Genomic DNA, 56993 nt, shown 5'->3' on the forward strand with positions numbered 1-56993 from the left:
GCTCAGGTCGAGTGGTGAACGCGCCGGGGGCCTGGCCGGCCCGGGTGGCGGCGTGGGCGCCGGTGCGGGCGCGGGCGGCGCCGCCCGGGGCGGGGCGGGTGGCCCTGGCGGCGTAGCGGGTGGTCTTGGCGGCCCGGTCGAGCTCGGGGGAGCCGGGCGGGTCGGAGCCGCGGGCGATCGTGGCGTGACCGGCGGTCGGGACGGTGCCGGGCCTCGCTGCGCCGGTCGGGAGGACGCCGCGGGCTGGCCACCCGCGGGCGGCGGTGACGCCGCCGAGCGGACCGCCCCCGCGACGGCGCGTGGCGGGTGCAGGTGGTCGGCGACCTTGCGGCGCGACCGAGTGGGTGACGTGCGGGTGAGGAAGCCGACGACGTCGGCCGGGCGGGCGGGCACCGGGTCGTGGCCGTTCCCGTCGGTGAACCCGGCGAGGCCCTGGGCGTAGCCCTGGCCGACGGCTCGGAACTTCCAGCCCCCCTGGTGGCGGTAGAGCTCGCCGAAGACGAGGGCGGTCTCCTGCCCGGTTTCGGCCCTGGCGTCGTAGCGGGCGAGCTCGACGCCGTCCGCGTCGTTGAGCACGCGGATGTACGCGCCGTGGACCGACCCGAAGGCCTGCGCCCGGCTGGCCGCGTCGACGATCGCCGCGCCGATCTGCAGCCGGCCGACCTCCGCCGGAACGGCGGCCAGGGTGACGATGAGCGTCTCGACGTCGGCGGTGCCGCCACGCGGCGCGGGCTGCGGGGTGGCTGGCCCCTCGGCCGGGTTCGGCACCTGGTGAGCGAGAAGCACCTCGGTGGACGTCGCGGGCTCGCCAGACCCGCCATGACCAACACTCACGATGCTCACGACGCCGTCCAGCTCGGGCGTGGCCCTGGAGCCAGGCGTGGCCCTGGAGCCAGCGGCACCGGCGGCGGGACCGGCAGCACCAGCCGACGGGACTTCCCAACCGAGCGCGACCCGGAGCCGGTCGATGCCAGGTGCCACGGCGGACAGCAGCACGTTGCCGCCCTTGGGCAGGGTGACGCTCATGCCAGGTCGAGGTCGGATCGGCGGAACTTGGTGTCCAGGAAGCGGGCCTGGATCGCGAGCTTCGCGGCGTCGCCGCTGTAGACGAGATCCTGCAGCTCGCTCACACCCTCGTCGAGCAGGACCAGCTGGCGGATCAGGTCGTCGGCCGGCGACGTACCGGTGACGCCGGGGCGTTCGGCGTACCGCGGCGGCAGCGCCAGGTAGTCCTCGAGCGCCTGCGGCAGGTACTCGGAGATGATCGCCCTGAGGCTCCGCCGTTCCTCGCCGTCCGGCGGCCGGACCCGCAGGTACTCCAGCAACGGCCGGAGGACGTCATCGAGGTCGCGCACGATCGGTACCGCTCCCGGTGGCAGCCGTCCGCCCTCCGCGTCCGCCCGCCCGACGACCGCGGCGAGCTCCCGCGAGAGCTGTCGCACCTGGCCGTCTGCCTCGTCCTCGTCCGGCCGCGGACCGTCCGCGCCAGCGGCACCGTCAGCACGCCGTCGGCGGAACAACGCCCCTCCCGTCCCTGCCATTCGCTACCACGCGACCACCACCCACTACCGCACTCTCGCTACCGCGGGACCATTCGCGGTAGCGGAACCACCCGCGACCGCGACCGCGGGCGACGGACGGCCCGCGCGGACCGGGTGCCGCCGCTGGCAGGTGTCCCCGGTGCGCACCTCGCGGCCCTCGGCCCGCACCTCGTGGCGCCGCCCGGCCAGGACCTGATCAGCGCTCGTTCGCGCGGGCCCGCTCCAGGTACGTCTTCGATCGTCCCACCTGGGTCTCCAGCGCCGCGACCGTCGTCGCCATGCTCTCGACCGCCTTCGAACGGTAGGAGTCGATCTCGTCCATCGTCGCGAAGATGTTGTCGAACGCTGTCTGCAGTGCCTCGACGCTGACCGTCGACGACGACGCCTGCGCCTGGATCTGTCCCGACTGCTGGCGCAGGAGCTCGCTGGTCTGCACGATCATGTTGTTCGTCGTCGCGTTCAGCGCGTTGATCTGGTCGAGCACCAGCTTCTGGTTCGCCAGCGCCTGCGCCACGACCACCGCGGTGCGCAGCGCGGCCACCGTGGTCGTCTGTGCCCGGTCGACGCCCTTGATGAGCTCGATGTTGTTCTTGCGGACCAGGTCGAGCGCCAGGTAGCCCTGGACGCTGACGGCGAGCTGGGTGAGCAGGTCCTGCTGGCGCTGGCGGATGGGGAACAGCGCGTCCGAGGTGAACGCGTCGGCGGCGGCGGGGTCGGTGTACCGCAGCTGCTCGACCTTGGCCGAGACCGCTCCGTCCAGCGCCTTCGCCAGGGTGGCGTACTCGGTGAGCTTGCCCATGGCCACCCACAGGTTGGCCTTCTCCTGCTCGATCGCGGCGTTGTCCTTGCGCAGCTCGTCCTGGCCGGAGCCCAGGGAGGTGATGATGGCGTCGAGCTGCTTCTGCGCCGACTGGTACCGCTGGAAGTAGCTGGCGATCTTGTTGCCGAACGGCACGACGCCGAGGATCTTGCGGGCGCCCTTCAGGTCGGCCCGGCCCGGGTCCAGCTCGGTCACGGTGCGGCGCAGCTCGACCAGCGTGCCGGCCACCCTCGTCTGGGCGTCGGCGACCGGGCCACCCCGGCCGCGGCTCGAACGCATCGCCGCCGCCGGGCGGTCCAGCATCCGGTTGGACACCCGGGCACTCGCGACGATCTCCCGCTCCCCCATGCGGGTGATGTCGTTGATCTTCTCCTGGAAGGCGGGGCTGCGCGGGTCCTGCGCGGCGAGGTCCTCGGCGAAGTCGGCGGCCCGCTGGCGCAGCTGGGCCCTGGTCGCCTCGTCGATCGGCACCATGCTGTCGACCTGGTCGTCCGGGACGATCGGGACGGCCGCCGGGGGCGAGAGCACGAGGGCGCCAGCCTCGGTGGGCTTCGTGGTCGCGACGGTGGGCGGCGCCAGGGGCGCGCCCAGGTTCAGCGAATCCGACATGTCGGTCCTCTCCGCACCGCAAACCCGCTCACCCAGCGTAGGCCGAGATCGGGGGTACCCAGCCTCTTCGAGGCTACGCCGACTTATTTAGCAGATCGGCCGCCGCGTGATGGTCGGCTGAGGGACAGTGCGGGCGGATCCACCGGCTCGCACCGGGCCTGGGCGGTCGCCTACGCGGTGTCGCCCAGGCCCGATGCGCGGCCGTCAGATCATGCCGTCAGGTCACGCCGTCACCTCGTGACCGGCCCGACGTAGAGCTGCTGCACCGACGGGTTGAGGCAGGCGTTGTCGGTCAGCTTCAGGAACCGGGCCGGGCCGCCGGTGGGCGGGAAGATCCTCAGGCCCGCAGCGGGCGTGTAGGTCTTCGCCGTGTCACAGCCAGCCGGAATTCCGGCGTGGACCTCGCGAACGACGAATGTCGCCTTGCCGCCAGGGGCGAGCGTCACCGCCTTGGCCCTGCCAGCCGTGCCCGCCGTCCGCGCTGCCGGGGCGCCGAGCTGCCGTCCGTGCGCGTTGACGAACGCCACGTACGGATAGCCCTTCACCACGCAGCTGTGCCGTCCGACGTTCGTGTAGGAGATCGTCAGATAGGTGCTGCCCGCGGCGCCCTCGCCCCCGACGATGGCCGGGCGCAGCTGGTACGACCAGCAGGACGCCACCATTTTCTGCGCCGGCGGTCCGGACTGCTGGGGCCCGGGCTGCTGGGGCCCCGGCTGCTGGGGCCCCGGCTGCTGGCCGGTCGCCCCATCCGCCGACGCGCCCACCGCCGTCGCACAGACGACGCTGGCCGAGACGGCCGCGGCAACAACGGCCCGACTGATCCTTCGCATGGCGATCCCCCTTCGCGGCGGCCGCGACGCCCGCAGGCGCGGCGACCCGGAGTTCACGTCCAGTCACATGGCTTCGTAGACCGAATCCGCCTGCGCCAGGGTTCTGCCCGCACGACCCCGAGCCTGAACACGGAGAGTGACCGCCAGGCGGCAAACGCCTCGCCAATCCCCCTCCGCCGGGTGAGTTCGGCGGCGGCGACCCACATTCCGCCGGCGGCCGTTCGCGCCGTCGGCACGCTGGTGGCGCCACGTCCGCGGGCCGTGGAATCGTGTCCCTACCCCGCCGGAACGGCACTCTTGGGGCGGTGGGGGAACTGGGGCCGGAGGTGACGGGTGAAGGTCGACGGCACGCTCGGGGCGTTGGAGGCGGCGGCCGGCCAGGCACGCGACGCCGAGGCGGCCGGCTACGACGGTGTCTGGACGGGAGAGGTCAGCCAGGACCCGTTCCTGCCGCTCGCGCTCGCGGCCCAGGCGACCAGCCGCGTCACGGTGGGCACGTCGATCGCCGTCGCGCTGTCCCGCTCCCCCATGTCACTCGCCTACACGGCGAACGACCTGCAGCGGTTCTCCGGCGGCCGGTTCTCGCTCGGTCTCGGCTCGCAGGTCAAGGCGCACATCACCCGCCGGTTCTCGATGCCGTGGGGCCGCCCCGCCGCCCAGATGCGGGAGTTCGTGCTGGCCATGCGGGCGGCCTGGTCGAGCTGGGCGGACGGCACGCCGCTCGCGTTCGAGGGTGAGTACTACGCGCACACGCTGATGCCGCCGGCGTTCGTGCCCGCGCCGCACCCGTTCGGGCCGCCCCGCGTCCTGCTCGCCGGCGTCGGCGACGTGATGACCCGGGTGGCCGGCGAGGTCGCCGACGGCTTCTTCTGCCACTGGTTCACGACCCCGCGCTGGATCCGGGAGCGCACGATCCCCGCGCTCACCGAGGGCCGCCGCCGCGCCGGCGCCACCCTTGCCGGCTTCGACATCGTGGTCGGCGGCTTCGTCGCGACCGGCACCGACGCGGAGATCGCCGCCGGCGTCGCCCGGATGCGCTCGCAGATAGCGTTCTACGGCTCGACCCCGGCGTACCGCGGCGTGCTCGAGCTGCACGGCTGGGGCGACCTCGGCGTCGAGCTGACGGCGCTGTCGAAGCAGAACCGCTGGGCCGAGATGGCCGCCCTCATCGACGACGACATGGTCGAGACGTTCGGCATCGTCGCCGCGCCCGCCGAGCTGCCCGGGCGGATCGCCGAACGGTTCGGCGGCCTCGCCACCCGGATCACCCTCAACCCGCCGGCTTCCTTCGCCCCGGAGCAGACCCGGGAGACCATCGCCGCCGTCCAGGCCCTGCCCGGGGTTCTCGCCGTGGCCGAGGCCGACCCGTCCGCTCTCGCGGCGGAGGCCGCCCGGGTGCCCTGACCGGCCGCCGCCGGGCCCGGGCGGGCGATCAGTCGGCCGGTGGCGGCTCGAGGCCGAGGGCGCGGGCGGCCTCGGCGAGCACGGCCTGCTCGACCGGGGGGAAGGCGCCGTCGATGCGGCCGATCACCTCGCCGAGCCGCAGCACCGCCGTGGCCTCGGCGAGACGTCCGCGGACCCTGGCGACGTCGGCGAGGATCGCCCGCCTGCCGGCGTCGGCGTCGGCCGTCAGCGCCGCCACGTGCGCGTCGAAGGCCTGCTCCAGCTCGCCGGCCGGAAAGTTCGCCATCACCGGGTCGGTCGCGAGGAAGGCGCGCAGGCCGTCGCGCTCGGCCGGGTCGATCCGGCCGTCGGCCGCCGCGACCAGCGCGCACATCGCCACCGCGGCGTCCCGGAACCGCCGGCCCCGCAGCTGGTCGCGGCGAGCGGCGAGCTGACCGCGCAGCGTGGCCACCGGCGGCTGGGTGCCGTACCAGACGGCGCGCGCCGCGCCCGGGGCGAGCGGCCGCCACACCGGGTGGCCGTCGGTGAGCCAGCGCCGCGCGGCCAGGGCCACCGGCAGCGGAGCGAGCCGGGTCACCACGAGGTCGTCGGTCCGCACGGCGCTGACCTCGCGCCCCCGCCACGCCGTGGGCACCGCCACGCCGCCCGGCCAGTCGGCCGCGAAGAGCAGGGTCAGGACATGCTCGGCTCCGGGGGTTCCGTGTGCCCAGGACTCGTCGGCCGGGTCCGCGTCGCTGGCGTCGCCCGCGTCGCCGGTGTGCTCGACGGCGCCGACGAACCGCCAGCCCTGCGTCGAGGGGCCGGCGAGCTCGCCGAGGTGACGCGCGAGCGAGCGCTGGGCGCCCTCGGTGGGGTCCACCGGGCCGCCGGGCAGCGCGTGCCAGACCTGCCCCGGTTCCCGGGTCAGCAGCACTCGGCCGGCTGTCCGCGCGACCATCCGCGCGTCGAGCCGGATGGCGGGAGCCACGGCCATTCCAGGTCCCTTCGGTCGTGATGCGCCCGTCCCGACGAACGCCGGTCGTGGCGGGCGTGGGTCAGGCGGGCGCGGGTCAGGCGGTGGGCAGGGTCGACCGCCACAGCGGCCGGCGCCCCGCGACCCAGCGCTCGATCAGCTCCTTGAGCACGGCCGGCCGTAGCTCCAGGCCAGCCAGGTCCTCGACCGCGATGGAGGCCAGGTGCACGCCCGGGTCGTTGCTGATGATCTGGGCGGCCCACGGCAGCGGGGCCGCGAACACGACGATCAGCTCCTGGAGGACGGCGCCGTCCTCGGTGTGGGTCTGCTCGGTGCAGCCGACGAAGTCGAGTGCGCCGACCTCCAGGCCGGTCAGGCCGTCGGTCTCGCGGCGCAGCGCGTCCTCGACGGTCTCGCCGGGCCGTACCCGCCCACCGGGCAGGAAGTACCAGGTCTGCCCGCGGTGACTGGCCAGCAGGACCCGGTTCTCGTACAGGACGAGCAGCCGAGCGCCGATCTCGGACTGGGAGAGGGCCATCCACACTCCGTGACGGTGAGGGGGCGAGGACGAGGAGCGACGACGATGCGGCGGCCGCCGCGACGCTACAGCCACGCGACGCGGCGGCGGGAACGCAACGACACGAACGAGCAGTGCCACGAACGAGCGGTGAGGCGGCCATGCAGTGACGCGGGCAAGCCATCGATGCACCGTGCGTGCCCATGCTAGGCGTCGAAAGCTCCGCGGAGACCATTTTGTCACCCGCGGGCAAGGCCGGACACGCATCGGGGACGCGACGGGGCCGGGTTGCGGGCGACCAGCGGGCGGTGGGCGGCGGGGGCCGGAGCCGGCAGCAGGCCGCCCCGGTAGCAGGCCGCCCGCTGGCGGGCGGCGCCGTGGCACGAGGGCATCGCCCTTATCAGGCGGCGGCGACGGGGCGGTACTCGGGGCGCCACATTCGAGCCTCGACCTCGCGTCGCGGGTCGGTCAGGGTGGCGCGGGCCAGGCCCTCCGCGACGGCGCACTCGGCGACCGCGGCCGCCACGGTGGCCGACACCGCCCGCAGGTTCTCGACCGGGGGCAGCAACGACGCTCCGGGGGTGCGGGTGTCGACCAGGCCAGCGACGGCGTCGGCCGCGGCGGCGAGCATCCGGTCGCTGATCCGGGCCGCGCGGGCCACGATCGCGCCGAGGCCGAGGCCGGGGTAGAGGAGGGCGTTGTTGGCCTGGCCGATGTGGTGGGTCACGCCGTCGAGAACCACCGGTGCGACCGGGATTCCGGTGCACACCAGCGCCCGGCCCGCTGTCCACGACAGCAGCTGGTGTGGCATGGCCTCGATGCGCTCGGTCGGGTTCGACAGCGGGAAGATGATCGGGCGGTCGACGTGGCGGGCCATCGCCCGGACGATCTCCTCGGTGAAGGCGGCGCGCGCGGTCGAGGTGCCGATGAGAACCGTGGGCCGCACGCTGGCGACCGTCTCCCGCAGCCCGCGGACGCCGCCCTCGTCCCACCAGCCGTCGATCTCGGCGGTCGGGCGGGCGTAGGGCCTCTGGTAGTCGCGCAGGTCGGGCAGGTCGGCGGTGAGGAGCCCGGCCTTGTCGACGCACCAGATCCGCCGGGTGGCCGCGTCCTCGTCCAGTCCGTCGCGGACCATCGCGTCGCGTAGCTGGTCCGCGATCCCCACCCCGGCGGTGCCCGCGCCGAAGATGACGATCCGCTGGTCGCGCGGCCGGGTGCCGGCGACGCGCAGGGCGCCGCGGAGGGCGGCGAGCGTGATGGCGCCGGTGCCCTGCATGTCGTCGTTGAAGGTGCACACCCGGTCCTGGTATCTCCGCAGGATCCGCCTGCCGTTGCCCGGGCCGAAGTCCTCCCAGTGCAGCAGCGCGTTCGGGAACAGCTCGGTGGCCGCGGCGACGTAGGCGTCGATGAGCTCGTCGTAGCCGGGCCCGCGGACACGTGGGTGCCGGTTGCCGACGTAGGCCGGGTCGCCGCGCAGGGCGGAGTTGTCGGTGCCAACGTCGAGTCCGACCGGGACGACCCGTGCCGGGTCGATGCCGGCGGCCGCCGTGTAGACGGCGAGCTTGCCCGCCGCGATGTCGATCCCGCCGACGCCCCAGTCGCCGATCCCGAGGATCTCCTCGGCGTCGGAGGCGACGAGCAGGTCGACGTCGTCGGGCCCCAGACCGAGATCGGCCAGCGCCGCCCGGACCCGCCAGGGCTCGTTGACCGACAGGTAGATCCCGCGCGGACGCCGGTACTCGTGGCTGTACCGCCGGATCGCCTCTCCGATCGTCGGGTCGTAGACGATCGGCAGCAGTTCGGCGAGGTGGTCGCCGAGCAGCCGGTAGTAAAGCACCTCGTTGTTGTCCCGCAGCGCCGTCAGGAAGATGTTCTTGAGCAGGTCCGTCGGCTGTTCCCGGTACTGTCCGTAGACGCGGGCGACCTGTTCGTCCAGCGTCTGCACGGCCGGCGGCAGCAGGCCCTCCAGCCCGAGCGCGGCGCGTTCCTGTCGGGTGAAGGCCGTCCCCTTGTTCAGCAGCGGCGCGTCGAGCACCTCGGCCCCGCGGGCCGTCGTGCGCAGCGTGCCGCCCTCGGACCAGAATGTCCGCCGGGACACCGCCACCGCCATGAGACCACCCCCAGGTCCCGCCCCGCCCGCTGGTACTCCGACCTCGTACCGCGGCGTCGGTCGACTACACGCTGTTGCCTACCCCTGTTGACGCTGTTGCCTACCCTGTTGCCGGCCGGTGGAGCCGCTCCGGCGGCCAACCTCCGGATCTCTGCCGTGCTGACGGTCGGGACCGGGCCGGCGGTCTGGGCCGGGCCGGCGGTCTGGGCCGGGCCGGCGGTCTCGTCAGCGGGACGCGGTGATGTGGAGCTGCGGGGGTTCGCGGCCCGGGGTGGTGGCGACCTGGCCGGTGGAGGTGACGACGGTGACCGCGCCGTCGGCCGCGGCGACGGTCGGGGCCAGCTCACGGTCGACGAACTGCTCCTTGCCGGTGTCCGCCGGGGTCAGGTAAAGCGCGAGCGCCACCGTCCTGTTGCCTGGTTTGAGCTGCCGCGACGGGGCCCGGCGGGTGACCTTCGGGTCGCCGACGAGGCCGGTCTCCGGGGTCAGGCCGCGCAGCGTCGCGCCGTCGGCGTCCACGACCAGCCTCGCGGTGACCGGCCGGGAGGGGTCGATCGGGTAGGAGACGTCGCCGGCATTGGTGGTGAGAACGAGACGGGCCGCCTTGGCCGTTTCGTACGCCGGGTCGACGGTCACGTCCAGCGTGACGGTGTCGCCGGTGCGGGTGGCCAGGCTCTCCAGGCGGGTCCCGGACGGCGAGCCGGGTGTCCGGTTGTAGGCGGGCGGGATCCGCAGCAGGTAGGCGGGCCGGTCGGGGTCGCGGGCGAGGACCGCGAGGTCGGCCGCACCGCCGCGGGTGACCGCCCACAGCACCCGGCCGTCGAGCTCGGGCGGGTTCGCGGCGAGCGATGTCGGGTGCATCAGGTACAGCGGGTCGACCGAGAGGAACACCAGCGGGTCTCCGGGCAGCCCGTCGATCGCCGCGTCGAGGTCCCGGTCGTGGCGGGTGAGCGTCAGGTTTGCCGGGATCGCCGTCGCCAGCACGAGGCAGGTGAGCCCGGCGGCGACGGCCGCCGCGGCCTGGGCGAGCCGGGGCCGCCAGGCGGCCAGGTCCACCAGCCCACGGGCCCCCAGCTGGACGAGGACGGCCAGCACCGGAAGCATGTAGAACGGCCCGATGTAGCGGATACCGCCCCACAGGAAAGCCGCGTTCCACCCGCCCCAGAAGGCGACGTAGCCGGCGAGGAACACCAGCGCACCGGCGCCGAGCGCGAGCCCGGCGCCACCGACCCGGCGGCGCGCGACCGCGCCGATCGCGCAGGCGAGCAGGACGACCCCGCCGCACGCCCACCCACCCAGCAGGAACAGGTGGTCGCCGACCGAGGCGAGCCCGTCGAGGAAGCCGAAGTGGTGGGCCCGGTCCGTCGGGTAGAGCCGGCGGACCCCGAAGCCCATCTTGTCCTCGGACTCCAGGTAGCTGAACGGCAGCCGCAGCGCCGAGCCGGTCGCGGCCGCGTTGAACGCGAGCAGCAACGCGGCCGGCACCGCGAGGCCCGCGCAGACCCAGCCGACCAGCAAGGCACGCCGGCCACGCGCCGTCACCACCGCCCAGACGGCGACCGGCGCCAGCAGGGTCAGCGCGTCGAACGGCCGTACTGCCACCGCTGTACCGGCCGCCAGGCCGGCACCGGCCAACGCCCACCGACTCCGATCCCGCCAGCCGCCCCGACCGGCCGGGGCAGGCGGAGCGGGCGGGCCGGTCGAGTCGCGCGGCCCGCCGTCGGTGCTGGGTGTCGCCCTGACCGCGCGCAGGCCTCGCAACAGCCCGAGCACCGCCAGCTCCATCATCACCAGCACCGGCAGATAGGCCAGCAGCATGCCGTCGAGCAGCACCACCAGCGGGGACGCGGTGAACAGCGTCGCCGCCACCGCGGCGACCCGCCGGTCACCGAACAGCGCCAGCCCGAGGCGATAGGTGACGACGACGGCCGCGGCGGCGATGGCCGCGAGCCCGGCGCCGAAGCCGCCGGTGACGAGCAGACTCAACGCGAACAGCGCCGGCACGAACGGCGTGTACTTCAGCACGTAGTGCCCGTGGCTGGGCACCGCGAGCCAGGGCGCGTACGAGGCGGCCGGGTCGCCGGCGACCGGGAACAGCCGGCCGGCGGCCAGGGTCTGTGCCTGCAGCCGGTACAGCGCCTCGTCGTTGTTGATGGAGAGGTAGGGGAACAACAGGTACTTCACCAGCAGCGCGAGCACGGCCGCGACGAGCGCGAGCACCGCCACGTAGCGCCCCGCCGGGCTGACGGCCGCGAGGCGCCCGGCGACAGCGGCCAACGCGCGCCGATCAGGGCTGGCCGCGGTCCTCGCCGGGTTGGGTGGCGCCGACTCCCGGCCCTCGGGTGCCCGCTCGCGGCCCTCCGATGCCGGCGGCCTGTCCTCGGGCTCTGGCGAGAGACCACCGGACGCGGGGCGAGGGCCGCCGTGACCACCGTCGCCAGGCCCGGGCGGAGAGGTGGTCGTTCGAGGTGCCGCGGTCTGGCCGGGAACGGCGGCCGCGGCGCCTGGCCATTCCCGGTCGTCGCGCACGCTGGTCACCGGGGTGAGCGTATCCGTCGAGCGGGAACGCTCCGGATCGAGGTACGGCACGATTGGTCACCTCCAGTCTCAGCGCGTGTCGGCGGCGTCAGGCCAGTCGGGCCGGACTTCGTCAGGTACCTCACCGGAGAGTTCGTCAGGCTGCGCCGCGCCGGTGTAGGTGAAGGAATCGCCGCCCAGGTCGCTGTCTGCCCAGGGCACGGTCTCGTCGAGCGCCGGGCCCGGCCCGGCCTGTGCGTCGCCGTCGTACCCGCCGCCGGCTACCGGGCCGGTGTCGGCGGCGGTGTCGGGCGGCGCGTCGGACAGGCCGGCGGGGCGCTCGCCGGCACCGCCGCGGGCCGTGCGCATGACGCGGGCGGGACGCCAGGCCAGCTCGGGGCCCACGGCGTCCGCCTCGATCTCGTAGCGCCGGCGTCGCTCGCCCTGCGCGTTGTCGAACTCGCGAAGCCGGAGCCGCCCGATGAGCAGCGCGCGGTCGCCCTTGTTCAGCGTGGCGGCGACGTTCTCGGCCAGCCTGCGCCAGCAGGTGACCTCGATGAACAGCGGCGGCCCGTCGACCCAGCGGTTCTCCTTGCGGTCGTAGCGGCGCGCCGTCGAGACGATGCGGAAGGAGCAGAGATAGGTGCCGTTGGGGGTCACCTTCAGGTTGGGGTTCTCGATGACGTTGCCGACGAGGCTGATGGTGGCGTCGAGCATGTTGTGGCCTTCCGGGGCACGGGTCCGCTGGGCTGACGCGAGGTGGCTGAGGCGCGCTGGCGGAAATCGGGGGGCGGGCCGGCGGGTCGCCGGCGGCGCGATCAGGATCACCGACGACAGCCGAGGCGGGAAGCGAGCAGGCGCTGTCTGTGGACGAGGGCGCACTTGTCCACAGGCGGGCCACCGCTCGCGAACGATCTCGTGGACCTGGGAACACTGGCCCCTGGGACGCGGTTGCCAGCGACGGACGGTCGGGAACAAGGACCAGGAAGGCCACGGGCACAGGCCGGGGGCGAGTCGACCCGAGGTGACGGGTGGCACGCGCTGACCGGCGGACGCCGACGAGCCCGGCGGCGCTGACCGGCGGACGGCGGGGCAGTCAGCGACTGTCCCGCGTGCTCCTGTCCCGCGCCGCCAGCGCCGGCGCCGGGCCCCGCGATTTCCCAGGGTCGCCGACCCGATGGCTGGCCGGGCCCACAGGGCGAGCGGGGCGCGGGCCGTGACGCACGGACCTACAGGAACGACGAGGAGACGAACATGCCGAGTGCGACGGACACGTCACAGCCGACGGCCAGCGCCAGCGGGACCTTCACGATCGGCGGTGACCTGCCGGTGCGCCGGCTCGGCTACGGCGCCATGCAGATCACCGGACCCGGGGTATGGGGTCCGCCGGCTGACCCGGAGGGCGCCGTCCGGGTGCTGCGACGCGCCGTCGAGCTGGGTGTGAACTTCATCGACACCGCGGACTCGTACGGGCCCTATGTCAGCGAGGAGCTGATCGCCGAGGCCCTCCACCCGTACCCGGACGACCTGGTGATCGCCACCAAGGCCGGCTTCGTCAGGACGGGGCCGTCCGTGTGGGTCCCGGTCGGCCACCCGGCGTACCTCCGCCAGGAGGTGGAGATGTCGCTGCGCCGGCTGAAGCTGGAGCGCATCGACCTGCTCCAGCTGCACCGCATCGACCCGAAGACCCCAGTGGAGGAGTCTCTCGGCGAGCTGAAGGCGCTGCAGCAGGAGGGGAAGATCCGTCACATCGGCCTGTCCGAGGTGAGCGTCGACGAGCTCGCGCACGCCCGCACGATCGTCGACATCGTGAGTGTGCAGAACCGGTACAACCTGGCCGACCGCGCCTCCGAGGACGTCCTCGACTACGCGGAGCGGGAAGATCTCGGCTTCATTCCGTGGTTCCCGGTCGGCACCGGCAAGCTCGCCCGGCCGGGTGGCCCGCTGGACGCCGCGGCGGCGGCCCACGACGCGACGCCCGCCCAGCTCGCCCTCGCCTGGCTGCTGCGCCGCTCGCCGGTGATGCTCCCGATCCCCGGCACCAAGTCCGTCGATCACCTCGCGGAGAACATCGCCGCGGCCAGTTTCACCCTGACCGACGACGAGTTCCAGGCGCTGGAGGCCGCCGGTCGCTGACCGGAGCCGCTGGAGCGGACGCTGTCTCGGTGGGATCCCGCGTGCCTCGGACCGGAGGATCCCACCGAGTCAGCTGGCGCTTCCTCAGCCGCACGGCGGGCCGACGAGCGACGGGCCTGGCGAGTCGGGCCGGAGCTGCCGCCGAGGACCGACCGGGGCGCTCCGACAACACCGAAGAGCCGCTCGCGTCAGCGCCCGGACACGGTGATACAAGGCACGGTGACCGAGATCGCCCGTCAGCGGCGCGTCGGGACCTTTAGCCTGTGGCGAAAGACTCCCAGCACGGGCATCATCGGCGTGGCCCACACGAGGGAGATCGGAGTTCCCACTCTGACAGCCTTCGTCCGTCTCGACAGCCGTCAGCGGCCGCGCCTCAGCGGCTGAGCGGGCAGCGCTGTCGACGACGCGGGCCGCCTCGTCCCACCGTGCGGCCAACACCAGGCCGCACAATGGAACATGAGCGCCCGTAGCTCAGCGGATAGAGCGAGTGCCTTCTAAGCACTGGGTCGCAGGTTCGATCCCTGCCGGGCGCGCCAGCAAGATCGCGCAGACCTGGGGCCCGCACAGCGGACCGGACCGCCTTCCGGTCCTGCATATCGCCGGAAGGCCGCACCGCACCGCACCGTGCCGTCACGGCCGGATGCCCGTGCCGTCACGAAGCCGCCCACGCGACGAGGTGGCGGAGTTCAACGCGGGATTCGCGACCCTCACCAGGTTGCACGCCCGTCCGTAGCCAGGGACCCGCCGACCGGCTCGGCCGCCGTCAGCCGCGGGAGAGCCGGCGGCCCTCGCGGAAGAAGTCGACGGCGTCGGCGACCGAGTGAATCTTGTCCCAGGTGATGTAGGCCCCGAAGGACACGTTCCAGTACCCGTCCGGAGAGGGCGGCGGCGGCTCCGGTGGGCCGACGTACAGGTAGGGCCGCTCGATGTACTCGTCGCCTGGCGAGGCGCCGTAGTTGATGTCCGCGGCGCGGATGGCGACGTCGGCGTGCTCGGGCCACAGCGTGATGCCGGTCGGCTCGTCGCCGGGGATCTCGGCCCGCCACCGGCGCAGCGCCGCGTCACCGAGGGCGTACCAGTAGGCGATCCGGCTGGCCGCGGCCGCGTCGACGGCCAGCGGCGCGTCCGGGTCGCAGGGCGTGCTCAGGTGGTAGACCTCGGCGGGGCCTCCGGGCGCGGGCAGCCCGGTGAGCGTCGCGGCGGCCGCCAACGTGCTCAGCGGGGCCCGCGACACCTCCGCGCCGGACGCCCCGTCGCTCGGGGCCACGCTGACGACCAGGTCTGTGCCGTCGACGGCGATGGTCCTGCGCTCGTCGCCGAACGGCGGCGTGCCGAACCCGCCCGGAGTGACAACCAGGCCGATCCGGCCGGTGGCGCGGTGGCGCGCGGCGGCCAGCACGTGTTCGGCGACGGCGTGCAGTGCGGCGCGAGTGCGGACGAAGCTGTCGTCGACGTCGGTGCTCTGGCGATCGACGTCAGTGCTCTGGTTCACGAAGCCTCCCACCGGGCCCACGCGAGGGTACGACGCCCGGCAGAGGACATGATGGTCCGGCTTCTCCGTCAGCGCGGCGCAATGGCGATCACCCCAACCCGGCTACCTGGCGGAGCCCTTGGGCGCGTCGCCGAGCGGAGAGCCGCGGAGCAGTGAGGCGCGGAGTGGACAGGCGCAGGGCGGAGAGTGGTCTGGCATGGTCGGTCACCGCCCCAACAGGTTCCGGAGGCGGTGACCGACCAACGCCGGCCCCCCGTGCCGCGAGCCGAGGTTATCGGCCTGGCGCGCCGTGCCGACGCCCGTCGCGGCGACACAGCGTCCTGGCTGTCCCGTCCCGTCCTGTTTCGCGGGCCGGGCTGGAAGAATCACCCGGACAGGTACTCCCCGTGTCGGTTCGACACCCGCCGGCCACCGGCCGGTGAGCGCGAGACGACCGCCCGGGCACGCCTGTCGGCCATGACGCGAAGGAGCGCGACCTGATGACGGAGCCGGGGATGGAGCCGGTACCCGACCCCGCGTCGGTCTCGACCGAGGACGAGCTGCGTATCGCCATGCTTGGCCTGCTGGGCGACTCCTACGACCGTGCCGTGGAGCGACGGACCGGGCTGTCCAAGACGACGGTCAACGACCTGCGCAACGGGCGCAGACGGCTGACCTCGAAGACCCTGACCCTGATCGTGGAGGCCTACGACCCAAACCGGCGGGAGGCCTGGCTCCTGGCCTGGCGGCGGGTCAACGCACGGCCCGCGACCGCGACCGCGGGGGCGGGCGCCGGAACGGGCACGGGCGGAGACTCCGACGGAGTCTCCGCGCCAGGCGGCCGGCCGACCGACACCGCGACCGGTCGGGAGGCGGCGCGACCAACGCCACTGGCGGCACCGGCGGCGGGACGGCCAGCGCGGCCGGAACGGCCGTGGTCCGTTTCCTGGCGGATGGCCTCTCTGACGGTCGGCGCGGCGCTGGTGGCGAGCACCATCGCGATTCTGATCACCTTCTTCGCGGTGCGCGGCGACGAGCCAGCGACCGCGGCGACGGGTCCGGCTGGGGGGCTGACGCCGGCCGCCACCGCGCCGGGCCTGCCCGGCGGCGGGAGACCGCTGGGGGGCGGGCCTCCACCCCTCGGGGGCAGTCACGGTGCGGCCGGCCCGGTCGGCGGGCCGGGCCCGCCGCGCGCCGACATGAGTCCGCCACCCGATGGGGCGACGCCCGCGCCCGGGGGTTGCTACTCCCTGCCGTTGCAGACCCCGGCAGACGTCGTGACGGAGCCTGGCGCCGAGTCGGCCGGCATCCGGTTCGCCGAGATGCGCTACACCTACTATCCGTCCTGGCATCCGGCGTTGGCTGTCGGTGGCCGGCTCAGCGGGCCGGTTCCGCACGGTTGGCGGCTGGTCGCGGCCGCCTGGGCCGACCCCGCGACGGCCGACTCGACCGTCGCCCACAATCCCGGCGACGGCCGGTTCTACCCCGGCGACGAGCTGGTGACGAGCGACCAGAACTGCTTCACGGTCCAGCCGTACAACCTGGGCTACGGCGGATACGAGGGAATCACGACTCGCGTCTACGCCATGCTCGTGGAGGCGGCCAAGGTCCTGCCCTTTGTTCGGGCCGCCGGCCAGCTCGGCGGCCTCGCCGACGCCGACCTCGCGCACTGGGACGTCCGCGTACTGGGTTACGCCGTCGTCCCGTCCCGCCCCGAGTGACAGGCGTCGGCCGGCCGGGCCCGACCAGGGTGGAGGACTGAGGGCATGCGGCTACACGTGGGGTGCGCGATGTGGGCCCACAAGTCGTGGCAGGGGCGCTTCCTTGCCCATCCGCTGCCGGCGCACGAGCGGCTGCGGCACTATGCCAGCTGGTGCAACGCCGTCGAGGGGAACACGACGTTCTACGCGACGCCGAGCAGGGAGACCGCCGAGTCCTGGGCGCGCCAGACCGACCCTGACTTCTGTTTCCTGCCCAAGCTGCCCAAGCTGATCACCCACGAACGCTGCCTCGCCGACGTCGACGAGCCGTTGCGCGCTTTCCTGGACGCCGTCGAGCCGCTCGGCCCCCGCGCGCGCACGCTCTGGATCCAGCTGCCGGGGGCGTTCGGACCAGCCGACGTCTCCCTGCTCGCCCGCTTCCTCGGCCAGCTCACCACGTCCCACCGGTATGCCGTCGAGGTCCGCCACCCGGCCTTCTTCGACGACCCGCGCGCGGCACGGCTTCTCGAGGGAGCGCTCGCGGCCGTGGACGCCGAATGGGTTCCCTTCGACACGACCACGTTCTTCGCGAACCCTCCCGCCACTGACGCCGAGCGGGACGCCTGGGCCAAGAAACCCCGCGTGCCGTTCCGGTCGGCCGCGCTGACCGACCGTCCGGTAGTCCGCTACCTTGGCCGCGACGATTCCGCGCGGACGGTCGAGGGCTGGCAACGGTGGGTCGACATCGTCGCCGGGTGGCTGCGCGAGGGCCGCTCGCCCACCGTCTTCATCCACACCCCGGACAACGCCGAGGCGCCGCTGCTCGCCCGCCGTTTTCATGAGGACGTCCGGGCCCGCGTGCCCGATCTCGACCCGCTGCCGCGGGAGCTCCTGCCAGCGGAGCCCCAGACCCTGTTCTAGGGCCCGCGCTGAAGGCCCGCCATCACCAGCCGCCGCCGCGGCCGGCCCTCACCAACCGTCTTCACCAACCGCCGTCACCGTCCCCCGTCACCCCCGCCGCCGCGGCCGGCCGCGAGAGCGGGGAGCGCGGGGAGGCCGCGGCGGCGGGCGGGCAGCCAGCTGGCGCCGTGGGCGCTAGCCGAGGAGGGCGTCGAGATCGGGGCGGATCTCCTCCGGGGTCACCGGCGGCTCGTAGCGGCGGATCACCTCGCCGTCGCGGCCGACGAGGAACTTCGTGAAGTTCCACTTGATCTCGTCGGTGCCGACCCGGTCCGGGAAGGTCTTCGCGACGAAGTCGTACAGGAATCCGGACTGCGGCCCGAAGTCACCCGGCGCCTCGGTACGCAGGTAACCGTATAGCGGGGCGGTGTTCGATCCGTTGACGTCGATCTTGCTGAATATCGGGAATGTAACGTCGTACGACGCCTTGCAGAAGTCCTGGATCTCGGCGTCCGTACCCGGCTCCTGCTCCATGAACTGGTTGCAGGGAAAGCCGAGGATCTCCAGGCCGCGGCCGTGCAGCTCGCGGTAGAGCGCCTCCAGGCCCTCGTACTGCGGCGTCAGGCCACACTTGCTGGCGACGTTGACGATCAGCAGCGCCTGGCCGGCGTAGTCACCGAGTGACCGCGAACCGCCGTCTGCGGTCGCGACACTGAAGTCGTACACACCCATGATCGGTCCAACTCTCCTGATAAATCGTCCGAAGGCTGACATAGCTGACGCTACTGGCCGGTCCCTGGTCCGTCGTCAAAGAAGTGGACAAGGACAGGTGACCACGGGCGGGCGACCAGGTCATCCGGCGCGGAAGGCCATCTTCTCGAGCAGCGCGCGGCGGTCGGGCGGCACCGGCGTCGTCGAGCCGTCGACCCGGTGCACCAGCACCGTGTCGCACAACCCGAGGCAGGTCCCCTCGTGAAACAGCCCCGAGAAGTAGACCACCGATGACCGGCCGATCCAGCCGATCGCGACGCCCACCTCATAGTTCGCCGGGTAGTGGGCCTCGGCGAGGTAGTCGACCCGGGACTGGGCGACGACGAAGTGGAACGGCCCCGACCTCGCCGAGCCAGGCGTGCCGAACAGGCCGAGCAGCTGGTTGTTGAACGCCGCCCGCGCGTCCTCGTAGTAGGCGACGACAGCGACGTTGTTGATGTGGCCGAGGTTGTCGACGTCGGCGAAGCGGGCCCGGATCTCGTGCACCCACGGGTACCGCGCCAGGTCACGCCGGTCGTCCTCGCGCACCGGCCGACGCCCACCGTCCATGCGGATTTCCCTTCCCCAGTGTGATCCGCGTTCCCGAACGTGATCCGCGCGCGGTCGCCGGGACTACTTGGCGGCCGCGAGCAGCTCCGTCCACAGGGACGGGTCCGCGTCATAGGCGCTGTACAGCGTCGTGCGCTGATAGATCTTGCCGACCTTCTCGACGAGCTTCGGCCCGACCTCGGCGGGCGTTCCGACGACGGAGAACTCGTGCAGCATCTCGTCGGTGATCACGTCGGCCATCTCGTCCCAGCGGCCCTGCTTGGACAGGGTGTTGAGCTCGCCCTGCGCGTCGCCCCAGCCGTGCGCCTCCAGCACCGCCCGGTAGGAGGGCGTGGAACCGTAGAACGCGATGCGCTTCTTCGTCCCGAAGACGGCCGCGGCCATCTCCTCCTGCGTGCGCCCGACGGTGACGAACGACGGCCCGTTGACGACGAAGCCGTCGAGGTCCCCCTTGCCCACCTTGGCCCGCCCGCGCAGCAGCGCCGGGATGGTGACCTGCTCGAGATAGCGGTTGGTCGTGAACGGGTGCACGAAGAACCCGTCCGCGGCCTCGCCCGCGACCTCGGTCATCAGCTCCCCGACGGCCGCCAGGAAGATCGGCGGCGGCCCGTACTCGTGCGGCTCCGGGGTGAAGAACGGAGTCATCAGCGTGTGGGTGTAGAAGTCGCCGCGGAAGTCCAGCTTCACGCCGTCCTGCCAGGTCGCCCAGATCGCCCGGGTGGCCAGGATCAGCTCGCGCATCCGCGCCGCGGGCCGGGACCAGGGCATCGAGAACCGGCGCTCGATGTGCGGCTTGATCTGCGAACCGAGGCCGAGGACGAAGCGGCCGCGGGAGTAACCGGCCAGGTCGTAGCCGATGTTCGCGAGCGTCATCGGGGTCCGGGCGAAGCCGATCGCGATCGCCGTACCGATGGTGACGGTCTCGGTCGCCATCGCGGCCTGCAGGCACTGCAGGAACGGGTCGTGCTTCGTCTCGGAGGCCCACGCTCCCGCGTAGCCGGCACCCTCGATCTTCGCGGCCTCCGCCTGCGTCGCCCCGATGTCGTCGGACAGGCTCGCGTCGATCTTCATCCGGTCTCCTCCGCTGGCCGCGTGGCCGCGCCACCGCGCTGGGGCTACTGAGCTGACTACAGGGGCTGGCGCTCCGGGCCGGCCTCTCGCCCGGGCGCGTCGCGCCCAGGGTGAGGTGTGCCGGCCGGCCCGGTCGATAGCCCTGGGACACGCTCCCGCCAGGCGGCCGGCTGGAGCAACCGTTCGGGTCCCTGGTGTGACGCCTCTGACGTCCGCGCGCTGCTTCCCGGGCGGGGAACGACACGACCCCACCCGAGACCCGACCGCGTGCCGGGTCTCGCTGGCGCGGATGAGAGCCGGCGAGCGGATGCGGACCGAACGCGGCACTCCTACCGGGTCACGGTGAAGCGCGGGGTGTCGCTCTCGAACCTCCGAACATCCGCTACGTAGAGCAATCACTGGTTACTCTCTGCTTATGGTCCGGGTGTTAGTCGACCGCTTCGGGCCATTGGGGTGGCGTCAAGAGTCATCCGGCCCGGGACGAAGGGATGACTCAGTGCCCCTGGGAAACTCGCCCCTGGGAACCGGACCCCCATCGAAACCGACCGAAGACCCGGCCGAAGCCACACGCGAGGCCGTCGGCGGACCTACCTCCACCCACCAACACGCTCCGCCAGCGCGCGCCAGCCGGCACCGCCGTCCCGCCCGCGGACCTTTCGGCTCATCCCGACAGCGCCCGGCACCGCGGCGGCCAGGCAGCCAGCCTGGCCTGGCGACGTCCCCCGAACCGCCCGAACACGGCGGACCACCGGGCCGGACCCGGCCGGCCCACCGCGCCGGCCGCCGGCACCGGGCCGGCCGGCGATGGTCGACCGGCGGCCCACACCGGCCGATCCTCGTCGTGGTGGCGCTGCTGCTCGGCGCGCTGGTCGTCCCGAGCGCGACCGCCTCCGCCGACGCGTCGGTGCTTCCCTTCGCCGACGTCGATCCGAGCACCCTACCGGGCGTCCTGCACACCACGGTCCAGCCGCCGGCCACCACGGGGATCAGCCAGTTCCCGATCCTCACCACCGCCGCGCCGGCCACCGAGCCACTCACCGACGACGAACTGCGGCAGACCGTGGTCCGCGTCGGCGAGCTCACCCCGCTCGCCGCGGCCACGGGCGTCATCGAGGACACCGCGGTCGGCGCGGGCGTCGGCCAGGTCAGCTACGGCGGCACCTGGACGCTCTGCGGCGGCTGCGCTCCCGACACCCCCAACCACTCGTTCCGCTACTCCCTGCAGGCCGGCGCGACCGCCAGCGTCTCGTTCACCGGCACCCAGATCAAGATCTACGGTGTCAAGGAGCGCGCCGGCGGCATCGCCTCCGTGAAGGTCGACAACGGACCGGCGACCACCATCGACACCTACGCCCCCACCTCGGGCGGCGCGGTCATCTACGACTCGGGCACGCTCGCGAACGGCGTGCACACCGCGGTCCTGACCAACCTGGGCCGGCGCAACGCGTCGTCGACGGCGTTCGCCGTCATCTTCGACCGCGCCGAGGTCTTCACCGACACGCCCCCGGACGACCCGGGCGACACGGACCCGCCCACCGGAACCAAGACGACGGTCGAGGACACCGCGACCGGTGTCGGTGACGACCAGGTCAGTTACAACGGGAACTGGATCCAGTGCGGCGGCTGCCAGCCGTCGACGCCGAACAAGTCGTTCCGCTACTCGCTCACGGCGGGTGCCACGGCCACGATCCGCTGGACGGGCACCCGGATCGTGATCTACGGCGTCAAGGAGAAGGCCGGCGGCCTGCTGACGGTCAGCGTCGACAGCCGGACGACGACCACCGTCGACACCTACGCGCCCAGCTCCAGCAACGCGCTCATCTACGACTCCGGCCAGCTCGCGTTCGGTGACCATGTGGCCGTCGTCACGAACATCGGCCAGCGCAACGCGTCGTCGACGGCGTTCGCGGTCTCCTTCGACCGCGCCGAGACGTACAACGCTCAGGACCCCGGCGGGCCGCCGCCCGGGCCGGACTTCCCCACCCGTTCCGGCGAGCCGTGGCTGTCCGGGGCCAACGGCGACCCGCTGATCACCCCGGCCGACGTGGACGCGTTCTGCGCGTTCCGCGGCAACCTGTGCGACGTGGCGCAGGTCTATACGGCGCGCGACAGCTGGCAGTCGATCGTGGGGCAGTCGTTCGTCTACTCGAACTTCGCCGGCTGGCCCGGCAAGCTCGTGATCAGCGTGCCGCCGTTCCCGGAGACGGGCGGCAACTCGCTGCGGACGTGCGCCACCGGCGCCTACGACAGCAACTGGCGCCAGTTCGGCCAGACGCTGAACGCGGCGGGGCGGCAGAACTCGATCGTCCGGCTGGCGTGGGAGGCGAACGGCAACTGGTACCCGTGGTCGGGCACCGACCCGGCCGCGTTCATCAACTGCTACCGGCACGTCGTGGACGCGATCCGCGCGACCGCGAACCCTGACCCGAAGTTCGACTGGACGATCAACTCGCACTACTCGCAGAACCCGCCGAGCCACAACCCGCTCGACCTCTACCCGGGCGACCAGTGGGTGGACATCGTGTCGATCGACGCGTACGACCAGTACCCGCCGTCGTACACGCTGGACCAGTTCAACGCGCAGGCGAACGCGACCGGCGGCATCACCTGGCTGTACAACTTCGCGCGGGCGCACGGGAAGCTGTTCGGCGTCCCCGAGTGGGGGGTCGCGTCCGGGTCCGGCGAGAACGGTGGCGGTGACAACGCCAACTACATCCAGTTCATGCGCGACTGGATGGTCGCCCGCGCCGGCCGTGGCATGTACTACGAGTCGTACTTCAACAACTGCGAAATGCAGAATGTCGGCTCGAACATCTACCGGCCGAAGGGACCGCACTGCCTGTACCAGAACACGGCGGCGGCGACTCGCTACGCGCAGCTGTGGTGAGGTGGCTGGCGGCCGCGAGGTAACAGCTCGCGACCGTGAGCAGCGCGTCGGCTCGTCGCTGGGCCGGGGCGCGGACGTCAGCCGGTCCGGCGGTCACCTGATCCGCCAGCCGTAGCGCGTCGAGCACGGTCCTGGCGTCATCGACCGGGACTGAGCCTGCGATCGTCACCCAGCCGCCCGGGTGCGCCTCCGCGCACCCGGGCGGTGCCGGTACCAGCGACAGCGAGCGGGCGCGCCAGGCGGCATCGGCGTCCCGCTCGACGCCGGCCGGGTCCGCGTCGCGCAGCCAGTGGTTGACCGCGGCGCGGACCTGGGCCGGCCCGGCCCGGCGCGCCAGGGCCGTGAGCTCGGCCTCCACCGGACCGGCGAGCGCCACCAGGCGCGGCGGACTGGTCAGCGGCGCCGTCAGGGCGAGCACATGGTCGAGGCTCACCTCACCGCGGCGGAACGCCTCCGCCAGCACCGGCAGACTGGTCAGGGCCCGCGCGGCGCCGAGCAGGGCGGCGGCCGTCGCGTCGGTCAGCCGGGCCCGCCCGGCGACCCAGCCAACGAGCGTAGGCCGCCCGTCCACCCCGCCCCGACCGGCGCGGTCACCGGCACCGTCGGGCCCGGTCGGGCATCCGCCAGGGCGGGTGCCGGCCGGACCGGCCGGACCGCTCGCCCCGGCGGTGCCGCGACGCCCCGGTCGTCCCCACCCATCGGCCAGGTCCGCCGCGCCCACCGCTCGCACCAGCGCGGCCTGCGCGGCCGCGATGACCCCGCCGAGCTGGCCTACCAGGTCGGCGACGGCGCCGTCCGCGAGCGAGGCAGGCTCGATCTCAGCCAGCGCCTGGCGCAGCGCCGCCAGCGCCGTCATCCCGTCACCGTCCATCCAGCCTCCCCCCGGAGCTGGGCGGCTGTCGGCCGCCTCGCGAGGGCGGCGCCGACCCGCACCGGCACGCCGGCGCCCGCGCCGTGCCCGAGGACCGCCGCGACGCGGACGCGCGGCGCGCCGAGCCACCGCCACCGCCCCGTGACGTCGCCGGCGGTCGCCCACCGGCGGCCTTCGGCCAGGCCGTGTCAGCCGCGGTGGCTCGGCGGTGGTGCCCTCAGAGCTGACCTCGCCAGAGCTGGCCACGCGCCGCCCTCTTCGAACTCACGTTCGACAATACGCCCAGCTCAGAGCCCCTTCAACCAGCCGCCGCACGCGGCGGGCCCTGCCGGTCGACCAGCAGTTCGACCAGGTGCTCCAGCTCGGTCGCCGGGTTCTCGGTGACCCCGGTGTGCACCGGTGAGGTCTGCACGACCGTGCTGCGCGGCGCGGTGAGCCAGCGGAACCGCTCGCCGGGCGACAGCACGCCCGCCGCTCCCGCCGCCGGGCCGCCGACGCACACCCGGTGCAACGCGTCGAGGTGAACGCGTACGGCCGCGAGGTCGAGGTACGGGTCGAGCGCCGCGAGCCGCTCGCCGTCGAGGACGCAGCGCAGGTCGAGGTAGCCGGCGCCCTGGCACCACAGCAGCACGCCGACGTTCATGCACTCGCCGCGCTCGACGCGCGGCACCACGCGTACCAGCGCGTACTCGAACAGCTCAGCCACGCCGGTCCTCCCCCGTCCGCTGCCCGCGTGCCAGCCGCAGCCAGGCCGGCGGTCCCTCCCGGTGGCCGGCCCGCTCGCGCGGGGCCGCGATCGCCGCCGGCCGCGCCACCGTCATCGGCTCGAGCCACGGCCTCCGGCCGCCGGCGCGCCCGGTGAGCCAACCGACGTACCGCTCCGGGTCCGCGTCGAGCCAGTCCGCCGGCACCAGGGCGACCACGGAGCGCACCAGCTCGGCGTCGACCAGCGGCGCGAGCTCGGCGTCGGCGGCGCGCAGCGCCCCGGCCGGGTCGGCGCCGAGCGCGGGCAGGAGCACGTGCTCCTCCCACCTGGGCAGTACCCGCTCGTCAGCCGGCACCGGCTCCGGCACCCGCTCCGGCACCGGGAGCCGCGCGTCGGCGGGCCGGGCCGGCCAGCCGTGATGCGGATAGAGCGCGGCGCCGTGGTCGATCAGCCATGGCCGGCCGCCCCAGACCAGCAGGTTCGGGTTCCGCCACGACCGGTCGACGTTGAGCGTCAGCGCGTCCAGCCACATCACCCGCGCGGCGAGCCCCGGGTCCACCTCGAAGGCCAGCGGGTCGTAGGTGATCGAGCCGGGAAGGTAGTCCATCCCCAGGTTGGCACCGGCGCTGGCCTTGAGCAGGTCCTGGATCTCCTGGTCGGGCTCGACGCGACCGAGCCTGGGATCCACGTCGATGACGACGAGCTCCGGCACGGGCAGCCCCAGCGCCCTGCCGAGCTCACCGACGACCACCTCGGCGACCAGCGACCGCGGCCCCTGTCCGGCGCCTCGGAACTTGACCACCCAGGTTCCCAGGTCGTCGCCCTCCATCAGCCCCGGCAGGCTGCCGCCTTCCCGCAAGGGCGTGGCATACCGAGTCGCCTTCACCAGCCGGAGCACCGCGACCTCCCGCCCTGCGCCGGCACCACTGCGGCGCCGTCCCGCGCAGGAAACCTAGTCGCGCCCGGCGGGGTGCTCCGGAACGGCCTGTTGGAGGGGCGCTAACTCGACGGCAGTCCCGCGGCGGTCCGCAGCGCGGGCAGGTCAAGAATCACGACGCTCCGGTACCCGGTCTCGATGATCTTGTCCCGGCGCAGCGCCCGCAGCGCCTTGTGAACGGTGGGGTCGTGCGCGCCGACCAGCGCTGCCAGCTCCTGCTGGGTCAGTGGCACTCCCAGCGCCCGTCCCCCCTCCGTCCGGTCGAACCCGTAGGCCCGGTCCAGCTCCACCAGCACCCGGGCGACCCGCACCGCCACCGGGCTGCCGGCGAACTCGACGCGCCGCCGGATGCTGAACCGCGTCTTCGCCACGATGCTCCGGCTGATCTCGGCCGAGGCTGCAGGATCCCTGGCCAGGTATCCGGCGAACTCCTCGCTCCGGATCACCTTGGCCAGCACGCCCCCGACGGCGGTGACCGTCGCCGACCGCGGCTGGGCGTCCAGCCCGGCGAACTCGCCGATGAGGTCCCCGCCGTGCCGCACGGCCAGCAGCGCCAGGCCCCCCGTGTCCGTCAGCGCCGTCACCTTCGTCCATCCGCGCAGCAGCACCGCCACGAACGTCGTCGCGTCGCCCTCACGCATCAGGTGCACGCCGCTCGGGAACTGCCGGAATCCGCCCAGTGCCAGCAGCCCCGTCTGTGACCGCTGCGGCAGCCGCCCCAGCAATGTCTGCTCCGGCCAACGAACGCGCCGCAGCCACTCACTCCGGCCCGCCTCCGTGTCCGGCGGCTCTCCCGAACCCAGCCCGCTCATGGCGCCCCCGCATCCATGCCGATCCCGACGTGACCAGGAAGTCAGCAACAGAATCCAGCGATTCAACCGAATCCGGCAAGCCACCACCGGCGAGACCCACAACTCACCGTAAACGCACCCGCCCCAGAGGGGGCCAATCCCAGCGACCTACCAGCTCAAAGACGCCAAGCCCCCAGACACCCACCACAAACAAGTCAGCAACCCGACACGCCACCAAGGCGCACCACCAAGGACCCCGATCCCCGGCAGCCCAGCGCAACGAACCCCAACACCTCAGCAAGAACCACCCCAGCCCCAACCCGCAATGCCGCCGAAGGCGGCGAGCCAGCGGGGGTGTCGGGGGCCGCAGGCCCGTGACCCCGGGGGGTTCCAGGGGGTCGCCCCCCTGGGCAGACATTACGGCAAAGGGGAAGCCGCTCCCGTAAGGGGCGGCGAACAGCGCTCCCCAGACCGTCGGGGGCCGCAGGCCCCCGACCCGGGGGTTCCAGGGGGTCGTCCCCCTGGGCAGAAATAGCGGCAAAGGGGAAGCCGCTCCCGTAAGGGGCGGCGAACACGACGCCCCAGCTCGGGTGAGTGACGGGACTTGAACCCGCGGCACCCGGGACCACAACCCGGTGCTCTACCAACTGAGCTACACCCACCATGCCGGTCTGGGATGCGGCCTGCTCACACGGCCACGTGCTGTGGCCGGGCTTGCCGGGGCGCGCCCCTTACCGGGCTTCGCCATCCTACTGGGCGGACTGGCGGATGCGACAACAGGGTTTTTGCGCCGGCCTACCTGTCATCGCGTCAGCTACACAAGGTAGTCGACCGAGCGGTCTGCGCGCATCAGCGCCGGCGTCGACGGTCCGGTGGACGGGTCGGGAGGTGGGCCGGGCCGCGGTTGTCCCTGGGCCGCTGACGGCCCCGCAGCCGACTGATGCCCAGAATGCGTTCCTGGATGATCCGCTCTTGCCTTGAGCATCGGCGATCCACGCCCCCGAAGGTAGCGTTCTGTGGAGCAACTGGTGTCCATCGTCACACGGTGTTTACCAAAGTCCCGGCGTGTCATGGGCGACGTGGGCGGCTCCATCACTCTCATTGCTCATCCGCAGCCTAGTCCGTCGGGACTCTGGCCAAACGGCACGCGATCATGCAACGCGCCCGCAGCGTCCGCGCGCCGTGGCGCGCCCCGCAGCGCTTGGGCGCCCGTCGCCCCCAATCCCGCGTCGGCGACCCGACCAAGCACGGCCCGCGGCAGGCCAGTGCGCGGGAAGGTTGACGAAGGCGCCACGGTTACACTGGCCGCTAGTTGCACATGCAACCAAGGAGGATGGTCTCATGCCCGCCGTCACTGCCGACACCGTCACCCTGCCGCGGCTGGCCGAGCCCGGCCTCGGCGACATCCCCCGTCCGGTCAGGAAGGTCACCACGGCACCGTTGGGCTATGAGGGTGAAGGCTTCCCGGTACGGCGCGCCTTTGCCGGCGTGAGCAAGGCCGACCTCGACCCGTTCGTGCACATGGACCAGATGGGCGAGGTCGAGTACGCCCCGGGCGAGCCCAAGGGCACGCCGTGGCATCCGCACCGCGGCTTCGAGACCGTCACCTACATGATCGACGGTACCTTCCAGCACCAGGACTCGCACGGCGGCGGCGGCCTGATCACCGACGGCGCCACCCAGTGGATGACGGCCGGCTCCGGGATCCTGCACATCGAGACGCCACCGGCGGCGCTCGTCGAGAGCGGCGGCCTGTTCCACGGCATCCAGCTGTGGGTCAACCTGCCAGCCAAGGACAAGTTCTCCCCGCCGCGCTACCAGAACCTCGAGGGCGAGCAGGTCTCGCTGCTCGCCTCAGCCGACGGCGGCGCGCTGCTGCGCATCATCGCCGGCGAGGTCGGCGAGCACCGCGGCCCCGGCTCGACGCACACCCCGATCGCGCTGGTCCACGTAACGGTGAGCCCCGGCGCCCAGGTGGACATCCCGTGGAACCCGGACTACAACGCGCTCGCCTACGTCCTCGCCGGGTCCGGCACGGTGGGTCCCGCGGCCACGGCGATCGAGTCCGGCCAGCTCGCGGTCCTGGGCGCCGGCGACCGGGTGGTGCTGGCCGCGGCCGAGCGGCAGGAGGCGCGCACCCCGAATCTGGAGGTGCTGGTGCTCGGCGGACGTCCCATCCGCGAGCCGGTGGCGCAGTACGGCCCATTCGTCATGAACACCCGTCAGGAGCTCCAGCAGGCGATCGACGACTTCCAGGCCGGGCGTCTCGGGGTGATTCCGGCGGGCGCGCTGATGCCGCACCGGGTCTGACGCCCCGCGGGTCGCTCCGCCGCCAGGCTGGGCCGTTTCGTTCCGTTGAGAATCAGACCTTGGGGGCGGGCTCCGACGCCTCGGTGATCTCGGCCGGGGTTGGAGCCAGCGACGGCTGGTCCGCGGCGGCGCCGTCCGACGCCGCCGCCCGGGCCGCGGCCGCCGTCTCGGCCTCGGCGCGGATCTCGACCGAGGCGACCCGCGCCTCGTCGGTCGTCGGGCCGGGCTGCGGGACGAAGACGGTCCGGCGGTAGTACCGGAGCTCCTCGATGCTCTCCCGGATGTCGGCGAGGGCGCGATGACCCCCGCGCTTGGCCGGGGCGGCGTAGTAGGCGCGCGGGTACCAGCGGCGAGCCAGCTCCTTGACCGACGAGACGTCGATCATGCGGTAGTGCAGGTAACCGTCCAGCTCGGGCATGTAGCGCGCCAGGAACGAGCGGTCCGTGGCGATCGAGTTGCCGCACAGCGGGGCGCGCCGGTTCTCCGGGACGAGGGCGCGCACGTAGGCGAGGACCTGCCGCTCGGCCTCGGCGACGCTCAGGGTCGACGCGCGGACGGCGGCGGTCAGGCCGGAGGTCTCGTGCATGTTCGTGACGACGGGCACCATCGCCTCGAGGGCCGCCTCGGGAGCCGCGATCACCAGGTCCAGCCCGTCGCCCACGACGTTGAGGTCACCGTCGGTCACCAGGCAGGCGACCTCCAGCAGCACGTCGGAGGCAGGGTCGAGGCCCGTCATCTCGCAGTCGATCCAAACCAGGCGATCCATCTCTCTGACACTAGGGTTTCCCGGTCGCAGCGTCACGCCCGCCCCAAGCGAACCACGGGCCCAGTGGCCCGGACGGGTCAGTTCTGGACGCTGAAACGAACGGAGCGCGGGCTGAACTGGGGGTTGGTCGGCGTCGCGGTCAACGTGTACTGCCCGTTGCGCACCGCCGCCGTCTCCCAGCCCACCGGATGCGGGGCGAACAGGTAGGGAGAGCTCACTGCGAGCCACGGGCTGTCGAAACCGGACAGCGTGTAGTTGACCGGCCCGACATCGCCCACCGTGACCAGCGTGATCTGGACGTCGCCGTGCAGGGTCTGCCCGTCCTCGACTCCCTGGAAGCCGAAGATCCGTGGGCCGGTATCGAGAGTGGTGGAGGCCGTGGGAGTGGGCGCCCCGCCGTCCGCGGGACTGGCGGTGGTCGGCCGGGCGGTGGGGGCGATGGTCGTCGCGGGACCGACCGCGGCCGATGACCCGCGGTCGTCGGCCTTCGCCTCGGTCTGCCGGTTGTAGTCGACGATCAGCAGTGGCATGAGTACAAGCGCGGCTATAAAGAGCATCAGGCCGAGATAGCCACGCCTGACCGCGTCCACGCCACCCGCACCTTTCCGCCCGCGCCCGCCGGCTCGCCCAAGATTGAACCCCTTGGGGGTGTCACTTTAGCGGCAGGCCGTTTACTGGCCGGCACGGTGGCAGGACCGCGACAGCATGCTCTTCTCGATCCGCCACCGCCCGCCGGCAGCGACCGGAAACGAGCCGACGACGGCCAGCCGGAGCGGACGATGACTGGCCGATGCTACGGACGGTGCAGGACGCAGTCCTCACACAACGCGTTCCGGTAGGCCGTGCGGCTGGCGCGGCCGCCGTGGGCGCGCGGGTCCAGCCGGTAGATGAGGCAGCAGCTGCGCCGCCGGAACCGGGCCGGGGCGATCAGTCCGCCGGCGCCGCGCAGTGGCCCGTCGCCCGCGCACAAGGCACCGGCGACGCCCCAGGCCCCGGCCGCCAGGGCCGGCTCGGCCAGGCCGATCATCTTCGCGGCCCCCGCGACACCTGACGCCACGTTCCCCCAGAGGATCTTCGACGACACCGGGTGGTGACGCTCGATCGCCGAGACAAGCGGCGCGACCACCGGGAGCAGCACTCCGTCCACGAATCCCCGCGCGAGCCGGCCCGGCACTGCGGCGCCCGGGACTGCGGCGCCCGGGACTGCGGCGCCGGCCGGCGCCAGCGGTCCGCCGAGCGCCAGCGGGAACGGGCCGCCGAGCTTGTCGCGCCAGTAGAGCAGCTCGGGGCGCAGGCGCGGCGGGTGGCCGGTGGTCACGGTCAGCGCGAGGGCGGGCGCGACCAGCCGCGCGCACACCCCGAGCTGGGCCACGGAGACCGCCACCCGTTCATCGACCGCGTCGGCGGCGAGTCCGCTCCCGGCGGCGAGCGCCGCCCGCACCGCGCCTGCCCGGCGCGCGAACGCGCCGGTGCGCGGGTCGCAGAGATCGGCCACCGCAAGCCAGCCCGCCGGCGGCTGGCCGGCAGGAGGAGAAAAAAGAGAAGGAGTCAGGACGTCCAGCGCGAAGTACGGCCCGAACCGGGCGCCGAGGTCCGACGGGGCCGGGCTGTCGCCGCCGCCCGCCGCGCCTCGCACCCGACCATGCTAGGCCGCGTCTCGTGCTCGCAACGGCGAGGCAACGGGACCATCACGTGTGGCGGCGATGCTGCGGCCGTGACCATGTCGCCCACCACCTCGGCGGTGACGGACCACCCGGAGCCATCCCGAGGCATTCCCGTCATCGACATCGCTTCCTTCGTCACCGGCGGCGACCCGGCGCCGGCCGTCGACCGGATCGCCCATGCCTGCGCGCGGGTGGGCTTCCTGCAGGTCGTCGGGCACGGGATCGCTCCGGCGACTCTGACCGCCGCCTACCGGGCGATGGACGAGCTGCTCGCCCTGCCCGAGGCGGGCCGCGGCGCGTTCGCCTCGCCCGACGGCCACCCGTTCCGCGGCCTGTCGACGATGCGTGCGGCGACCGGAGCACCGACGTGCCACCGGTTCCAGATCTGCGCCTACGACGACCCGGCCGCCGCGGCCGCCGCCGGCGTCCCGGCCCAGTACGGCGATTACTTCGCTCGCAATGTGTGGCCCGGGCAGGTCGCCGGGCTACAGGCCGACCTGCTCGCGTGCTTCGCCGAGATGCGGCGGGTCGGCGACACGCTGATGGAGCTGTTCGCCCGCGCGCTCGGCCTTGCCCCGGCCTACTTCGCCCCGATGCTGACCCATCCGGTGTCCGACTTCTCCATCAACAGCTATCCGCCACAGCCGGCCCGCGACGACCCCGAACCCGCAATCACCTTCCGGGAGCACAGTGACTCGGGCATGCTGACCGTGCTGCACCAGCGCGGCGACTACGCGGGCCTGCAGGTACAGGACCTCGACGGGACCTGGGTCCCGGTCCCGGTCCGCGAGGACGCACTGGTGATCAATATCGGTGACCTGATGAGCAGGTGGACCAACGACCACTGGCCGTCGACCCGGCACCGGGTGGTCGCGGCCACGGACCCCACCGCGACGCGCGCGTCGCTGGCGACGTTCCACCTGCCCAACGTCGACACCGTGGTCGCCCCGCTGGCCGCCTTCGTCGCCGCGGGCGACCCGCGCTACGAGCCGGTCACGCCCTACGTCTGGGAGAAGATGTTCCTGGCGAAGGTCTACCAGCCCCGCGAGCCGGCGTCGGCCGGCGGGCCACCTCGGCCCAGCCGGCCTGACGGCTGACGGCCGACAGGAAAACCGCCGGCGGTCAGGAGCTCGGGCGGTCGGTGACCGGTGGGGAGAGGACCTCGAGGCGGGAGCGGACCTCGGCGAGCACCTCGGCCCACGCGTCGCGCAGGTCGTCGCAGCCGTCCGGGCACAGGTCGTCGACGGCGAGCATGACCACGCTGCCGCCGTTGGCCGCCGGCAGGACCTCCCAGGTGACGATGACCGTCGAGTCCTCGCCGTCGGGGCGCGCCGCGCCGAGGGTGTACGTCAGCCGGTAGGGAGCCGCGGCCCGCAGCACGGTGCCGTAGACGGCGGTGCCAGCGGCGACCAGCCGGACCGGGGACCCGGTACGCCAGTCGGAGATCAGCTGGCGGCCCGCCAGCATCGCGCCCGGCGCCTCGACGCCCGGCTCTGTGTCACCCGCGAGCACCCACCACGCCTCCTCAGGCGCCGCCGCGACGGACGCGGACAGGAAGCTCGTCCGAAACGGCTCACGCATCGTTCTCATCCCCTCGGTCACTACGCGCTGCCTTGCGCGTGACGACCATGCTGCCGGCCCGGGGACCTCGCGAACCCGTGTTGTCAGGCCGCGGACGTGTAACGACCGGGACAGCGTCGACACCTGTCCGCTACCGGTCAGCCAGCCGTCGGCCACCTTCGCGTCCCCGGGGGTCTACCCCCGCGGCCTCGGTCCTAGCCCGCGGACGCGCCACGGGCAGCGCCCGTGGCGCGCCGTCAGACACAGCCGGCAGGCCTCGCCGGCCGGCGCGCCGTCAGGCGTTGCCGCCGGGTGCGCCGTCGTCGGCGCTCTTGTCGGTGACGCCGGCGCTGTCGAAGGTGGCGACCTCGGCGAGGACACGGGCCGCGGCCTGGACGACGCCCACGGCCAGCACCCCGCCCGAGCCCTCACCGAGGCGCATGCCGAGGTCGAGCAGCGGAACGAGACCTAGGGCGGCGAGCGCGGCGGAGGCGCCCGGCTCGACCGACCTGTGCCCGGCGAACATCGCCGCGCGCGCGTCGGGCACGAGCGCCGCCGCGACCAGCGCCGACGAGCAGGCGATCACCCCGTCGAGCAGTACCGGCACCCGGGCGGCCGCGGCCGCGAGCACGAAGCCGACCGTCGCCGCGTGCTCCAGTCCCCCGACGGACGCGAGCACCCCGAGCGGGTCGTCCGCGCCGACGCCGTCGCCCGCCGCTCGCGCGACCGCACGGCGCACGACCTCGACCTTGCGGGCGAGGGTCGCGTCGTCGACGCCGGTGCCCCGACCGGTCACGTCAGCGGGGTCCACGCCCAACAGCGCGGCGATCAGGGCCGCCGACGGGGTGGTGTTCGCGATGCCCATGTCGCCGGTGACGAGCAGGTCATGGCCGTCGCGCAGCAGACCCTCGGCCACCGCCACGCCGGCGGCGATCGCCGTCAGCGCCTCATCCCTGCTCATCGCGGCCTCGACGGTGATGTCGCCGGTGCCGGCCCGCACCCGGCGGCGGTCCAGCCCCGGCATGGCGCCGATGACGGCCGACGCCTCGACCGACATGCCCACGTCCACCACCGCCACCACGGCACCGGCCTGGCGGGCGAGCGCGTTGACGACCGCGCCGCCGGCCAGGAAGTTCGCGACCATCTGGCCGGTGACCTCCCGCGGCCACGGCGAGACGCCCTGAGCGTGCACGCCGTGGTCACCGACGAACACCGCGACCGCCGGCGCCGCCGGCACCGGCGGGGGCACCCGCCCCGCCAGCGCGGCGAGCCGGACCGACACGTCCTCCAGCTGACCGAGGGAGCCGCGTGGCTTGGTCAGCCGGTCCTGGTGCTCGCGGGCGGCCCGCGCGACGGCCGGGTCCACCGGCCGGATGCTGGCGGCGAGGCTCTCGAGAACGGACGTGTCCGACGGTTCGGGGCTCATGGATGGCTCCTCTCGGTCCGAGGGCGGACGCTACAGAAAGTCATCCGTCACCGGAGCCCGAACGTGACGGACATCCGCCGGATCTACAACAGGCCGCCCCACGCGACCACGGCGGCCAGCGCCAGCAGGGTGACGGTGGTGCTGATCTCGATGACGGCGCCGAACACGTCGCCGGTGATGCCGTCGAGCCTGCGAACCACGTGCCAGGTGACCAGTCGGCCGGCGGCGAGCCCGACGAGAACGGCGAACGGCAGCCACAGCGCCGCCACGAGGCTGGTCGCGGTGAGCGCGAGCAGGAGCCACCCGAGAACGAGCGTCGCGCCGATCGCGACCGCCCTGACGGCGACGGAAGCGGTCCCGGCGACGACGGCGCCGAAGCCGCCAGGGCGCGCGGGCGGCACCGCCGGGCGGCCGGCGTCGAGGGCGGCCAGCCGGCCAGCGACGACGGCCACGACGAGCAGCACCAGCCCCTGGGGGCGACTCGCGCCGCCCAGCAGGGTGGCCGCCGCGGCGATCTGCAGCAGCACCGCGCCGACAGCCGCCGCCACCCCGAAGGGGCCGATGTCGGACTGGCGCATGATCGCCAGGGCCTCCGCCGCCGGCCTACGGCTGCCCAGCCCGTCGGCGACGTCGGCCAGGCCGTCCAGGTGCAGGCCACGGGTGAGCAGCGCCAGGACGCCGACCCACACCACCGCGCCGAGGAACGCCGCGCCGCCGTCGTGGCCGCGCCAGAAGACGAGCGACAACGCCCACCCGAGGAAGCCCACCAGCGCGCCGACCAGCGGCAGCCAACGCAGCGCCCAGCCGCCGAGACCCGGCTCGGCGGCGTCCTGGGCCGACCGGCTCGCCGGCAGCGGCAGCACCGTGAACATCCCCACAGCCATCGGCAGCGCCCGCAGCGCCGCCGGGTCGAGTGCGGAGGACCGGCGCCGGCTGTGCCCCGGCGTCTCGGCCCGCCGTGCCCGCAGCGCGGTCATCCCGCCGGCCGCCCGGCCGCGCACCCAGCCAACGCCCTGGCCGACCCCCTGACCGACGCCATGACTCACCCTGCGGCCGAAGGCGCCCGGGCCTGGCGGCGGCTGGCCCGGTCCCGGCACCGGCCGGGTCGACGTGCTCCCTGGCTGGCCGCCGGCCGGCGGCCTCGGCTCGGTGGGGTCGCCGGTACGGCGGGGGTCCGGCTCGCCACGCCAGCCACGGCGCGGCCGGCGTGGCTGGCGCCCGTAGGGTTCGCTGTTCGCCAGCAGGTCGTCCATCCCGACGTCCTGGACGCCGCCTGGCGCGGCCTGGCGGCGGTAGGAGGGGTCGGGTGGCGGCGCGTCACCGGGCCGCCGCGGACGGGGCCGCTCGTAGGGACCGCCGGCGTCCTCCGGCAGCGGCGGCGTGTAGCCGCCCTGGGGCTGCCCGGGAGGTCCGGGAGGTCCGGGCTGCGCGGGGCCGCCCGCCGCGCCCGGAACGGCGGGGAACGGTGCCGGGGTCTCGTCGGGGTAGCCGTGCCCCCCGAAACCGGAGATGTCGTAGCTCGGATCGGCGTAAGCGGGATCGGCATAGGCGGGATCGGCGTAGCCGGAATCCTCGTAGCCGGAAGGGTCGTAGCCGCGCTCGGTGTAGCCGGGATCGTCGTAGTCACGATCGCCGAAACCGCCGTCGCGGTGGCGGCCTTCGCCGCCGGCACCGCCACCCGGAGTCGTCATGGCCGGATCCTCCTTTGTCGCCCGTTTCTTCGACGGTTGTCGACGTTCAAAGGGTTCCCGCGTACTTACGCAGGCTCCGCGCCAGGTATCGCTCTGATCATCCTGCCTCATCCTCGGCGGGTACCCAAGACCGACACTCCCGGAGAAGGGTGTGAAGTCAGCGGATGCGCTGTCCGATGCCGGCCGTGCAGAGCCAGACCTCGTCGGCCACCGCGGCGAGCCGGGCGTTGAGTCGGCCCAGTTCGTCGCGGAACCGGCGGCCGGCGGTGGTCGCCGGCACGACCCCCGAGCCGACCTCGTTGGTCACGGCGACGACGTGTCCCTCGGCCGCGGACCAGGCCGCCACCAGGGCATCCACGGCTCCCGCGAGCGCGGCGTCGGCGGCACGACGGGCCCCCGTGCTGGTCGCCGTCGCGTCCGCGTGGACGTCCGTGTCCTCGTCGAGGACCCAGATCCCGGCGGCGTCCATGGCCGCCGTGAGCCAGGTACCGACGCAGTCGAACAGAACGGCGGGCACCGGCCGGCCTGCGGACCCAAGGACCGCGGCGGCGTCCGGGGTTTCGACCGTCGACCAGGTCGCCGGCCGCCGGCCGCGGTGCCGGGCGACTCGCGCCGACCATTCGGCGTCGTCCGGCGAGGGCGTCCCACCGGTCGCCAGGTAGACGACTCGCGCGCGACCGGCGAGCATCCGCTCGGCCAGCTCCGACTTGCCCGAGCGGGCGCCGCCGGTGACCAGGACGCGCCGTCCCGGGGCCGGCGGCGCGAGCACCGTCACGCCGGCCAGCTGGTCGCGCACCGCCGGCGCCAACGGAATGGTGGGGATCACCCGCGCGGGCAGCGCGGCCACGGTGACCGCGGGCAGTGGCCCGGCGGCCGGGCAGTGCAGCAGCACTCCCCTGCTCGTCTCCACCAGCAGGGCGACCTCGCCTCCGCCCGCCGGGAGCACCCGCACGCCCGGCGGCGCCGCCTCCGGGCGGTCGAGCACCGCGCTGGCGGGGAGATCCGGGTCCAGCCGGTCCGGTCCACCGCCGGTGGGCAACACCCGCACCCCGGCAAGGGAGAGCCCGGCGAACGCGGCCCTGGTGGCGACCCCGACACCGCAGTCGAGAAGCAGCCGGCCGCACCGCGGATCGTCCACCAGCACGCCCACCGGCCGTCGCGGCCCGCCGGCGTCGTTCTCCCGGTCCCAGTCCCGGTCTCTGCCGCGGCCCTGGCCCCGGCCCTGCTCCCGGCCCTGGTCTCGGTCGGTCGCGGCGACGGCTCGGCCGTCGGCGAGCACCACGACGGCCATCAGCCTCGCCGCCGGTCGCGGTCCAGAGGCGACGAACCCGTCAGGCGAGCCGCTCCGCCGGGGAGAAGCCCGCCCGGAGCCGAAGGGTCATCGTCCGGCCGGATACCCGCCTCAGCCGCGACCGAGGCGAGGCGGGTATCCGGCCGGGCGCTCAGAACGCGTCGCGTGACACTCACGGCTGTCCAGGATGCCCGCTGGCAGGGCGGCCGCGCGTCCTCGGGCTCGGACCGCGATCGCGGCCGAGGCGATGGCCGTGGTCGCGGCGGCCACCGTGGCCGCCGCCGCGTTCGCGGCGTTCGCCGTGGTGACCGCGGCGACGTCCGCAGCGGCCGCCGCTGCCACCGACGAGGCGGACACGGCCACCGCCGAGGCCGCCGAGGCGGCGCTCGAGGCGACGACGGCCGCGATCCTGGCGGTCGCCACGACCGCCGCGGCCGACCCGACCGCGGCCGCCGCCGTCGCGGCCGACAGCGCCATGGTCGTCGTCGACACAACCGACCTGGTCGTTCTCGCCGCCCGCCGCGCCTGGGCCACGTCCACTGCACCACCCCCAGCCCGGCGCGGTCCCGTCGCCGACGGTCCCGCTGTCATTGCCCTCCGCATCGTGACACGCCCAGCCGCGTGGCGACACCCCACGCGGCCTAACGCCCACCTCGGCGAAAACCTCCGGACCACCGTGGATCCGGCAGGTTTGGAACATCGCCCCACGGCACCCGTCAGATTCACGGTTTCCTGGCATACCACCACGGAGAGCGCCCGACGGGCGCCCAGGGCGAACCGTTCCGCGCCTCACCATGGGCGCTACTCGATATCGAAGAGGCCCTGGCGGACGGCGTACATGACGGCTTCCATGCGGGAGTGCAGCTGGAGTTTGTCCAGAATGTTACGAACGTGGTTCTTGACGGTGTTCTCGCTGATGAACAGCTTGCGAGCGATCTCGCGGTTCGCCCTGCCCTCGGCGACGAGCTTGAGCACTTCCAGCTCGCGGGCGGTCAGGTGGGGCGTGTGCAGGCGCGGCCGATCCTCGGTACCGCGGGCGATGCTCGCGAACTCGGCCATCAGCTTGGAGGCCATCGACGGGCTGATGAGGCTCTGCCCGTGATGCACCGCGCGGACGGCGTCCGCGACCTCGTGCGGCGGTATCGACTTGAGCAGATAGCCGACGGCACCGGCTTTGATCGCCTCGAAGAGGTCGTTCTCCTCGTCCGAGACGGTCAGCATGACGATCTTCACCCCGGGGACGGCCCGCTTGACCGCGCCCGTCGCCGCGATCCCGTCGCGCAACGGCATCCGGACGTCCATGAGCACGATGTCCGGCGTCGTGCCGGCGGCCAGGGAAACCGCTTCCTGCCCATTGCCGCCGCGGCCGACGACCTTGATGTCGTCCTCTATCTCGAGAACGGTCTGCAGGCCCTGCAGGAACAGCTCATGGTCGTCCACCACGAGGACCCGGATCGGAGTCGTGTCCCGGATCGGGTCGGCCGTCGCAGCGGCCGACGGCGGAACGACACTGGCCGTCATCACACACCCGGAAATCTATGAACGGATCGTTCGGAAGTAACTAATGGGACTACCGGCGAATAGCGGTTCAGGTACCCGCCCACTCTACGTGATGAGGCACGTACTAGCGGTTGCATCGAGGCCCGCGCCGCGCGGCGCTCGGAGAACGCGGGCCGATCCCTGACACGGCCCAACGATTCCGACATGCCCGGATGGTACCTCCGGCAAGGTTCCTTTTTGGCGCAAGAGTGAACAGATGGGACGCGCGTCGGATTACCCGCGGCGCTCGCGGCCAGCCCGCGCGGCGGCCCGGCGCCCGCCATCGGACCACACCCGGACCGGACCGTTGGTGGTGGCTCTGGCGCGCCTGTCACCCGGGGCCCGGACGGGCACCGCGTCTGGATCCCGCGGCACCCGCCCGTTCCCGACGACGTCATTTAAAGAGCTTTGAGATATCGGCGATCGATTTCCTCCACCGGCCCGCGGGGTCATGCTCGCCCGCCGAGAGTGATTGGCCCGCCGGCCAGGGTGATTGACGAATCGGCACTGGCTGGCGCGCCCGCGAACGGTGGCGCACCCTGCGCTTATGGTTACCGCCGCCCGGACCAGCCGCGCCACCGGCGCCAGCGACCCAGCCGTCAGCGACGGACCGGCCGCAGGCACCGCCGACGAGCGGCCCGCCGCCAGCCGGGCGCCCGCCCTGCGCCTTGCCCCCGGCACCACCTGGGCGGACGCGTTCGCGCGGGCCGGCGACGCGGCGCCGGAGGCGTTCGGCGACGGCCGCCTGCTCAACCTGTGGGGCGGCCACTGGCGGGGGACGGGCATACCGCTGGCGCACAGCGCGTCACCCGTCGACGGCTCCCCCATCGCCGGTCCGCCGATGATCCAGCTTGACGAGGCCCGCGAGGCGATCGGCGCGGCGTGCGAGGAGCACCAGCGCTGGCGGGACGTGCCGCTGGTCGAGCGGCGCGCCCGGGTGACCGCCGCCGTCGACGCGCTCGACGCCCACCGGGACACGCTCGCGCTGCTGCTGGTCTGGGAGATCGGCAAGCCGTGGCGGCTGGCGAGGACCGACGTCGACCGCGCCATCGACGGCGTCCGCTGGTACCTCGACGAGATCGATCCGATGCTCGCCGAGCGCGCGCCGCTGCCCGGGCCGGTCAGCAACATCGCCAGCTGGAACTACCCGATGAGCGTCCTCATGCACGCCATGCTGGTGCAGGTGCTCGCCGGCAACGCGGCGATCGCCAAGACCCCCACCGACGGGGGCGCCGCCTGCCTCACGCTGGCCTGCGCGCTCGCCCGCCGGGAGGGTCTCCCGCTCTCGCTGGTCTCCGGACCCGGCTCGCGGCTGTCGAGCGCCCTGGTGCGGGCGCCGGAGATCGGGGCGCTCGCGTTCGTCGGCGGCCGCTCGGCCGGCGGCCAGGTCGCCGCCGCCCTCTGCGACACCGGCAAGCGGCACTTCCTGGAACAGGAGGGCCTGAACGCGTGGGGCGTCTGGGAGTTCTCCCAGTGGGACCTGCTCGCCGGGCACGTGCGCAAGGGCTTCGAGTACGCCAAGCAGCGATGCACCGCCTACCCGCGCTACGTCGTCCAGCGCCAGCTGTTCGACGAGTTCCTGAAGATGTACCTGCCGGTCGTCGAGTCTGTCCGGTTCGGCCACCCGCTGGCGGTCGGGGGGGACGACGAGCCGCTGCCGGACCTCGACTTCGGGCCGCTGATCAATGCGGTCAAGGCCGCGGAGCTCGCCGGGCGGGTCGAGGAGGCGATCGCCAAGGGCGGCGTCCCGCTCTACCGCGGCAGCCTCGCCGACGGCCGGTTCCTGCCCGGCCAGGACACCTCCGCCTACGCCGCGCCGACGGCGATCCTGTCCCCGCCGGCCTCGTGCGCGCTGCACCACGCCGAGCCGTTCGGCCCCGTGGACACGATCGTGGTGGTCGACTCGGAGGCGGAGCTGCTGGCCGCTATGAACGCCTCGAACGGCGCGCTCGTCGCCTCGCTCGCCTGCGACGACGAGGACAAGGCCCGCCGGATGTCCGCCGAGCTCGCCGCGTTCAAGATCGGCGTCAACCGGCCGCGCTCGCGCGGGGACCGGGCGGAGCCGTTCGGCGGCCGCGGCGCTTCCTGGAAGGGCGCCTTCGTCGGCGGCGAGCACCTCGTCCACGCCGTCACCGTCGGCCCCGACCCCGACGAACGCCTCTACGGCAACTTCCCGTCGTACTCGCTCTACCCGGAGACATAGGCTGCCTCATGGGCACTCTGGCGGCTAGCTCCGGCGGTTGCGACGGACAATGCCGAGGCTGGCGGGCCACCGATGACAACGCGCATGGCGGCACCCATGGGCCGACGCACCGACGACACCCTGACTTTCTTCTGACGGATCGGCCGCCCGTCAGACGCCTTGACGCAGCGTTGCGATCGTGATCCGCAGATGGTTCGCCCGCCGCCGCGTCCAACGCGCCTGCCCGCACCCCGCCGCCGAGCGCTGGACGTGGTTCACCGACTCCGACGGCCGCAGCACCGTCGAGTGCCGCGCCTGCCACAAGACGTGGGTCATGCGCCGCCCGGACCGCATCCCGAAGGAGCCACCGCCGTGAAGGTGCTAAGCCCCAAGCCCTCCCAGCGAAAAGCGATCCGTTGACAGAAATGGACCTGCGCGCCCAAGCCGACTACGACACCGGCGAAGTCCGCGTCGGCCGCCATCGCCATGATGACGGCGAGAGCATCGGCGACACCGGCGTCACCCGACTCGACAGGCCAGATCACGAGGCCGACCTCGGAGAGCTCGAACGGGCCGCCGACATGCTGCTCGCCGAGAACGGCCTGAAGCGCACCGGTCCGTGGCGTCGAGGGCGGGATTGGAAGATCGCGACCACGGTCACCGAAGCCGAGCCCGTGCCGACCTCCAGTTGAGCCGAAGACGACGGACGCCCTGCTGAGCCGTCCTCGTGCACGACATCGGGACTCAGACGGGTGAGGAGGTGGCCGCCGTGCTGGCCGCATCCTTGCTCTCCCGACTGGATGGCATCCGCATTACTCCCTCCTGAGCGGCCCGTACCAGGGAGTCGTAGGTCTCCGTAGTACGCACAGCTTCGATCCCCAGCGAAGCGACGAACGCGGTCAGCTCGTCCTGGATGGTGACGGCCGGCTCGTCGTCAGGCACCATCCGCTCCAGCTCCAAGAACGTCCCTACGCCTTCGACCTCGTCCAGGCACAGCGACGTGCTCCCATGCCGGCCGGTCCGCCGGGACTTCGCGACACGCACCGTGGCCCGGTAACCCATACGCAAGATCGCCTCGTGCATCTGCTGACGGTCCACGACCTCCGTCTCGTACTCAAGGCAATCCTGAGCGTTCGCACCAGGCTGCTTAAGGGCGAACCAATGGCGGCCATCCACCGTACGCAGCCGCAGGAATGACACTCCGAGCTTGCTGTCGCCGAAAGACCAGCTCAAGGGGGCAAAGGCCTGGTCGTCCTGGTACACCGCCTCGCCGAGGGAAACATGCCGAACCCTGAGAGCGACAAGCAGCGCCTCCAGGTCCACCACGGAATACTTGACCTCAACCTCGCGCACAACATCTCCCTGTCGGGTACGGTATTACAGGTGCCATCGTAACGGGGAACGATAAAACGAGGCGATGGCGCTCAAAATAGCCCTCTACGTGCTCTCTTTGCCTCGAAATTCCGTATCACGGTTCGAGGCGGGTGCACCGGACAGGAATTGGCGATTGACGCCCCCAGCCAGCCTCGGCGCGATCCCGCTCAGCCTCGCTGAGATACGCGGCCCCGCCGAGGAGCCTGCCCGCCGGCGCCCCGGCATCGCCGGGCAGCCGGTCCGGTCCGGTCGTTATCCGTCCGTCGGACGACGGGCGGTATCCCGAGACCTGAGCTATCGCGGGATCCGCGCGGGCGGCGGGTGGCCGGGCAGGCCGTGCTCGGCGAGCGGGCCGAGGCGCAGGGCCGCGTCCGCGCATCGGCAGGCGAGCTCGGGCAGGGCACCCAGCGCGCTGCGCCACGCGCCGGGCACGCCGGCACGGTCGCTGTCGTGCAGGAGGATCGTGGCGCCGCCGCGCAGGTCGGGCCCGACGGCGGCGAGGACGGACAGCGGCGTGGCCCCCGCCTCCCAGTCACGTCCGCGCGCCGTCCAGAGCACCGGAGTCAGGTCGAGGCGATGGGCGGCGGCGAGCACCGCCGCCGACAGGATGCCGTGGGGCGGCCGGACGAACCGGGGTGGGCGGCCGGTCGCCGCGGCGACCAGCTCGTGGGTGCGGGCGAGCTGGTCGTAGGTGGACAGCGGGCCGCGCAGCAGCATCGGCTTGCGGTCCCAGCCGTGGATGGCCAGCTCGTGCCCGGCGGCGGCCATGTCGACGACGAGCCCCGGCGCGCGGCTGACCGCGTCGCCGAGGACGAAGAAGGTCGCGCGGACGTCGAGCTCCTCGAGCACGTCGAGGAAATGGGGTGTGGACCGCGGGTCTGGCCCGTCGTCGAAGGTCAGCGCCACGTGGTCGGCGGCGCCGAAACCGGCCAGGGCGGGGGTGAGCCGGCCGCGAACCCGGCGCAGCGCCGTCACCGCGGGCAGCCCGTAGCCCAGCCCCACGGCCAGCGCGGCGCCCGCCACCGCCGGCCAGGAGGCCACCGCGCCGACCGACAGCCCCGAGGCCTCGACGAGCGTCCGCCAGGCCGGGGCACGCGTGCCAGCCGCGGCGGTCACCGCCTCGCGAGCCGCCGACGTGGCCGTCGAATCGGTCACCGAATTGGCCACCACGTATCACACTGTGCCATGGCTACCGCGATTAGCTCCCCATCTCGCCACCCGACGCGCCCAAAGCGACACGGCGGGCGGGCGGGTCAGCGCTGAGGGCCTCGGCGACCTCCGCCGCGGTGGGCATGGACGGCCCGGCGCCGAACCGACCGACCGCGAGGCCCGCTGCCGCGTTCGCCCGTTCGAGAGCCTCGACCAAGGTCAGTCCCGCGGCCAGTGACGCGCCGAACGCGCCGCAGAAGCAGTCGCCCGCGCCGGTGGTGTCGACCACGGGCACCCGCCGGCCGGCCACGGCGAGCACCTCACCGCCGATCCGCGCCAACACGCCGTCGGCTCCCAGCGTCACCACCACGTCACCGAGCGGCGTGCCGTCCGGAACCGCCAGCCGGGCGTCGGAACGCAGCAACTCCTCGACCTCCCGGGCGGCGCCGCCCACGCCCACCAGCTGGGCGAACTCGGTCTCGTTGACGACCACGACGTCGACGGCGGCGAGCAGCTCCCGGCTCGGCGCGCGAAACGGCGCCAGGTTGAGGATCGTCGCCGCGCCGACGGCCCGCGCCGCGCGGGCGGCCGACTCGTTCGTCTCTGCGGGGATCTCGCCCTGCAGCAGCACGACGTCGCCCGGGCGGATCGCCGCGTCCGTCACCCTCTCCGGGCCCACCGCGGCGTTGGCCCCGGCGACCACGATCACGGTGTTCTCGCCGCCGTCGGCGACCGTGATCAGAGCGGTGCCCGACGGGGCGTGCTCGGTCCGCACCCGGGAGATGTCGATCCGCTCGGCGTCGAGGAAGCCGGACAGCACGGTCCCGAAGCCGTCCGTGCCGACGGCCCCGACGAGCACCGTCGGGGCGCCAAGCCGGCGCGCGGCCACGGCCTGGTTGGCGCCCTTGCCGCCGGGCACCTGGTGCACCGAGCCGCCGGCGAGCGTCTCGCCCGGCGCCGGCATTCGCGGCACCGTCACGACGACGTCCATGTTGATGGAACCGATGACGACGACCCGCCCGCGCTCAGCCACGCCTCATCCTCGCCCGCCCGGCCTGCCGGTCAACCGCGATGACCTTCACATCGGTCAGGCCGCCGCCGCCTCGGCAGCGGCGGGGCGCCACGGCTGGGCGGGGCGCGGGGCGGTCAGGCCGCGGTGACGAGGTCGCGCAGTGCCGTCACCGTGCGCCAGTTGCGGGTGGTGGCCCTGACCTCGAGCCGGCGCTCGATCGCGGTGTTGTTGAGCTTGGTGCGCCCATAGCCATGCGGGCAGTGCAGGTAGACCTCCCGCCCGACGACGGCGACGTCCTCGCCCTCGGCCATGAGGGCGGTGAGCCCCGCGACGCGGGCCTTGCCAGGCCGGTCCACCAGGAACGTGACGTGCAGCTTGGTGGGGTCGGACTCGCGGTCGAGGAACGGGTTGTCGGCGGCCAACGCGGCGAGCTCGTCCCGGTTGCGCAGCAGGACCGTGGTGCGCACGCCGATCTCCCGGTCGATGCGCGCCTCGATGTCGGCCGCGAGCGCGGACCTGGGCGCCTCGGTGCCGAACAGCACGTTGCCGGTCCGCAGATAGGTCGAGATCCCGGCGTACCCGAGTCCGGAGAAGACGGCGTGCAGGTCGGCCATGTCGACCTTGACGCCACCAACATTGATCCCGCGCAGCAGCGCCGCGTAGGTGGTCACCAGCCTCCTTTCGGCCCCCCACGCGGCACTCTACGAGCACCGGGCGCCCGCTCTTGGCTAGTTCACCGATCCGACAGGATCCACGCGGCCCCTGGCGCCGAGGCACATCCGCCCAGGCCACCCCGGCGGCCCGGCCCGCGGGCTCAGCCGCGGGCCGGGCCGACAGGGCCCCGCCGGGGCCGGCGGACTACTTCGAGGCGGCGTCGGCCGAGGCCGGACCCGCCTCGCCCACCGCGGCGCCGCCCCGAGGCGACGGGACGTCCCGCGCCGGGCCCGAGCTGCCCCGCGCCGTCCCTGACGCGGTGGCGGTCGCGGTGGCGGTCGCGGTCGCGGTGCTGGACCCGCTCGGCGCCGTGGTCGCCCTGGTCTCCCCCGCCGCGTTCGGTGCGTTCGTCGCGCTGGCCGTCCTCGGTGCCCTGGTCACGCCGGCAGCCTTCGATGCCCTGGTCGCGCCCGCGGCCTTGGTCGTCCTGGCCGCGCCGGCGGCCTTGGTCACCTTGGCGGCGCCGCCCGTCCCAGTCGCCCTGGCAGTGCCCGCCGCGCCATTCGTCCTGGCCGTGCCGGCCTTCGCCGCGACCGCCGCGCTGCTCCGCCTGGCGGCGCTGGCCGTCCCAGTCTCCTTGGGAACACTGGCCCTGGCTGTGGCCGCCGTGCCGTTGTCCTTGACGGTGCTGGTCGCGCCACCCGCCTTGGCGGTGGCACCGGCCCTGGGGGTGACATTGGGCTTGGCGGTGACATCGGACTTGGGGGTGCCACTGGCCTTGGCCAGGCTCGCCGCGCCATTCTCCCTGGCGGCGCTGGCCGTCCCGGTCGTCCGGGCGACGCTGGCGCTGGCCGCGCCCGGCGTCCCCTTCGCGGCATCGGCCGCTCCGCCGGCCCTGGCCGGAACCGCCGCGCTGGCGTTGGTGGACGCGGGAACCGCCTTGGTCGCGGTCGCCCCGGTGGCCGCCGGAGTCCGCGGCGCCGACGTCCGGGGCGACGGGAGCCGGGGTGCTGTCCCGCGCGCCGCGGCCGCGGACGTCGCGGCCGACCTGGGCGGCGGAATCTCGCCCGATGTCCTGTCCGCGGACCGGCCGGCCGCGGCAGTAGGCGCGCTCGCCGCGGTGCCTCCTGCCCGTGCCGAACCCGAGCCGGTCGCGGTGGCCCGGGCCGAACCCGCGCCCGCGGCGGCCGCCCTGGCCGGGCTGGTCCGGGTCGCGCTCGTTCCCGTGGCCTTCGTCGCGGCCGGGCCAGTCCTCGCGGCATTTTTCGTCCCGGGTGCCCCGGCCCCGGCCGTTCCCGCACTGGCCGTCGCCGTCCTGGCCGTCGCCGTCCTAGCCGTTCCCGTTTTGGCCGTCGCTGTCCTGACCGCTCCCGCCTTGGCCGATGCCGGTGTGGTCGCGGCCGTGCCGGCGACGCGGCCGCTCGTCGCCGAGCGCGGACGGGGCACCCCGCCGGCCCGGTCACGGCTCGCGTCCAGCATGCGCTGGACCGCGAGGTCGGCGAACGCCGCGATCGTCAACGCCGGGCCCACGCCGAGCGGCCCGGGCAGCGCGGCGCCGTCCAGGACGTACAGGCCGGGGTGGCCGAAGACCTCGCCCAGCGCGTCGACCACGCCGTCACGCGAGCTGTCTCCCATCGGGGCACCGCCGATCGGGTGCGCGGTAGCTCGGCGGCGTGGCGAGGCCAGCGGGTGCGGCTCGAGCCGGCCGCCGAGGCCGTCGGCCAGCCGCGCCATCGTCGCGCGCACCCGATCGGTGTCCGCGTCCCGGTCGGTGCTCGCGCGTTCGAGGCCGAGCCGGTCGCCGTCCAGCCGCAGCACGCCGTCGGCCGCGGACCGGCCCATGGCCAGCAGGGCCAGGACGGCCTCGCCGTCCGCGCCGGCCTGGGCGAACCGGGACAGCTGCCCACTCAGATCGTCCTGCCCGCCGCGCAACCGGTCGGCGACCCAGCCGCGGGCGACTCGCAGGGGATGACCCAGGCCGCCCCACAGACCACCACCACCGGCGGCTCGGTGGCCGGCCAGAAGCCAGGAGACGAACGCCGGAACGCCGGCGTCCTGGATGTGGAAGCCGGGCTCGCCGCCAGGACCGTCCGCCACCGCCACGCTGGCGGTGACCGTGGGTGCACCGCCCAGCGGCCACGGGGATCCGTCCGCGTGGCGAGCGCCGGATACCACTCCGAGCGCGTCGCCGTTACCGCTGAAACCGTGCCCCAGCATCGGGCTCAGGCCCGGCAGGGCCGCTCGGCTGCGCAGCAGCAGGTAGCTGGAGCCGAGCGCGCCGGCGGCCAGCACGACCCGCGTGCACCGCACCGTGCGCGCCGGCAGCATGGCCAGGTCACGCGGTGTGCCGTCGACGGCACCGTGGTGCTCGACGTAGGTGACGACCCAGCCGCCGTCGTCGTCGGGAGCGATCGCCAGTACCTCGCACCGGGTGCGGATCTCCGCGCCGTGGTAGGCGGCCGCCGACAGGTAGGTGTGGTCCAGACTGTTCTTGGCGCCGTGGTTGCAGCCGAGGACGCAGTCGCCGGCGAGCTGGCAGGTCGTGCGGGCGCGGCCGTGCACGTTGCCGTACGGAGCCTCGGGAAGCGCGAGCCCGGGTGCGGTGGCGCCGCGGGCGGCGAAGCTGACCGCGAGCGCCGGCTGCCGCCATTCCAGCCCCATCCGCTCGGCCGCGGCGCGCAGCGCGGCGGTCCGCTCGGCGGCCTCGTAACCGGGGCGGCCGGCGGGGAACGGCGTCGCGCCGAGCATCTTCTCCACGGCGTCGTAGTGCGGTTCGAGGTCCGCGCGGCTGATCGGCCAGGGCCGTCCGGCCGCCCGGCGCCGCGACCCGGTGCCCGCGGACCCGCCGGCACCACGGGGCCGGCCGGCGGCGGCCGCGCGAGGGCCAGCCTGGGCTCCCCGGCCGCTCGGCTGCGCGTCGGGGCGGACGAACCACCGTTCGTCCGCGCGCATCAGCGCGTTGGCGGAGATCAGCGAGCCGCCGCCAAGCCCCGACGACACCACCGCGTCGAACCCGCCCAGCGACCAGATGTCGAACAGGCCGTGCCTGCCCTCACCGGGGTTCCAGTACGCGCCGGCCACCTCGCTCGGCGTACGCGGGAAGGCACCCGGCGGGTATACCCGGCCTCGTTCGAGCACCAGCACGTCCCGGCCTGCCTCGGCGAGCCGGAACGCGGTGACCGAACCACCGAAGCCCGACCCGACGACGACCGTCTCGACCTGCTCTGGCGCGGACTTGCGGACCATACGCCTCGGACCCCTCGCTGCGACAGTCGGTCACCATCAATTCGGCACGCACGGTAGTCGCACGATTGCCATCTGTCGAAGAAGGTCGAGGTACTGGCCGGTCGCGCCCGCCACGCCGGGCCACGCCGCCACCTGCGCGCACGAGGAGCGGGCGCGGGGGCGGCACTCCGGCACGGCGCACCATCGGCGCCCGGCTCAAACAGAGAGTGATGCTGGCAGGGACGGATTCACGCATGCCAGCACGGCGGGGCGGCGATGCGGCGGGCGCGTCCGGCGGGCCGTCCGGCGGAGCGGAGCCGCGAGGAACCGCAGAGCGCTGGAAGGGCATTGCCGAGCGGCCCGACGCGCATGGATGTCGACGCACTCGGCCGCGGCGCCCCAGAAACACCCGGAGCCGGCCGGGAAGTCCCGGTCGGCTCCGAAAGGTGCTGGCCGCGCCTGCTGGCCGGCGCGCCTTTCTCGCGCACCGCCCGCGGGCCGACGGCCTGACTGATGTGTCGCGGGTAACTCGAGGTCCGGCCACTCGACGCCCGGTTGTCCGGTCTCGCGCGCCGCGTGTGCCGCGGGTCACTCGGCCCGATATCCGGCGAGCCCTTTGGCTGACTGCCCGAAATCGGGTTCCGTGTGTATTCCCGGAAGGTGCCGAATTCCAGCCGGCGAAGACGGCCGGCCCGTGTCACCGGTCACCCGTCACGCGGGGCCGACGACGCCGGTCCTACAGGGAGCCGCCCTGACGGACGAGGATGACCTCGAGCTCGTGGCGGGCGTTCGGCGAGAGGGCGTCCTGGGCCAGGTAGGTCTCGAGGGCACGGCGCTGGCGGCGGGCGACCCGGCGGGCGGCGGCCTGCGACCGCAGCCGCGTGATGGTGGAAGCGTCGTTCTGCATGTCATTCTCCTGGGGCAGGTGTGACCGCGACCGCATTTCCCCGGCGGCCGCAAATCCATTCTGAACCACGTTTCGGCAGTTTTGGAAGGCGGTCGGAGGTGAGCTATGACGCATAGCAGACAGGCCAATGACCCGCCACCGCCGTGGAGTGGCCCGGGCCACATTCACTCCTTTTGTCGCGGCGCCAATGAATGAGTGGCACCGGTCACAGGAAGGCAAAGCGGCCGCCTGGCGCCGATTCTCCGACAAGCCGGCGCCCGGCTCCGCGAATAGGTTGTCCGCGCAGGTCGCGGCCCGCGCAAAGGCGCGCGGGCCCCGCTCCCCCGCGCCGGCCTGCGACGGCGGGCCACCGCCGCGTCCCGCCGAGGACGCCGACCGGCTCCCAGCCGGAGATCTCGCCGTGGGTTCCGCCGGCCATGGCCGGCCATCCTCCAGACCGCCAGAGGAATCGAGCCAGCCCCCCAATGGGCCGCCCCCTGCCGTGACCTTGGACACGGCAGGCGCGACGCCGCTCGCTCGGGCGAGGGCCGCGCCAGCGCGCGGACGACCCGACAAAGGCGCTCAGCTGCCACGGGGGCCCATAGGAGGACAACAAAACACGGCCGGCTCGGCGCGGAGGCGACATCTACAGTGTGGTAGAGGTTCGTAGACAGGATTGACCGAGGAGCCGGGCCCGACGCGGCCCGTGGCGCCGCGGGGTCGATCCGACGGGAGGCCAGGTGCGCGACCAGCTGCGGTGGGCGGCTCAGGTGATCGCCGCCGCCAACGACGAGGACCTGCTGAGCATCAGCACCACCGAGGAGGCCCCTGAGCCTTCCCGGCACGACGCCCACCGGCTCGCCGCCAGCCTGGTGCCCGCGCCCCGCGCGCCCGGAGACCGGGTGAGCCGCTGGCATCGCCTGCCCCGCCCCGTCCCCGACGGAGTCTGAGCTCGGGCTGACCGCGGCGAGCGCGCGGTGAACGAGTGCGCTGGGCGGCCGGGGTGGGCGAGGGGACACGGTGAGCGAACGGAACGGGCGGGACGAAACGGTGCCGCCGGGGCAGGCGGGCGTCACGCTGCTGGACCTGCTCGCGCTCGAGGAGCTCGACCGCGACCTGTACCGGACGACGGCCCTGTTCGACGAGCCCTACTCCCTCTATGGCGGGCAGGTCGCGGCGCAGGCGCTGCTCGCGGCCGGGCGGACGGTGTCCGAGGGGCGGCTGCCGCACTCGCTGCATGGTTACTTCCTCAGCCGCGGCAACGCCGCCCGTCCGACGATCTTCCGGGTGGCGCGGGACCGGGACGGCCGGTCGTTCTCGGCCCGCCGGGTGGTCGCCATCCAGGGCGGCCAGGTGATCTTCAACATGGCCTGCTCGTTCCACCGGCCCGAGAACGGCCTCGACAGACAGGTCGGCCCCCCGCCGGCGTCGCGGGACCCGGAGACGCTCGCGCCGCTCCAGCTCGCCCGGCTGTTCAACATGGAGAGCCGGCTGCCGGAGCAGCCCTACCCGGACGCGGACTGGCCGACCCGTTTCTGGGCACGCTCGACGCTCCCGCTCGGCGACGACCCGATGCTGCACGCGAGCGTGCTCACCTATCTGTCGGACGTCTCGGGCGGCCTCGCCGCCTGGCATGAGGGGCGGGCCCATTCCGGCGCGAGCCTGGACCACGCCGTCTGGTTCCACCGCCCGGCGCGCCTCGACGACTGGATGCTCATGGATGTCATCCCGCAGACGGTCGCCAGCGGCCGCGGCGTGTACACCGGCACGGTCCACAGCCGCGACGGCCGGCTCGTGGCCAGCCTCACCCAGGAGTGCCTGTTCCGCGACCTGCGCCCCGACCCCGACCCCGTCGCCTAGCGAGCCACCCGCGTCGGCGCGGACGGTATTGGTACGGAGGGCATCGGTACGGACTGCGTCGGCACGGACGGCACCGGCACCGCGTCGTCCGCCGCCGTGCCTTGGTTGACGGCGGGCGCGGCCGGTCGCCTGACGACCGCCTCGGACGCCGCCTCGGGCGGCGGCAGGAAGCGCAGGTCGAGGCCGGTGACCCGGCCGAACCGGAGCGCGCGGATGTCCGCCAGGTAGCTCATCCGGGTCCGCCACGGCGGGCGGTCGCCCTGGCGGGGCAGCTCACCCGCGTCGCGCAGCACGTAGCTGGCGGTCAGGTCGAGCACCGACGACCCGCGACCCGTCCCGGCGGCGGAGCCGGCCGGAAGCGCGCGATCCGCCGTGAGGTCGCCGGGGACGAAGACGCGGTAACCGTGCCGGTCGAGGTGGCGCAGCAGGCGGCAGAGGTGGCCGCCCACCAGGTCGACCTTCAGCGTCCAGGAGGCGTTGACGTAGCCGAGGGCGAAGGCGAAGTTGGGGACGCCCTCGAGCATCATGCCCTTGTAGACCCGGCGCCGCGGCACGTGCACCGGCTCGCCGTCGACGGTGAGCGCGATCCCGTCGAACATCCGCAGCCGCAGGCCCGTCGCCGTGACGACGACGTCGGCGGCGAGCTCCCGGCCGGATCTCAGCCGGATCCCCCGCTCGGTGAACGTGTCGACGTGGTCGGTGACGACCTCGACGTTCCCGGCGGAGATCGCCCGGAACAGGTCACCGTCCGGCGCGACGCACAGCCGCTGGTCCCACGGGCCGTAGGCCGGGGCGAAGTGCGTGGCGACGTCGTAGCCGGCCGGCAGCGCCCTGGCCACCCGGGCCAACAGCTCCCGCCGCACCGCCTCGGGGCGGTGCCGGCTGAGCCAGTACATGAACTGGCCGAGCAGGATGTTGTGCCAGCGAACCAGCCACGCGGCCCACCGGGCCGGCAGCACGCGCCGCAGGCGGGTCATCAGCGGGTGGACGGCGGGCAACGCGACGACGTACGTCGGTGAGCGCTGCAGCATCGTGACATGCGCGGCCCGCTCGGCGAGCGCCGGCACGAGCGTCATCGCCGTGGCCCCGCTGCCGATCACCACCACCCGCTGTCCGAAGTGGTCGAGGTCATCCGGCCAGTGCTGGGGGTGCACCACCCTGCCGGGGAACGCCGCGCGGCCGGGGAAGTCCGGCTCGTGGCCGCGGTCGTAGCGGTAGTAGCCGGTGGCGCCGACGAGGACGTCGCAGGTCAGCCGGATCCGCCGCGGCCCGGCGGCGGCCGCCGCACCCGGACCGCTTGGCACGCCCGGACCGCCCGGACCGCCCGGCGCGCTAGGCGGGGCGTCCGCGGTGAGCTCGACGTCGACGGTCCAGCGGGCCAGCGTGCTCGACCAGCTGGCCGCGACCACCCGGTGGCCGTACCTCACCAGCTCGTCGACCCCGTGGGCCCGGGCGGTCTCGGCCAGGTAGCGCAGGATCGACGGCCCGTCCACGATCGACTCCTCCCCCGTCCACGGCCGGGACGCGTAGCCGAGGGAGTTCATGTCCGAATCGGACCGGATGCCCGGGTAGCGGAAGAGGTCCCACGTCCCGCCGAGCGTGCCGCGCGCCTCCAGCAGGGCGACACCGCGACCGGGGTGGCGCCTGCGCAGGTGGGTGGCGATGCCGATGCCGGACAGCCCGGCGCCGATGATCAGAACATCGACATGCTCGCCCAGGTACTCGTCCGAAAGCCTCGCCGCCATGATCACTCCCGTCGCCGGCCGATCCACCGCGGCGTTGGCCTACCGGTGGGCTACGCCGGCGACCGAGTCTCCGGCCGACGGCGTGGGCACCGGTCCCCGCCTCATGGAGGCAGGCGCCGCCAGGTTGGCTGGCGAGCCCGCTGACCAGGCAAATGTCGCGTGGACCGGTGTCCGCCGCCCCGATTCTGCCCCCTGCGACGCGGCATTCTCGTTGTCGCCGACAAGCTTGCTTGTTGTCCTCTACAAGCTCGCCCGTTGTGACCGACACATCCGTTCGGTGACGCGACCTGCTCACGCGCCGGCGCGGGCGAGCCCGGCGTCGCCGATCAGGCCCGCGTGCCGGCAGCCGCGTGGTCGCGGTGACCGTGGCGGCGCGGTGGTCGCGTCAGCGCGGTGACCTTGGAGGCTCGGTGCCCTTGGAGACGCGGCGACGTTGGTGGCCGCGGTGAACGGTCAGCGAGCCTCGTCGTCGACGGGCATGCCCGGCAGCTCGCGCTCCGGCCGCTGACGCAGGTACTCCTCGAAGCTCAGCCCCGGCGGCACCGGCTCGCCGCGGCCCGCGGCGCGCAGCTGGGCGACGAGGCTGGAGACATACCAGCGCCGGAAGGCCCGATGCTCCGGCGGTGAGGCCAGCGTGAGCAGCCGCGCCTCCCGGGCGTACTGGTCCGCCTCGTCGAGGGCCGCCAGGTAGTCCTCACCGGCCTCGGCGGTGCTCGCCGGCAGCCACAGCTCCAGATGGGTGCGTCGCTGCCCGGCGGCCGCCGCGGCCAGCGCCTGCCTGCGGATCGCCTGCCTCGCCTCGCCGAACCGCTCGGTCACCGTCCGGATCAGCTCCGCCAGCTCCGGCGGGACCGGCGCGCTCTCGCCGTTGGTCCCGCCCACCGCGGCCAGGGTGAACTCGCGGACGAGGTTGTCGACGTGGCTCTTAGCGGCGAGCAACAGGTCGGTCGAGACATCGCCGAGGCTGACGCGGTAGCGCGGCGGCGAGCCCGGACCGGACGCCGTCGGGGTGGCCTGCGCCGCCGACGCCATCGCGGCGGCTGCTGGAACCGCGTCTCGGTCGTCGCCGGGTCCGGGCTCTGCCCGCGCGGCGGGGACGACCCCGTCCAGACTCGCGCCGGCGAGGACCGCCCCGTCCAGGCCGGTCTCGACCGGGGCGGTCCCCACCAGGCTGGTCTCGACCAGGCCCGCCGGGTGCCGGCCGGCGGAGTCCGGGCCGGTCTCGCCGGCCGGCTCGTCGGCACCGGCGAGGTCGACCTCGGCCCAGACGACCTTGCCGTTCCGGTTCACGTCCGTGCCCCACCGCGCGGCGATCGCGGCGACGAGCGCCAACCCGCGGCCGGTCATCGTGTCCGCGCTGCTGCGGGCACGCAGCGGGGCCACCTGGCTGGTGTCGGCCACCTCCACCCGCAGCGACGAGCGGCGGGCCACGAGCCGCAGTTGGACGGGAGGCTCGCCGTGGAGCACGGCATTGGTCAGCAGCTCGCCGGCGAGCAGCTTGATGTCGCCCACGAGGTCACGCATGGGCGAGGTGGCCCGGGCCAGGCGACTGGAGATCTCCCGACGAGCCCTCGGCACGGCCTCCGGCGCCCCATCGACACTCAGCGCCATCAGAACTTCACCATCAGACATCGGGCCATCGCCGGACGCCCCGCCGGCACCCGAATTCCGCTCGATCTGGGGGCCGTCGGCATTGCCGTTGCTGTCGATCACGCGCGTCCCCAGCTTGGCGGGCCCGCCGAAGGAGGGGCGATCGTGTCCATCCAGTGCGCCTCCGAAGGCCATTGACGGCAATGTCGGCCGTGCGCTGCCTTGCGTACCCCCGCAGCGCGGCGACGAATCACCATGCCCCAAAACATGACAGGCAGTCCGATCCCCGGACAGGAAGCTAGCTTCCCCTTTTTCGGACCTCAGCGACCGACCGGCCCGCCGGACAACCCCTCCGTCGATCCGGCTGGCGGCCCGCGACGGTCAGGACGCGACGGCGGTCAGGACGCGACGACGACGTCGCGGCGCAGGGCGAGCCTGGCGCTGGACGGCCCCACCAGCAGCGTGAACGTGCCCGGCTCGGTCGACCAGCCGCCCGCCCCGCCGCCGTCGCCGCCGAGGGCGGGCCGCCAGTGCTGGAAGGCGCGCGGGGCGATCTCGACCGAGACGGTGGCCCGCTGGCCGGGAGCCACGTCGGCTGTGGCGAAGCCGACCAGCCAGAGCGCGGGCCGCTCGACGGCCGAGTCCCCGCGGCTCAGGTATGCCTGGACGACCGTGCGGCCGGGGCGGTCACCGCTGTTGCGCACGGTGACCTGGACGCGCAGGGGCTCGTCGGGGGCGAGGACCGCTGGGGCGTCTAGCGACTCGTACGCCCAGGTCGTGTAGCCGAGGCCGTGGCCGAACGGGTAGGCAGGCGCGGGCGGCGACGCGGCGAGGCCGGAGCCCACCGGGGCCGCCGGCCCGTCGGCTGCCGCCGCCGTGGCACGCCGCGACCAGCCCCGGTAACCGACATGGATGCCCTCGGTGTAGTCGAGGGCCCCGTCGACCGGAGTGACCGACCAGACCGGGCAGTCCTCGGCCCTCGCCGGCCAGGTCGTCGGCAGCCTGCCGCCGGGCTCCGCGCGGCCGAGGAGCACGTCGGCGAGCGCCGCGCCGAACTCCTGCCCGGGGAACCACGACAGCAGCACGGCCGGCACCAGCTCCCGCCAGGGCAGGAGCACCGGCGCGCCCGCGTTGACGACCACGACGGTGCGAGGGTTGACGGCGGCCACCCGGCGCACCAGCTCGTCCTGTTCCGCCGGGAGGTCCAGGCCCCCGCGGTCGACACCCTCGCTCTCGACCCGGTCGCTGGTGCCGACGACGACGACCGCCACGTCCGCCGACGCGGCCAGCTCCACGGCGGTCTCCAGCTCCCGCGGGCCGGTCGGCGACGGCTCCTCGCCCAGCAACGCGAACGAGGCGACCGGCATCCCGGCCGGCGGGTCGTGGCGCAACGTGACCAGCACTTCCGTGCCCGCCGTCAGGTCCACGCCGCCCCACCAGACCGGCGGGCGCAGGAACGCGGCGACGATGTCCCCGTCGGGCGGCTCGAGCGTGTCGTCGTAGAGCACGGTCTCCACGCCCGCGGCCACGCTCACGTCGGTGCCGGTGCCGGTGCCGGTGGCGCCGGCGGAGGCTGGGTGGGCGCGCAGCGAGAACCGGCCCATGCCCGCGAAGCCGAGCGGGTGCCGGCCACTCGCTCGCGCGGTCAGCAGCGCCGTCACCTCCACCCTGGCGGAGCGGGCGAGCACCGGGTCGTCCATGAACATCAGTCGGCCGGACAGCCGCCGCTCGCCGAGCAGCACGTTCCCGTCCGCGTCGAAGAAGCGGACCCGTACCCCCGGCTCGCCCGACTCCGGGTCGCGCGCGTTCGCGGTGGACAGCGGCGCGGGCCAGGGCTCGGCGCGCACGCCGGTCGCGGTGACGACCTCGACGCCGTCGCCGAGCGCGGCGCGCAGCCCGTCCGCCGGGCCGACCAGGTGCGGCGGGAAGACGGTCGCGCTGCCGCCGCCCTGACCGCGCGGAAGCGTGGCGTTCGGCCCGACCACGGCGATCCGGCGGATCCCGCCGGGCGTGCCGGCGCCCGGCAGCGGGAGCAGCCCGTCCTCGTTGCGCAGCAGGACCATCCCGCCCGCGGCCGCCCGCCGCAGCAGGTCCCGCGCGTGCGGCCCCGCCGGGTCGGCCCCCGCGTCCCTGGCCCCCGCGTCCTTGGCCCCGGTGTCGTCGGCCCCGGTGTCGTCGGCTGGACCGGGTCCGGCCGGGTCGGTGAGGGCGCCGACCCGCGCGGCCAGGCGGAGCAGGCGGCGGGCCTTGTCCTCGACGACCTCGGCGGGCACGCTGCCGTCCCGGACCGCGCCGACCAGCGCCGGGCCCCAGGGACCCCACGGGCCCGGCATCACCAGGTCGAGGCCGGCCAGGGCGGCCGGGACGGTCGAGCGGGTGGCGATCCAGTCCGAGACGACCAGGCCGTCGAAACCCCATTCGTCCTTCAGCGGGCCGCGCAGCAGCGCGTTCTCCGTCATGGTCGCGCCAGCCACACTGTTGTACGCGGCCATGACGGCCCACGCGCCGGCCTCCCGCACCAGCGTCTCGAACGGCGCGAGGTAGACCTCGCGCAGCGCGCGCTCGTCGACGCGGACGTCGACGGTGAACCTGTCGGTCTCGGACTCGTTCGCGACGTAGTGCTTCACGGTCGCCGCGACGCCGCCCGCCTGGATGCCGCGTACCAGCGCTCCGCCAACCCGCGCGGTCAGCAGCGGGTCCTCGGACAGGCACTCGAAGTGCCGGCCGCCCAGCGGGCTGCGGTGCAGGTTGACGGTCGGGCCGAGCACGACGTCGACGCCCTTGGCCCTGGCCTGCGCGGCGAGCAGCCGGCCCACGGCGCCCAGCAGCGGCTCGTCCCAGGTCGCCGCGAGCGCGGACGGGCAGGGCAGGTTGGCGGACGGCTCGCGCTCGTCGCAGCGTTCGCCGCGCACGCCGGCCGGGCCGTCGGAGAGCACCATCGTCCGCAGGCCGGCCTCGGGCGATGGCCACGTCCGCCAG

At 73.8% G+C, this 56993-nt stretch carries 48 protein-coding genes and 2 tRNA genes (1 of these 50 cut by a window edge); 13 read left to right on the plus strand and 37 right to left on the minus strand.

Going from position 1 to position 56993, the window contains the following annotated elements; translation table 11 throughout:
- The 4 genes from FRCN3DRAFT_RS55480 to FRCN3DRAFT_RS0229710 form a co-directional block, all read right to left on the minus strand.
- Positions 1–1026: TerD family protein (locus FRCN3DRAFT_RS55480; protein ID WP_007515864.1), on the minus strand; the 1026-nt coding region annotated here is incomplete at its 3' end.
- The gene (locus FRCN3DRAFT_RS0229700) at positions 1023–1442 is read right to left on the minus strand and encodes a hypothetical protein (RefSeq protein WP_232794194.1); all 420 of its coding nucleotides are present in this window, start codon (positions 1440–1442) and stop codon (positions 1023–1025) included. The genes FRCN3DRAFT_RS55480 and FRCN3DRAFT_RS0229700, both read right to left, overlap by 4 nt.
- A 295-nt stretch (positions 1443–1737) precedes the next feature.
- Positions 1738–2970: a toxic anion resistance protein gene (locus FRCN3DRAFT_RS0229705; RefSeq protein ID WP_007515866.1), complete on the minus strand. Its 1233-nt coding sequence runs from the start codon at positions 2968–2970 to the stop codon at positions 1738–1740.
- Between the two features lie 230 nt (positions 2971–3200).
- Entirely contained in the window at positions 3201–3800 is a 600-nt protein-coding gene (locus tag FRCN3DRAFT_RS0229710) for a DUF4232 domain-containing protein (protein WP_007515867.1), read from the minus strand.
- Positions 3801–4133: 333 nt separating this feature from the next.
- Between FRCN3DRAFT_RS0229710 and FRCN3DRAFT_RS0229715 the strand changes: the two genes are divergently transcribed.
- On the plus strand, positions 4134–5204 hold the full coding sequence (locus tag FRCN3DRAFT_RS0229715) for a TIGR03617 family F420-dependent LLM class oxidoreductase (RefSeq protein WP_007515868.1): 1071 nt from the start codon (positions 4134–4136) through the stop codon (positions 5202–5204).
- Between the two features lie 28 nt (positions 5205–5232).
- On the opposite strand, the gene FRCN3DRAFT_RS0229720 is transcribed toward FRCN3DRAFT_RS0229715, so the two are convergent.
- The 6 genes from FRCN3DRAFT_RS0229720 to ssb all read right to left on the minus strand — a co-directional run bounded on the left by FRCN3DRAFT_RS0229720 (position 5233) and on the right by ssb (position 12017).
- On the minus strand, positions 5233–6177 hold the full coding sequence (locus FRCN3DRAFT_RS0229720; protein ID WP_007515869.1) for a TerB family tellurite resistance protein: 945 nt from the start codon (positions 6175–6177) through the stop codon (positions 5233–5235).
- A 76-nt stretch (positions 6178–6253) separates the two neighbouring features.
- The gene (locus FRCN3DRAFT_RS0229725) at positions 6254–6694 is read right to left on the minus strand and encodes an NUDIX domain-containing protein (protein ID WP_007515870.1); all 441 of its coding nucleotides are present in this window, start codon (positions 6692–6694) and stop codon (positions 6254–6256) included.
- Positions 6695–6912: 218 nt separating this feature from the next.
- Complete coding sequence (locus tag FRCN3DRAFT_RS54410) at positions 6913–7065, minus strand: hypothetical protein (protein WP_157845275.1); 153 nt, start codon at positions 7063–7065, stop codon at positions 6913–6915.
- A gap of 8 nt (positions 7066–7073) precedes the next feature.
- Positions 7074–8783: an NAD-dependent malic enzyme gene (locus tag FRCN3DRAFT_RS0229730; RefSeq protein ID WP_007515872.1), complete on the minus strand. Its 1710-nt coding sequence runs from the start codon at positions 8781–8783 to the stop codon at positions 7074–7076.
- 225 nt (positions 8784–9008) lie between these two features.
- The gene (locus FRCN3DRAFT_RS0229735) at positions 9009–11372 is read right to left on the minus strand and encodes a DUF7846 domain-containing protein (RefSeq protein ID WP_007515873.1); all 2364 of its coding nucleotides are present in this window, start codon (positions 11370–11372) and stop codon (positions 9009–9011) included.
- Positions 11373–11390: 18 nt separating this feature from the next.
- The gene (ssb, locus tag FRCN3DRAFT_RS49975) at positions 11391–12017 is read right to left on the minus strand and encodes a single-stranded DNA-binding protein (protein WP_007515874.1); all 627 of its coding nucleotides are present in this window, start codon (positions 12015–12017) and stop codon (positions 11391–11393) included.
- A 537-nt stretch (positions 12018–12554) separates the two neighbouring features.
- On the opposite strand from ssb, the gene FRCN3DRAFT_RS0229745 reads away from it, so the two are divergent.
- Entirely contained in the window at positions 12555–13436 is an 882-nt protein-coding gene (locus FRCN3DRAFT_RS0229745; RefSeq protein ID WP_007515875.1) for an aldo/keto reductase, read from the plus strand.
- Between the two features lie 460 nt (positions 13437–13896).
- Positions 13897–13972: transfer RNA gene (locus tag FRCN3DRAFT_RS0229755), tRNA-Arg, on the plus strand.
- A 227-nt stretch (positions 13973–14199) separates the two neighbouring features.
- On the opposite strand, the gene FRCN3DRAFT_RS0229760 is transcribed toward FRCN3DRAFT_RS0229755, so the two are convergent.
- Positions 14200–14928, minus strand: a complete 729-nt coding sequence (locus tag FRCN3DRAFT_RS0229760) for a hypothetical protein (RefSeq protein WP_007515876.1) — start codon at positions 14926–14928, stop codon at positions 14200–14202.
- A 479-nt stretch (positions 14929–15407) separates the two neighbouring features.
- Here FRCN3DRAFT_RS0229760 and FRCN3DRAFT_RS0229765 point away from each other — a divergent pair, with 479 nt between their 5' ends.
- The gene (locus FRCN3DRAFT_RS0229765) at positions 15408–16628 is read left to right on the plus strand and encodes a helix-turn-helix domain-containing protein (RefSeq protein ID WP_007515877.1); all 1221 of its coding nucleotides are present in this window, start codon (positions 15408–15410) and stop codon (positions 16626–16628) included.
- Positions 16629–16673: 45 nt separating this feature from the next.
- Entirely contained in the window at positions 16674–17528 is an 855-nt protein-coding gene (locus FRCN3DRAFT_RS0229770; protein ID WP_007515878.1) for a DUF72 domain-containing protein, read from the plus strand.
- Positions 17529–17702: 174 nt separating this feature from the next.
- Here the strand turns inward: FRCN3DRAFT_RS0229770 and FRCN3DRAFT_RS0229775 are convergent, their stop codons facing one another.
- The 3 genes from FRCN3DRAFT_RS0229775 to FRCN3DRAFT_RS0229785 all read right to left on the minus strand — a co-directional run bounded on the left by FRCN3DRAFT_RS0229775 (position 17703) and on the right by FRCN3DRAFT_RS0229785 (position 19898).
- On the minus strand, positions 17703–18239 hold the full coding sequence (locus FRCN3DRAFT_RS0229775; protein WP_007515879.1) for a glutathione peroxidase: 537 nt from the start codon (positions 18237–18239) through the stop codon (positions 17703–17705).
- A 120-nt stretch (positions 18240–18359) separates the two neighbouring features.
- The gene (locus FRCN3DRAFT_RS0229780) at positions 18360–18827 is read right to left on the minus strand and encodes an acyl-CoA thioesterase (RefSeq protein ID WP_007515880.1); all 468 of its coding nucleotides are present in this window, start codon (positions 18825–18827) and stop codon (positions 18360–18362) included.
- Between the two features lie 63 nt (positions 18828–18890).
- Positions 18891–19898, minus strand: a complete 1008-nt coding sequence (locus FRCN3DRAFT_RS0229785; RefSeq protein ID WP_007515881.1) for an LLM class F420-dependent oxidoreductase — start codon at positions 19896–19898, stop codon at positions 18891–18893.
- An 844-nt stretch (positions 19899–20742) separates the two neighbouring features.
- Here FRCN3DRAFT_RS0229785 and FRCN3DRAFT_RS0229790 point away from each other — a divergent pair.
- Positions 20743–22785, plus strand: coding sequence for a glycoside hydrolase family 26 protein (locus FRCN3DRAFT_RS0229790; RefSeq protein ID WP_232794195.1), 2043 nt, complete (start codon positions 20743–20745; stop codon positions 22783–22785).
- Here the strand turns inward: FRCN3DRAFT_RS0229790 and FRCN3DRAFT_RS46985 are convergent.
- The 5 genes from FRCN3DRAFT_RS46985 to FRCN3DRAFT_RS0229815 all read right to left on the minus strand — a co-directional run bounded on the left by FRCN3DRAFT_RS46985 (position 22676) and on the right by FRCN3DRAFT_RS0229815 (position 26752).
- Positions 22676–23656 carry a DUF222 domain-containing protein gene (locus FRCN3DRAFT_RS46985; RefSeq protein ID WP_007515883.1) on the minus strand — a complete coding sequence of 327 codons (981 nt, stop codon included), beginning with the start codon at positions 23654–23656 and terminating at the stop codon, positions 22676–22678. The genes FRCN3DRAFT_RS0229790 and FRCN3DRAFT_RS46985 overlap by 110 nt on opposite strands.
- Before the next feature lie 298 nt (positions 23657–23954).
- Positions 23955–24362: a DUF3037 domain-containing protein gene (locus FRCN3DRAFT_RS0229800; protein ID WP_007515884.1), complete on the minus strand. Its 408-nt coding sequence runs from the start codon at positions 24360–24362 to the stop codon at positions 23955–23957.
- Positions 24355–25260: a HipA family kinase gene (locus tag FRCN3DRAFT_RS0229805; protein WP_007515885.1), complete on the minus strand. Its 906-nt coding sequence runs from the start codon at positions 25258–25260 to the stop codon at positions 24355–24357. The genes FRCN3DRAFT_RS0229800 and FRCN3DRAFT_RS0229805 overlap by 8 nt, the downstream gene beginning before the upstream one ends.
- 101 nt (positions 25261–25361) lie before the next feature.
- Positions 25362–26111 carry a Crp/Fnr family transcriptional regulator gene (locus tag FRCN3DRAFT_RS0229810; RefSeq protein ID WP_007515886.1) on the minus strand — a complete coding sequence of 250 codons (750 nt, stop codon included), beginning with the start codon at positions 26109–26111 and terminating at the stop codon, positions 25362–25364.
- 568 nt (positions 26112–26679) lie between these two features.
- A tRNA-His gene (locus FRCN3DRAFT_RS0229815) sits at positions 26680–26752 on the minus strand.
- Between the two features lie 679 nt (positions 26753–27431).
- On the opposite strand from FRCN3DRAFT_RS0229815, the gene FRCN3DRAFT_RS0229820 reads away from it, so the two are divergent.
- The gene (locus FRCN3DRAFT_RS0229820; protein WP_007515887.1) at positions 27432–28400 is read left to right on the plus strand and encodes a pirin family protein; all 969 of its coding nucleotides are present in this window, start codon (positions 27432–27434) and stop codon (positions 28398–28400) included.
- A gap of 52 nt (positions 28401–28452) precedes the next feature.
- Here the strand turns inward: FRCN3DRAFT_RS0229820 and orn are convergent, their stop codons facing one another.
- The 3 genes from orn to FRCN3DRAFT_RS0229835 form a co-directional block, all read right to left on the minus strand.
- On the minus strand, positions 28453–29166 hold the full coding sequence (gene orn / locus FRCN3DRAFT_RS46990; protein ID WP_007515888.1) for an oligoribonuclease: 714 nt from the start codon (positions 29164–29166) through the stop codon (positions 28453–28455).
- A 77-nt stretch (positions 29167–29243) separates the two neighbouring features.
- Positions 29244–29756 carry a hypothetical protein gene (locus FRCN3DRAFT_RS54415; RefSeq protein WP_007515889.1) on the minus strand — a complete coding sequence of 171 codons (513 nt, stop codon included), beginning with the start codon at positions 29754–29756 and terminating at the stop codon, positions 29244–29246.
- Positions 29757–29959: 203 nt separating this feature from the next.
- Positions 29960–30802, minus strand: a complete 843-nt coding sequence (locus FRCN3DRAFT_RS0229835; protein ID WP_007515890.1) for an iron reductase — start codon at positions 30800–30802, stop codon at positions 29960–29962.
- An 84-nt stretch (positions 30803–30886) separates the two neighbouring features.
- Between FRCN3DRAFT_RS0229835 and FRCN3DRAFT_RS0229840 the strand changes: the two genes are divergently transcribed.
- Entirely contained in the window at positions 30887–31927 is a 1041-nt protein-coding gene (locus FRCN3DRAFT_RS0229840; RefSeq protein WP_007515891.1) for an isopenicillin N synthase family dioxygenase, read from the plus strand.
- A gap of 25 nt (positions 31928–31952) precedes the next feature.
- Here FRCN3DRAFT_RS0229840 and FRCN3DRAFT_RS0229845 read toward each other — a convergent pair whose 3' ends face one another.
- From FRCN3DRAFT_RS0229845 to FRCN3DRAFT_RS0229870, 6 genes are all read right to left on the minus strand, one after another.
- Positions 31953–32411, minus strand: coding sequence for an SRPBCC family protein (locus tag FRCN3DRAFT_RS0229845; RefSeq protein WP_007515892.1), 459 nt, complete (start codon positions 32409–32411; stop codon positions 31953–31955).
- Between the two features lie 274 nt (positions 32412–32685).
- A complete protein-coding gene (gene cobT, locus FRCN3DRAFT_RS0229850) occupies positions 32686–33816 on the minus strand; it encodes a nicotinate-nucleotide--dimethylbenzimidazole phosphoribosyltransferase (RefSeq protein ID WP_007515893.1) in 1131 nt (376 codons plus the stop codon).
- 83 nt (positions 33817–33899) lie between these two features.
- Positions 33900–35507, minus strand: a complete 1608-nt coding sequence (locus tag FRCN3DRAFT_RS52050; protein ID WP_007515894.1) for an adenosylcobinamide-GDP ribazoletransferase — start codon at positions 35505–35507, stop codon at positions 33900–33902.
- A gap of 157 nt (positions 35508–35664) precedes the next feature.
- Complete coding sequence (gene cobU / locus FRCN3DRAFT_RS52055; RefSeq protein WP_007515895.1) at positions 35665–36798, minus strand: bifunctional adenosylcobinamide kinase/adenosylcobinamide-phosphate guanylyltransferase; 1134 nt, start codon at positions 36796–36798, stop codon at positions 35665–35667.
- Positions 36799–36909: 111 nt separating this feature from the next.
- Complete coding sequence (locus FRCN3DRAFT_RS49985) at positions 36910–37290, minus strand: hypothetical protein (protein ID WP_007515896.1); 381 nt, start codon at positions 37288–37290, stop codon at positions 36910–36912.
- Between the two features lie 309 nt (positions 37291–37599).
- The gene (locus FRCN3DRAFT_RS0229870; protein ID WP_007515897.1) at positions 37600–38319 is read right to left on the minus strand and encodes a response regulator; all 720 of its coding nucleotides are present in this window, start codon (positions 38317–38319) and stop codon (positions 37600–37602) included.
- 565 nt (positions 38320–38884) lie between these two features.
- Here FRCN3DRAFT_RS0229870 and FRCN3DRAFT_RS0229875 point away from each other — a divergent pair.
- From FRCN3DRAFT_RS0229875 to FRCN3DRAFT_RS0229885, 3 genes are all read left to right on the plus strand, one after another.
- Positions 38885–40540, plus strand: coding sequence for an aldehyde dehydrogenase family protein (locus tag FRCN3DRAFT_RS0229875; protein ID WP_007515898.1), 1656 nt, complete (start codon positions 38885–38887; stop codon positions 40538–40540).
- A 178-nt stretch (positions 40541–40718) separates the two neighbouring features.
- Positions 40719–40895 carry a hypothetical protein gene (locus FRCN3DRAFT_RS54420; RefSeq protein ID WP_157845276.1) on the plus strand — a complete coding sequence of 59 codons (177 nt, stop codon included), beginning with the start codon at positions 40719–40721 and terminating at the stop codon, positions 40893–40895.
- 49 nt (positions 40896–40944) lie between these two features.
- A complete protein-coding gene (locus tag FRCN3DRAFT_RS0229885; protein WP_007515900.1) occupies positions 40945–41211 on the plus strand; it encodes a hypothetical protein in 267 nt (88 codons plus the stop codon).
- Positions 41212–41263: 52 nt separating this feature from the next.
- On the opposite strand, the gene FRCN3DRAFT_RS0229890 is transcribed toward FRCN3DRAFT_RS0229885, so the two are convergent.
- The 6 genes from FRCN3DRAFT_RS0229890 to FRCN3DRAFT_RS55485 all read right to left on the minus strand — a co-directional run bounded on the left by FRCN3DRAFT_RS0229890 (position 41264) and on the right by FRCN3DRAFT_RS55485 (position 48840).
- A complete protein-coding gene (locus FRCN3DRAFT_RS0229890) occupies positions 41264–41872 on the minus strand; it encodes a class IV adenylate cyclase (RefSeq protein ID WP_007515901.1) in 609 nt (202 codons plus the stop codon).
- 315 nt (positions 41873–42187) lie between these two features.
- Entirely contained in the window at positions 42188–43048 is an 861-nt protein-coding gene (locus FRCN3DRAFT_RS0229895; RefSeq protein WP_007515902.1) for a polysaccharide deacetylase family protein, read from the minus strand.
- Between the two features lie 43 nt (positions 43049–43091).
- Entirely contained in the window at positions 43092–44075 is a 984-nt protein-coding gene (locus FRCN3DRAFT_RS0229900) for a ribokinase (RefSeq protein WP_007515903.1), read from the minus strand.
- 113 nt (positions 44076–44188) lie between these two features.
- Positions 44189–44725 carry a DUF1697 domain-containing protein gene (locus FRCN3DRAFT_RS0229905; RefSeq protein WP_007515904.1) on the minus strand — a complete coding sequence of 179 codons (537 nt, stop codon included), beginning with the start codon at positions 44723–44725 and terminating at the stop codon, positions 44189–44191.
- Positions 44726–44912: 187 nt separating this feature from the next.
- Positions 44913–47954 (minus strand): GMC oxidoreductase, encoded by a 3042-nt coding sequence (locus FRCN3DRAFT_RS49990; RefSeq protein WP_007515905.1) that lies wholly within the window; start codon positions 47952–47954, stop codon positions 44913–44915.
- Between the two features lie 715 nt (positions 47955–48669).
- Positions 48670–48840 carry a hypothetical protein gene (locus FRCN3DRAFT_RS55485; RefSeq protein ID WP_007515906.1) on the minus strand — a complete coding sequence of 57 codons (171 nt, stop codon included), beginning with the start codon at positions 48838–48840 and terminating at the stop codon, positions 48670–48672.
- 719 nt (positions 48841–49559) lie between these two features.
- On the opposite strand from FRCN3DRAFT_RS55485, the gene FRCN3DRAFT_RS0229920 reads away from it, so the two are divergent.
- Both FRCN3DRAFT_RS0229920 and FRCN3DRAFT_RS0229925 read left to right on the plus strand, forming a co-directional pair.
- Positions 49560–49769 (plus strand): hypothetical protein, encoded by a 210-nt coding sequence (locus FRCN3DRAFT_RS0229920; RefSeq protein ID WP_007515908.1) that lies wholly within the window; start codon positions 49560–49562, stop codon positions 49767–49769.
- A gap of 70 nt (positions 49770–49839) precedes the next feature.
- A complete protein-coding gene (locus FRCN3DRAFT_RS0229925) occupies positions 49840–50679 on the plus strand; it encodes an acyl-CoA thioesterase (protein WP_007515909.1) in 840 nt (279 codons plus the stop codon).
- On the opposite strand, the gene FRCN3DRAFT_RS0229930 is transcribed toward FRCN3DRAFT_RS0229925, so the two are convergent.
- The 3 genes from FRCN3DRAFT_RS0229930 to FRCN3DRAFT_RS0229940 form a co-directional block, all read right to left on the minus strand.
- Entirely contained in the window at positions 50676–52424 is a 1749-nt protein-coding gene (locus FRCN3DRAFT_RS0229930; protein WP_007515910.1) for a flavin-containing monooxygenase, read from the minus strand. The genes FRCN3DRAFT_RS0229925 and FRCN3DRAFT_RS0229930 overlap by 4 nt on opposite strands.
- 453 nt (positions 52425–52877) lie before the next feature.
- Positions 52878–54035 (minus strand): ATP-binding protein, encoded by a 1158-nt coding sequence (locus FRCN3DRAFT_RS47015; protein WP_232794196.1) that lies wholly within the window; start codon positions 54033–54035, stop codon positions 52878–52880.
- 377 nt (positions 54036–54412) lie between these two features.
- A protein-coding gene (locus tag FRCN3DRAFT_RS0229940; protein ID WP_232794197.1) for a beta-glucosidase family protein crosses the window boundary here: on the minus strand, positions 54413–56993 show its 3' portion. 167 nt of this gene lie beyond the right edge of the window; only the last 2581 of its 2748 coding nucleotides appear in the window; the start codon falls outside the window, past its right edge; it ends in the stop codon at positions 54413–54415.

The organism is Pseudofrankia saprophytica (assembly GCF_000235425.2).
Taxonomy (GTDB): Bacteria; Actinomycetota; Actinomycetes; order Frankiales; family Frankiaceae; genus Pseudofrankia; species Pseudofrankia saprophytica.

Excerpts from the sequence above, each read along its gene's own strand:
- FRCN3DRAFT_RS54410 (WP_157845275.1), bottom strand. The coding sequence starts at position 7,065 with ATGCCCTCGTGCCACGGCGCCGCCCGCCAGCGGGCGGCCTGCTACCGG.
- FRCN3DRAFT_RS0229710 (WP_007515867.1), bottom strand. The coding sequence starts at position 3,800 with ATGCGAAGGATCAGTCGGGCCGTTGTTGCCGCGGCCGTCTCGGCCAGC.
- FRCN3DRAFT_RS0229765 (WP_007515877.1), top strand. The coding sequence starts at position 15,408 with ATGACGGAGCCGGGGATGGAGCCGGTACCCGACCCCGCGTCGGTCTCG.
- FRCN3DRAFT_RS0229810 (WP_007515886.1), bottom strand. The coding sequence starts at position 26,111 with ATGAGCGGGCTGGGTTCGGGAGAGCCGCCGGACACGGAGGCGGGCCGG.
- FRCN3DRAFT_RS0229730 (WP_007515872.1), bottom strand. The coding sequence starts at position 8,783 with ATGGCGGTGGCGGTGTCCCGGCGGACATTCTGGTCCGAGGGCGGCACG.
- FRCN3DRAFT_RS0229840 (WP_007515891.1), top strand. The coding sequence starts at position 30,887 with ATGTCGCCCACCACCTCGGCGGTGACGGACCACCCGGAGCCATCCCGA.
- FRCN3DRAFT_RS0229870 (WP_007515897.1), bottom strand. The coding sequence starts at position 38,319 with ATGACGGCCAGTGTCGTTCCGCCGTCGGCCGCTGCGACGGCCGACCCG.
- FRCN3DRAFT_RS0229775 (WP_007515879.1), bottom strand. The coding sequence starts at position 18,239 with ATGGGTGTGTACGACTTCAGTGTCGCGACCGCAGACGGCGGTTCGCGG.
- FRCN3DRAFT_RS0229820 (WP_007515887.1), top strand. The coding sequence starts at position 27,432 with ATGCCCGCCGTCACTGCCGACACCGTCACCCTGCCGCGGCTGGCCGAG.
- FRCN3DRAFT_RS46985 (WP_007515883.1), bottom strand. The coding sequence starts at position 23,656 with ATGGACGGTGACGGGATGACGGCGCTGGCGGCGCTGCGCCAGGCGCTG.
- FRCN3DRAFT_RS0229875 (WP_007515898.1), top strand. The coding sequence starts at position 38,885 with ATGGTTACCGCCGCCCGGACCAGCCGCGCCACCGGCGCCAGCGACCCA.
- FRCN3DRAFT_RS47015 (WP_232794196.1), bottom strand. The coding sequence starts at position 54,035 with ATGGCGCTGAGTGTCGATGGGGCGCCGGAGGCCGTGCCGAGGGCTCGT.
- orn (WP_007515888.1), bottom strand. The coding sequence starts at position 29,166 with ATGGATCGCCTGGTTTGGATCGACTGCGAGATGACGGGCCTCGACCCT.
- FRCN3DRAFT_RS0229705 (WP_007515866.1), bottom strand. The coding sequence starts at position 2,970 with ATGTCGGATTCGCTGAACCTGGGCGCGCCCCTGGCGCCGCCCACCGTC.
- FRCN3DRAFT_RS49990 (WP_007515905.1), bottom strand. The coding sequence starts at position 47,954 with ATGGTCCGCAAGTCCGCGCCAGAGCAGGTCGAGACGGTCGTCGTCGGG.
- FRCN3DRAFT_RS0229725 (WP_007515870.1), bottom strand. The coding sequence starts at position 6,694 with ATGGCCCTCTCCCAGTCCGAGATCGGCGCTCGGCTGCTCGTCCTGTAC.
- cobT (WP_007515893.1), bottom strand. The coding sequence starts at position 33,816 with ATGAGCCCCGAACCGTCGGACACGTCCGTTCTCGAGAGCCTCGCCGCC.
- FRCN3DRAFT_RS55485 (WP_007515906.1), bottom strand. The coding sequence starts at position 48,840 with ATGCAGAACGACGCTTCCACCATCACGCGGCTGCGGTCGCAGGCCGCC.
- FRCN3DRAFT_RS0229780 (WP_007515880.1), bottom strand. The coding sequence starts at position 18,827 with ATGGACGGTGGGCGTCGGCCGGTGCGCGAGGACGACCGGCGTGACCTG.
- FRCN3DRAFT_RS0229930 (WP_007515910.1), bottom strand. The coding sequence starts at position 52,424 with ATGGCGGCGAGGCTTTCGGACGAGTACCTGGGCGAGCATGTCGATGTT.
- cobU (WP_007515895.1), bottom strand. The coding sequence starts at position 36,798 with ATGGCCGTCGTGGTGCTCGCCGACGGCCGAGCCGTCGCCGCGACCGAC.
- FRCN3DRAFT_RS52050 (WP_007515894.1), bottom strand. The coding sequence starts at position 35,507 with ATGACGACTCCGGGTGGCGGTGCCGGCGGCGAAGGCCGCCACCGCGAC.
- FRCN3DRAFT_RS0229885 (WP_007515900.1), top strand. The coding sequence starts at position 40,945 with ATGGACCTGCGCGCCCAAGCCGACTACGACACCGGCGAAGTCCGCGTC.
- FRCN3DRAFT_RS0229770 (WP_007515878.1), top strand. The coding sequence starts at position 16,674 with ATGCGGCTACACGTGGGGTGCGCGATGTGGGCCCACAAGTCGTGGCAG.
- FRCN3DRAFT_RS0229745 (WP_007515875.1), top strand. The coding sequence starts at position 12,555 with ATGCCGAGTGCGACGGACACGTCACAGCCGACGGCCAGCGCCAGCGGG.
- FRCN3DRAFT_RS0229720 (WP_007515869.1), bottom strand. The coding sequence starts at position 6,177 with ATGGCCGTGGCTCCCGCCATCCGGCTCGACGCGCGGATGGTCGCGCGG.
- FRCN3DRAFT_RS0229845 (WP_007515892.1), bottom strand. The coding sequence starts at position 32,411 with ATGCGTGAGCCGTTTCGGACGAGCTTCCTGTCCGCGTCCGTCGCGGCG.
- FRCN3DRAFT_RS0229785 (WP_007515881.1), bottom strand. The coding sequence starts at position 19,898 with ATGAAGATCGACGCGAGCCTGTCCGACGACATCGGGGCGACGCAGGCG.
- ssb (WP_007515874.1), bottom strand. The coding sequence starts at position 12,017 with ATGCTCGACGCCACCATCAGCCTCGTCGGCAACGTCATCGAGAACCCC.